Raw genomic sequence first — 56,286 nt, forward strand, 5'->3', positions numbered from 1 at the left:
TCCACAAGCAGGGCGCGCTGGACGCCGTGCAGCGGCACTATCCCGCCGCGCACTACGTCATGGTCGACGACAAGCCGCAGATCCTGGCGGCGATGAAGCAGGTGCTCGGCCCCCGGCTCACCACCGTCTTCGTGCGCCAGGGCCACTACGCCCGGGCCGCCGTCGAGACGGTCATCGACCCCGCGCCCGACCTGTGCATCGAACGCATCGACCAGCTGATCGACCTCGCTCCTTCCAGTTTCTCCTCCGCCCCGCCGCAGCGTGCCAAGAAGAACGCTGCGGCACCCACCCAGGAATCGACATGAACAAGACCCGCCTGCTGCGCGACCTCGGCCAGAGCCTGTGGCTCGACAACATCACCCGCGGCATGCTCGACGACGGCAGCCTGCGCAAGAACATCCAGGAATTCTCCCTCACCGGCCTGACTTCCAATCCGACCATCTTCGACGAGGCCATCGGCAACAGCGATGCCTACGACGCGGGCATCCGCGAGAAGGCCCGTGCGGGCAAATCCGGCGAGGGTCTGTTCATGGAGCTGGCGCTGGAAGACCTGCGCCGCGCCGCCGACGAGTTCCGGCCGATGTTCGACGCCACCGACGGCTTCGACGGCTGGGTGTCGATGGAAGTGTCGCCGCTGCTGGCGCAGGACACCGCCGGCACCATCGCCGCCGCCAGGCAGATCCATGAGCAGGCCGGCCGCCCCAACCTGTTCGTCAAGATTCCCGGCACGCCCGAAGGCGTCCCCGCGATCGAGGAAGCGATCTTCGACGGCATCCCGATCAACGTCACCCTGCTGTTCTCACGCGAGCAGTACCTGGCCGCCGCCGAGGCCTACCTGCGCGGCATCGAGCGCCGCATCGCCGCCAGGCGCGATCCGCGCGTGGCTTCGGTCGCCTCGCTCTTCGTCAGCCGCTGGGACAAGGCCATCGCCGACAAGGCGCCGCCGGAGCTGCGCAACAAGCTCGGCCTCGCCATCGGCCAGCGCACCTACCGCGCCTATCGCGAGCTGCTGGATTCGCCGCGTTGGCGCACGCTCGCCGGGGCCAACGCGCGGCCGCAACGCCTGCTGTGGGCCAGCACCGGCACCAAGGATCCGCAGGCGTCCGACACGCTCTATGTCGAAGGCCTCGCCGCACCCGATACCATCAACACCATGCCGGAGAAGACCCTGCGCGCCTACGCCGATCACGGCGAGTTGCGCGGCGCGCTGGCGCCGGACGGCGGCGACGCCGAGGAGATGCTGGCCCGCTTCGCCAAGGCCGGCATCGACGTCGATGCGCTGGCGCTGCAATTGCAACACGAGGGCGCCCAATCCTTCGTCAAGTCCTGGAGGGAACTGCTCAAGCGCATCGCCGACAGCAGCTCGGCCCTCGCCGGTACCGGTGCCGGCAAGAGCGCCGCATGAACGCGGACCTGCCGCGGCCGGCTTTCACCGAGGCCGCGCCCCTGGTCAGCGGGCGGCCGCAGTGGCGGGCGCTGCAGCGGCATCATGACGAGATCGGCGGCCGCCACCTGCGCGAGCTGTTCGTCACCGAATCCTCGCGCGGCGAACGCTATACCGCCGAAGCCGCGGGCCTGTATCTGGACTACTCCAAGCAGCGCATCACCGCTGAAACCCTCGGGCTGCTGCGGGAACTCGCCGTGGCCTGCGGCCTGCCCGGACGCATCGAGGCGATGTTCCGCGGCGAGCGCATCAACGTCACCGAAAGGCGCGCCGTGCTGCATACCGCCCTGCGCGCGCCGGCGGACGAGCCCGTCCGCGTCGACGGCAAGGATGTCTCGCGGGAGGTGCATGCCGTGCTCGAGCACATGGCGGCGTTCTGCGCGCGCGTGCGCGGCGGCCAATGGACCGGCCACGGCGGCAGGCCGATCCGCAACGTGGTCAATATCGGCATCGGCGGTTCCGACCTCGGCCCGGTGATGGCCTACGAGGCGCTGCGCCACTACAGCCGGCGCGACCTGCAGTTCCGCTTCGTCTCCAACGTCGACGGCACCGACTTCGCCGAGGCGGTGCGGGACCTCGACGCGGCGGAGACGTTGTTCGTCATCTGCTCCAAGACCTTCACGACCCTGGAAACCCTGACCAACGCCCACGCCGCGCGCCGCTGGTGCGTCGAAGCCCTGGGCGACGAGAAGGCCGTGGCGAAGCACTTCGTCGCCGTGTCGACCAACGACCAGGAAGTGCTCAAGTTCGGCATCGACACGAAAAACATGTTCGGCTTCTGGGACTGGGTCGGCGGCCGCTATTCGATGGACTCGGCCATCGGCCTGTCCACCATGCTGGCCATCGGCCCGGAAAATTTCCGCGCCATGCTGGCCGGCTTCCATGCCATGGACGAGCATTTCCGCAACGCGCCGCTGGAGCGCAACCTGCCGGTGCTGCTGGGCCTGCTGGCGGTATGGAACAACAACTTCCTGGGCGCCGAAACGCTGGCGGTTCTGCCCTACGAGCAATACCTCAAGCGCTTCCCGGCCTATCTGCAGCAGCTCACCATGGAGAGCAACGGCAAGCACGTCACCCTCGACGGCCGCAGGGTGGACTACGCCACCGGCGCCATCTACTGGGGCGAGCCGGGCACCAACGGCCAGCACTCCTTCTACCAGCTGATCCACCAGGGCACGCGCCTGATCCCCTGCGACTTCATCGGCTTCTGCCAGCCGCTCAACCCGCTGGGCCGGCAGCACGACCTGCTGATGGCCAACCTGTTCGCGCAGAGCGAGGCGCTGGCTTTCGGCAAGACCGCCGAAGAAGTCCGTGCCGAGGGCACCGCGGCGGCCCTGGTGCCGCACCGGACCTTCGGGGGCAACCGGCCGAGCAACACCATCCTGGCCGAAAAACTCACGCCCGAAACGCTCGGCGCCCTGGTGGCGCTGTACGAGCACAGCGTGTTCGTGCAGGGCGTGATCTGGAACATCGATTCCTTCGACCAGTGGGGCGTGGAGCTGGGCAAGTCCCTGGCCACGCGCACCGCCGCCGAACTCACGGCCAGGGACGAGCCGCAGCTCGGACACGACAGCTCCACCAATACACTGATCCGGCGCTATCGCCAACTAAGGCCAAGCGGCGCATAGGCAGCGCCCATCAATCGCCAAGGAATGGACATGAACGATACCAATACACTGGAACCGCTGTACGTCAACACCATCCGCTTCCTCTCGGTGGACATGGTGCAGAAGGCCAACAGCGGCCACCCGGGACTGCCGCTCGGCGCCGCGCCGATGGCCTACACCCTGTGGACCCGCTGGCTGCGCCACAACCCGCACAACCCGCAGTGGTTCGGCCGCGACCGCTTCGTGCTCTCCGCCGGCCACGGCTCGGCCCTGCTCTACAGCCTCCTCCACCTGACCGGCTACGACCTGTCGCTGGACGACATCAAGCGATTCCGCCAGTGGGGCAGCAAGGCGCCGGGCCATCCCGAGCGCGGCCATACCCCCGGCGTGGAGACCACCACCGGGCCGCTGGGCCAGGGCATGGCCAACGCCATCGGCATGGCCATCGCCGAGGCGCACCTCGCCGCGCGCTACAACCGTCCGAACCATACCGTCATCGACCACCATACCTACGCCCTGGTCAGCGACGGCGACCTGATGGAAGGCGTGGCCTCGGAGGCCGCTTCCCTGGCCGGCCACCTCAAACTGGGCAAGCTGACCTGTCTCTATGACGATAACCAAGTCACCCTGGCTGCCGGCGCCAACATCACTTTCACCGAAGAGCGCGCACGCCGCTTCGAGGCCTACGGCTGGCACACGCAGCTGCTGGAAGACGGCAACGACCTCGCCGCCATCGACGCGGCCCTGCACCGGGCACGCGAAGAGACGACACGCCCCTCGCTGATCCTGGTGCGTACCCACCTCGGCTATGGCTCACCCAAGCAGGACAGCTTCAAGGCCCACGGCTCGCCGCTGGGCAAGGAAGACGTGCGCCTGACCAAGCAGAAGCTGGACTGGCCGGTGGAACCCGACTTCTTCATCCCCGCAGCGGCGCTGAGCCACTTCCGTGAAGCGGTCGAGCGCGGCAAGAAGGACGAGGCGGCCTGGAACAAGCGCCTCGCCGCCTATGCCAAGGCCTTCCCCGAGCTGCATACCGAACTGGAAGCGCGCCGGCGCCACGAACCGCCGCAGGGCTGGGACGCGGACATCCCGGTCTTTCCCGCCGACGCCAAGGGCCTGGCTTCGCGCGACGCCGCCGGCAAGGTGATCAACGCCATCGCGCCGAAATTCCCGGCGCTGATCGGCGGCTCCGCCGACCTCGATCCCTCGACCAAGACCGACCTCAAGGGCCTGGGCGATTTCAACCCGCCCGACCCGGCCGAGAAGACCTGGAGCTACGCCGGCCGCAACATCCATTTCGGCGTGCGCGAACACGCCATGGGCGCCATCGTCAACGGCCTCGCCGCGCACGGCGGCTTCGTACCTTACGACGCCACCTTCCTGATCTTCTCCGACTACATGCGCCCGCCGATCCGGCTCGCCGCGCTGATGCAGCTGCACGTGATCCACGTCTACACCCACGACAGCCTGGCGCTGGGCGAGGACGGCCCCACCCACCAGCCGGTGGAGCAACTCGCCGGCCTGCGCTCGGTCCCGAACCTGCTGGTGATCCGCCCCGCCGACGCCAACGAAACCGCCGTGGCCTGGCGCGTCGCCCTGGAAACGCGCGACCGCCCCGTGGCGCTGATCCTGAGCCGCCAGGAACTGCCGACCCTCGACCGCAAGCGCTACGCCGCGGCGGATGGATTGCGCCGCGGCGCCTACATCCTCAGCGACGCGCCGAACGGCAAGCCCGATCTGATCCTCATCGCCAGCGGCTCCGAAGTCAGCCTGATCCTGGGCGCCGCCGAGCAGCTGAAGCAGGAAGGCATCGCCGTGCGCTGCGTATCGATGCCGAGTTGGGAGCTGTTCGAAAACCTGCCCGAGGCCGAGCGCGAAGCCGTGCTGCCGACCGCCGTCACCGCGCGGCTGGCGGTGGAGCTGGGCGTGCGGCAAGGCTGGGAACGCTACATCGGCGACCGCGGCGACATGCTCGGCGTGGAAACCTTCGGCGCCTCGGCCCCGGCCGAGGTGCTGCTGCGCGAATACGGCTTCACCGTCGAACACGTCTGCGCGCGGGCCAAGGGGCTGCTGGCGCTGGCGGCGGCGGCGTATCGGTAGGAAGGAAGCCGGAACAGAAAGGCCGCTGACGAAAGCTCTTCGTCAGCGGCCCCGGCATCCGGCGACAATTACTCCGACTTGATGGCGTGCCCGCCGAATTCGTTGCGCATCGCCGACAACAGTTTGTCCGAGAACGATTCCGTGTCGCGCGAACGGAGCCGTTCGATCAGCGACAGCGTGATCACCGGCGCCGGTACGTCGAGGGCGATCGCCTCGTCCACCGTCCAGCGCCCCTCGCCCGAATCCACCACGTAGGGCGCAATGCCCTTCATCGCCGGATTCTTGCCCAGCGCATCGGCGGTCAGGTCCAGCAACCAGGAGCGCACCACGCTGCCGGTGCGCCAGATTTCGGCCACCTGGTGCAGGTCCAGCCCGAACTCCGCCTTGTGCTTGAGGATGGAGAAGCCCTCGGCATAGGCCTGCATCATGCCGTACTCGATGCCGTTGTGAATCATCTTGGTGTAGTGGCCGGAGCCGGCCGGGCCGACGCGCCCCCAGCCCTGGTCCTTCGCCGGCGCCAGCGTCTCGAAGATCGGCCGCAGTTTCTCCACCACCGCCTCGTCGCCGCCGACCATCATGCTGTAGCCTTCGGTCAGCCCCCACACACCGCCGCTGGTGCCGCAGTCGACGTAGGCAATCCGCTTCTCCGCCAGCGCCTTGGCGCGGCGCTGCGTGTCCTTGAAGTTGGAGTTGCCACCGTCGATCAATGTATCGCCCGGCGCCAGATGCGGCAGCAGGGCCTCGATGGTCTGGTCCACCACCTCGCCGGCGGGGACCATCAGCCACAGCACGCGTGGCGCCTTCAGCTTGCCCACCAGCGCATCGAGCGCAGCCACCGGCTCGATGCCCTTGCTCTCGACGTTCTTGCGCACTGCCTGGTCCGGGTCGTAGCCCACCACGCGATGCTTGCCCTGCACCAGTCGCTGCGCCATGTTGGCGCCCATGCGCCCCAAGCCGATCATGCCGAGTTCCATGCTTGCTGCTCCTGATTGGGTGAACGGTGCGCCTGCTGTTCGGGCTCGAAGCCCCGGCGCGATACCAGCTAAGACCGGTGACGAACAGCGTGGTTCAAAGCCTGCACCCATCGTTACACAGGGGCAAGCGGCCCGTGTTTCGACCCGCAATCAGGATGATCGCCGACGCAGCAGGGCCCAGGCATGCCGCGCGATCTGTTCGTCCTCCTGCGAAGGCAACACCCGCACCATGCAGCGCGACGCCGCGGCGCTGAGCGGATCGCCGCCCGTGCGATTGCGGGCGGCATCGATTTCCACGCCGACGCAGGACAGGCCGCCGCAGATCGCCGCACGCACTGCCGCGTCGTGTTCCCCGATGCCGCCGGTAAAGACCAGCAGATCGATGCCATCCAGCGCGGCCACCATGCCCGCGATCTGCTTGCGCACCGAATAGCAGAACAGGTCGATGGCCAGCCGCGCATCCGCGTTCGACACCGCCGCTTCGTGCAGCCGGCGCATATCGCTGCCGACGCCGGAGATGCCCAACAGGCCGGAGCGGCGATCGACCAGGTCCTCCAGCATGCCGGCATCGAGCTTCTTTTCGCGCGCGAGGTAAATCAGCACCCCGGGGTCGAGATCGCCGCTGCGTGTGCCCATGACCACCCCGCCGCTCGGCGTCATGCCCATGCTGGTATCGACGGACCGGCCATTGCGGACCGCGCTGATACTGGCGCCGTTGCCCAGGTGGGCGATCACCAGCCGCTCGGGCAGCGCGTCCACCAGCTGGCGCACGATCGACTCGCAGGACAAGCCGTGAAAGCCATAGCGCTGCACGCCTTCGGCCCGCAGCGCCTTCGGCAGCGGCAGGACGCGGGCCACATCCGGCAACTCGGCGTGGAACACCGTGTCGAAACACGCCACCTGCGGCACGCCGGGAAAGTGCTGCTGCGCAAAGCGGATGACCTTGAGCGCCGGCGGCACGTGCAGCGGCGCAAAGGCGGTAGCCGCTTCAAGCTGTTTGAGGACAGCATCGTCGATGACGCAGTGCAGCCGCAGCTCCGGGCCGCCATGCACCACCCGATGCCCGATCACCTCCGGCGCCGGCGCCTTCCTGTCGGCAAGCAACTGGCCGATCCGCTTGATCGCGTCCTGCTGGCTGGGGATGGATGCCGTTTCGGCCAGCAATTCCCTCCCCTGTGAATCCTGTGCGCGGAATTTGCCCGGGCCGTCGCCGATCGACTCGGCCTCGCCGTCGAGCAGCAGTTCGGCCTTTTCCGCGCCGACGCGGTACAAACCGAACTTGAGCGAAGACGAGCCGCTGTTCAGCGCCAGTACGTGAGCCGCGGCGGCATGCGTCATGACTACTTCGCCCGCGGGATCCAGCGCCAGTCGCGAACCTCCGGCATGTCCTCGCCATGTTCGCTGATATAGAGCCGATGGCGCTGGATGGTTTCCCAGTACCGCGCCTCCGCCTTTTTCACCTGGTCCGCCAAGCGCGGGATGCGCCGGATGGCATCGAAGGCAAGCTGGTAGCGGTCGAGGTTGTTCAGCACCACCATGTCGAACGGCGTGGTGGTGGTGCCCTCCTCCTTGTAGCCGCGCACGTGGATGTTGTCGTGATTGTTCCGCCGGTAGGTCAGCTTGTGGACGATCGGCGGATAGCCGTGGTAGGCGAAGATCACCGGCTTGTCGGCGGTGAACAGCGCGTCGAAATCCCGCGCCTCCAGTCCATGCGGATGCTCGGACTGCGGCTGCAGCACCATCAGGTCCACCACGTTGACCACGCGGATGCGGATGTCCGGAACATATGTGCGCAGCAGGGTCACCGCGGCCAGCGTCTCCAGCGTCGGCACATCGCCGGCGCAGGCCATCACCACGTCCGGCTCGCCCTCGTCGCTGGCCCAGTGCCAGATGCCGGCACCGACCGAGCAGTGGCGAACCGCCGCATCCATGTCCAGCCACTGCCATTCCGGCTGCTTGCCGGCGACGATGACGTTGATGTAGTTGCGGCTGCGCAGGCAGTGATCTGCCACCGACAGCAGGCAGTTCGCATCCGGCGGCAGGTAGATGCGCACCAGGTCGGCCTTCTTGTTGGCGACATGGTCGATGAAGCCCGGATCCTGGTGCGAGAAGCCGTTGTGATCCTGCCGCCACACATGCGAAGTGAGCAGGTAGTTGAGCGAGGCGATGGGCTTGCGCCAGGGGATGTCGCGGGTCACCTTCAGCCATTTCGCATGCTGGTTGAGCATCGAATCGATGATGTGGATGAAGGCTTCGTAACACGAGAACAGGCCGTGGCGCCCGGTGAGCAGGTAGCCCTCCAGCCAACCCTCGCACAGGTGCTCGCTCAGCACCTCCATGACGCGGCCGTCGGTGCTGAGGTCGACGTCGACCTCCTCGACCTCCGCCATCCATTCCTTGCCGGTGACTTCGAACACCGCCTCCAGCCGGTTGGACGCCGTCTCGTCCGGCCCGAACAGCCGGAAATTCCGCGATTCCTGGTTCAGCTTCATCACATCGCGCAGGAAGCCGCCCAGCACCCGCGTCGATTCCGCCTCGACGCTGCCGGGTGTGGCTACCGCCACGGCGTAATCATGGAAATGCGGCATCGCCAGCGGTTGCAGCAACTCGCCGCCATTGGCATGCGGATTGGAGCCCATGCGCCGGTGGCCGGTCGGCGCCAGCGCGGCGAACTCCTCGTGGAACTTGCCGTGCGCGTCGAACAGCTCTTCCGGCTTGTAGCTGCGCATCCATTGCTCGAGCTGCTGCAAGTGTCCCGGCTTCTTGAAATCCGTCAGCGGCACCTGGTGCGCGCGCCAGGTGCCTTCCACCGGCTTGCCGTCGACCACTTTCGGCCCTGTCCATCCCTTGGGGGTGCGCAGCACGATCATCGGCCAGCGCGGACGCAGCACATCCCTCGCATCGTCCTGCGCGCGCGCGGCGGCCTGTATCTCACGGATCCGCGCCAGGATCGTATCCAGCGTCCCGGCCAGGCTCTGGTGCACGCGTTCGGGATCGGCGCCCTCGACGAAATACGGATCGTAGCCGTAGCCGCGCATCAGATCGGTCAGCTCCTCGCGGCCGATGCGCGCCAGCAGGGTCGGGTTGGCGATCTTGAAACCATTGAGATGCAGGATCGGCAACACCGCGCCATCACGCGCCGGGTTGAGGAACTTGTTGGAATGCCAGCTGGCGGCCAAGGCACCGGTCTCCGCCTCGCCATCACCGACCACGCAGGCCACGATCAGCTCCGGATTGTCGAACGCCGCGCCATAGGCATGCGCCAGCGAATAGCCCAGCTCCCCGCCCTCATGGATCGAGCCCGGCGTTTCCGGCGCCACGTGGCTGGGAATGCCGTAGGGCCAGGAGAATTGGCGGAACAACCGGCGCAACCCGCTGCGGCTGCGCTCGATCGCGGGGTAACGCTCCGTGTACGAGCCCTCCAGGTAGGTCTGCGCCACCAGGCCCGGGCCGCCGTGACCAGGACCGGCGACATAGATCATGTTCAGATCATGATCCTTGATCAGCCGGTTGAGATGTACATAAAGCAGATTCAGGCCAGGCGTGGTGCCCCAATGCCCCAGCAGGCGCGGCTTGATGTGCTCCAGCTTGAGCGGCTCTTCGAGCAGGGGGTTGTCCCGCAGGTAGATCTGGCCGATCGACAGATAATTCGCCGCACGCCAATAGGCATGGATCTTCCGCAGGAGATCGGGCGACAGGGCATTGGACATCGGGGTCTCCGGACACTGCTGGGCCTAATCAGGCAACCGTAGGCACGATAAGTTTCTCCGGCATCGGAGTGGATTCGCGCCTCCTAGCGTAAACCAAAAAAAGCCGCACCTCACGGTGCGGCTGCGATCATCCTTGATCGATACGCCGGCCATTCCTGGCCGGCAGACCGGATCAGGTGCTGCCGACGACCAGAGCGGACGTATTCACGCTCTTGACGCCGTTCACCTGCGAAGCGAGATCCTTGACATGGTCGATCGCATCCTGATTGCCCAGGCTGCCTTTCAGCACCACCACTCCGTGCACGGTTTTCACGCCCACTTTGAAACCCTTGCTGACGCTGTCCGCCAGGATCTCGGACTTCACCTTGGTGGTGATCCAGCTGTCGGACACGGCTTTCCTGGTAGCGGTCGCCGCCTTGTCCATCTTGCCGGCGGCAACATCGGCCGTGGAAGGCGCCTTGAGCTGGTCGTCGACGCTCTTCACGCCGCTGACACCGCGGGCGATGCTTTCGGCGGCGGACTTGGCGGCCGTGCTGGCCGCGGTGCCCGTCAGGGTGACCACGCCGTTGGTGGTGGTGACGCTGATGTCCGACTTCTTCAGACGGCCATCGTCGATGAACTGCGACTTCACCTTGGTGGTGATCACCGAGTCGGTCGCCACGGCGCCGATGCCGTCGCTATGCGGCTGCGGGGCGTCGGAGGTGTCGGCGTAGACGGCGGCGTTGAGGCCGAGCGCGAGGCCGGCCGCAATCAGGGTTTTGCAGAAGATGGAACGAAACATGGGGGTATTCATGGTGCTTCTCCGCTGGGCCACGAGGGGCCTGGTATTGAATCCGGATAAATGATGGATCGCCGTATTACCGCGGCGGATCCTGGATCACCACTTCGACGCGGCGATTGGCCTGGCGGCCCGCATCCGTGGTGTTGTCCGCTACCGGCGAGTCGTAGCCTTCACCGATCGCGGTCACGCGGTTGCTGGCGACACCGCGCCCGGTCAGGTACATGGCAACCGAATCGGCGCGCTTCTGCGACAGCGCCTGGTTCAGGCTCTGGCCGCCGCGATTGTCGGTATGGCCTTCGATGCGGACGGTGCGCTCCGGCGACTGGCCTAGGAACGCCACCAGCCGGTCGAGATTGGCGACGCTGCCAGCCTTGAGATCGGCGCGGCCGGTGGAGAACAGCACGTCGCCCAGGGTCAGCACCATGCCGCGATCGGTCTTCTTCGCCTGCATCGCCGCCAGCTGCGCCTGCAGTTCGTCGTTCTTCTGCTTCTGCGCCTCGGTCTGCGCCTTGGCGTTATCCGCTTCGCGGGTGCGCGCATCGAGCTGGATCTTACCGTTCTGCTCGCTCAGCATCTTGCGCTGATCCTCGGCGAACTTGGTCTGGGCCTGGGCCCGGGCGATCCGTACGCTGTGATCGGCCATGTAGACCAGATGCGTCTCCACCGCCGGATCGGTCTGCGGCTGCTCCGCCGCCTGCACCGCCGTGTCGGCGTCATGGATGGCCAGCGGGGCGAGATTCGCCAGGCGCGGGTCGGATTGCAGTTCGGTCAGGTCGGCACGCGCCTTGGCGGCGCCCGGATCCTTGACCACATCGGCCGCGCAGGCGGCCAGCAGCAGTCCGGCGGTGCCGATTGAGGCGCCGGACAGGGTGGCCCGGATGACGCTGGTGATCTTGTTCATGCTCAACTCCCCGAACCGCGTTGTGTTTCCTGACGCAAGGTATTGCTGTTCTTCTGCAGCTCCTGGTTGACCGCCTCGGCCTTGGCCAGGCGCGAGCGCGACGAAGCCAGCTGGGCATCGACACGGGCCTCATCGGCAAGCTGCCGCGCCTGCGCCATGCTCGGCTCATCGCCCTTCGCCACATCGGCGCGCGCCGCGGTGAGCTTTTCATGCGCGGTGCGCATTTCCAGCGGCGCCGCATCGGCGGCGTGATCGTTGTCCGCGTCGGTGATGGCGATTTCAGCCGCCTGCATGGCGTCGGAAGGAGGCTGCGGCGCGGCGGCGCAGGCAGCCAGCGCGAGCGCTCCTCCGGCGAGCAGGAAGCGGTGCAAATGGATGCCTGTTTTCATATGGTGACCTTTGAACTGATTGGCGAACCTGGGCGGCGAAACCGCACCGGGCCGCTGCGGGTTTCTCGTAGCGCAAGGTTTACGCGAATGGCATGTCCGGGTCCGTCTGTCAGCGCACATAGGCTGCCGGCGGCCACGGTTAGAGCCTTCTGCCCTGGATGACGCGGATCAGCACGACGATGATGGCGATCACCAGCAACACATGGATGAAGCCGCCCATCGAAAAGGAAGTCAGCATTCCCAGGGCCCAGAGAATGATCAGGATGACGGCGATTGTTTCGAGCATGGGATGTCTCCGGTGGTTGTGCGGCAACGCGCTGCAATCTCTTGGCTTGGATGCGGCGGCGCATCTTTCCATGCCGGGATCGCCTTCATCCGTGCGCAATCGAACACAGCGGACGCCGGATTGGACTATGCTAAGCCGAACGGAATCTCATACCCGTCGCTCTCGCGCGAATGGTGGCCGCCATGTCCGAAACTCCCAGACCGCAACAAAACCACCTCCTGGCCGCCCTGCCGGCCGAAGTGATGGCGCGCCTGCTGCCGCACCTGGAACTGGTGTCGCTGCCCCTGGGCAAGGTGCTGTACGAATCCGGCGATACCCTGCGCCACGTCTACTTCCCCACCGACTGCATCGTTTCCATGCTCTATGTCATGGAAAACGGCGCGTCGGCGGAAATCTCGGTGGTCGGCAACGAGGGCCTGATCGGCGTGGCCCTGTTCATGGGCGGCGAAACCACCCCCAGCCGCGCCGTGGTGCAAAGCGCCGGCCATGCCTACCAGATGCTGGGCCAGCGGCTCAAGGACGAATTCAACCGCCACGGCGAGTTGCTGCTGCTGATGCTGCGCTACACCCAGTCCCTGATCACCCAGATGGCGCAGACGGCCGTGTGCAACCGGCACCATTCCATCGATCAGCAGCTATGCCGCTGGCTGCTGCTCTCGCTCGACCGCCTGCAGGACAACCACCTGGTCATGACGCAGGAACTGATCGCCAATATGCTCGGCGTGCGCCGCGAAGGCGTCACCGACGCCGCCGGCAAGCTGCAGAAGCTCGGCGTGATCGAATACAGCCGCGGCAAGATCACCGTGCTCGACCGCCCCAAGCTGGAGCAGCTGAGCTGTGAGTGCTACGCCGTGGTCAAGAAGGAAACCGACCGCCTGCTGCACTACGTTCCAGCCCGAACCCGAGCTTGACCAGGGGGCCGTGCACCGGCAAGTACCGATCGGGAATCTGGCCGCTCAGCCGGTATCCGGTGGCTTTAGTGCATCTTCTGCAGATTGCGGTTTGCGATTTCTGTCACCGTTCCATTCGAATCGTCGGTGGTTTCCCGGACGGCAGGATAATCATGCGCCGCGGTGTCGTTCTCGATGGCCAGGCGGAATTGCTCACGCGCGGCCGCCGGTTCACCGGTATTCATATAGACCGCACCGAGATCCAGGTGCGCCATCGCCAGGTTGGGCTCGATTTCCAGCGCCCGTTCGAAATACGGTTTGGCGCGGGCATAATCCTTCTTCCGCATGTAGTTGAAGCCGGTATCCGTCAGCGAAGTACTTTTTCTTACTTCGGCAGTACTCGGCACTGCCCCGGCCTGCACGCTGGCGCTCGCGGTGATTGCAAGCAGGGCGGCGGCAACTAGGGATTTCTGAAAGAGAGTCTTCTTCATGGATATTTCCTGTAAAAGTGAGCGGCTCCCAGGATCGGCATGCAGCGGCAGTTAGGCCGCACTGCGCACCGATACCAGGAATTTGATTCAGGATAGGCAAACGCTGCGCCGGGGTCTGTACGCTGTCTCACGTTGCGCTGCGCAGTAACGGAAAGCACAAACAGCCAGGATCCACGCAACCATTGCAAATCCAGCCACGCCAATCTTCAGCGATTCATCCCTGGTCGAAAACGCGCAGCTTCACGACGGTTTCTTTCCCTGGCTCATGAGGTCGTCATCACCCTTGGCCGGGCCCGGTGGAGGACTCACGGTATCGTTCGCAGCCGCGGGGCTGAACTTGCGTACGACGCCATAGCTCCTGGGCATGGGCGCCAGGGCATCCGGCGAATCGCCGGACTCCATTGATGAATTCCCGTCGGCGGCCTTGGCCGCACCTTCGGACGCGCCTGGTTTCCTGGTCTCTTTCATGTGATCCGTCCGGCTTCCGTACGACTATCGAATGTGGATCGGAAAGAACAGGCTGACGCCCGAGGACTGCTCCGGCGGGTAATACACCGGTGCCGGCGCATACACCGGAACGGGCTCGTACTCGGGACGGCCGCGCCAGTCACGGCGGTCATAGCCGTGGCGCCAATGACCGCGATCGCCGCCGCCGTAGTAGCCATGGTGATGACCGCGATCGCCGCGGTCGCCACGCTCGTGATCACGGTCGGCCAGCGCCGGGCACAGGGCCATGCCGCCGATCATCGACAGCAGGACCACAGCGGCGCCGGCCTTGCCGGCGGTGAAACGGAAGCCGGGGCTTCGTGTCGTTGAATTCTTCATGGGGATTCATCCATTGGTGGAGTGAGTCCCCGGCACGCGGCCGGGGTTTCGCATCACGATTCGGTACGGCTTCCGATCAGCCGGCCTTGCTGGCCATGCGCTTCATCGCCTTGTGGCCGCGCTTGCGGAAAATCTCGTCCGCATTCTTCTTCTGCGCGTCCGACATGCTGCCGTAGAGGGTCTCGAACGCCGGGGCGAACTTCTGGATGCCGTCGGCATGCGCCTCGGCGATCCTGGCATAGGAATTCAGATCGTCGACCGCCGTCATGCCGCCGCCCTGGCTGGCGCGTGCCTGCACCAGCGGCGCCATGGTGCTGGCGTTGTCGCGCATCACCGCGGCGACCTTGGACCAGGAATCTTCCTGCGCGGCGGTGATGGCCAGGCGGGTATGCAGATCGTCGATCCGCGTTTCGACCTTGTCACCCTTGTCGCCCTTGTGGGGAATGTTCTCCCTGGACGCCGGCTGGCCCGCGGCCGGCGCCGCGGACGCCGTCGGCTCCGTATCCGCGGCCGAAACCTGCACCATCTGCGGCGCCGAAGCCGGGGCATCCGCCGCATGGGCCGGGATCAGGATGCCGATGGAGGCGAGGAAAGCAATCGTGGCGACGGCATACGCCGGGACGGCGGGCTTGAGGAAAATTCTTTGCATGATCTGACTCCGGACTGGGGAATGAGGAATGGCGCTGCGCGCCTGGGATGCGGCGCGGCGGTTGCGTACCGCGCGCGTCGATCGCTTCGCTCGCGTGGCACCGGGCCGACGCGCTCAACTTAGGCGCCGGTCAAATCGGCGTCCGTGCGTTGTCGAACATTGACGCCGGGCGGTCGCGGCACTCCCGGCGAGCCTGCCCGCATGGCCTCCGCGGCCGGGCACGGGTCAATGTGCGCAAGCGTACGGATCGCAACCTCGTCCTGCGCTATTACTGTGTCCGGCGGAGTCGTGCCTGTCGCCAACAGCGCCGTACCGGCACCCTACGCCGCCCCAGGAGTCCGCACATTCAACCCTCACATCAACCCCAGCAGAACCGCCTTCTGGCCGTTCTGCCGGAAGCCGAACGCGGCCGCCTGTATCCCTTTCTCGAACGGATACCGATGAAGCTCGGCCACGTGTTGTACGAGTCCGGCATCGCCCTCCAGCACATCTACTTCCCCGCCGACTGCATCGTTTCCCTGCTCTACGTGATGGAGAACGGCGCCTCGGCTGAGATCGCCGTGGTGGGCAACGAGGGCATGGTCGGCGTTTCCCTGTTCATGGGCGGAGAAACCACGCCCAGCCGCGCCGTGGTGCAGAGCGCCGGTCACGCCTACCGCCTGAAAGGCGAGTTGCTGAAAGCCGAATTCGGCCGCTCCGGCGCCACCCAGCACCTGCTGCTGCGCTACACCCAGGCGCTGCTGACGCAGATGGCGCAGACCGCGGTCTGCAACCGGCATCACACGGTGGAGCAGCAGCTCTGCCGCTGGCTGCTGCTGAGCCTCGACCGCTTGTCCGACAATAACCTGACCATGACCCAGGAACTGATCGCCAATATGCTGGGCGTGCGCCGCGAAGGCGTCACCGAGGCCGCCGGCCGGCTCCAGGCCAGCGGCCTGATCAGCTACAGCCGCGGAAAGATCACCGTGCTCGACCGGCCGCGCCTGGAGAGAAAGGTCTGCGAGTGCTACGCCGTGGTCAAGAAGGAGTCCGACCGGCTGCTGCCCGACACGATGGCGAGTTGAGGACCAGCCTGCCTGCCGCTCGCGGCCGGGAATCGCAAGTATCGGGACCACACTTCAGGCTATGCGCGACAACGCACTGAAAAGCCAGCGATGACAGCCTACCCTCGCCAATCCGAGCCGCGCCGCCACGATCCTCGTAGCGCCGGCACGGCTCTTCATATGGCAGGAAGCATCAATGCCACACGCAACTCCCGCACCGGTAGCCAATCGCTTGCTGGGGGCCTTGCCGCGACAAGTCCAGCAAAGGATGCAGCAACGCTGCGAGCCGGTCGAACTGGTTTACGGCGAGGTCCTGTGCGAATCCGGTGAACACATCCGGCACGTCTACTTCCCCACCAGCGGCTTCATTTCCCTGGTGACGGTGCTGAAAAGCAAGTCTTCCCTGGAAGTCGGCCTGATCGGCGACGAGGGCATGCTCGGCGTCTCGCTGGCCCTGGGCGTCGACACCTCCCCCGTGCGCGCCCTGGTGCAGGGATCCGGCTCCGCCCTGCGCATGCCGGCCGCCATCTTCCGCAGCGAACTGGAACGCAGCCCGGCCCTGCGCCATGACCTCGATCGCTATATCCATGTGCTGCTGGCCCAGCTCGCGCAAACCGCGGCCTGCACCTGCTTCCACGTCATCGAAGCGCGCCTGGCGCGCTGGCTGCTGATGACCCACGACCGCGCCCACGCCGACCACTTCTACCTGACCCATGCGCTGCTCTCGGAAATGCTCGGTGTACGCCGCAGCGGCGTCACCCGCGCCGCCGGCGAGCTGCAGAAAAGGAAGCTCATCCACTATAGCCGCGGCGACGTCACCATTCTCGACCGCAAGGGCCTGGAGCGCGCATCCTGCGAATGCTATGCCGCGGTGGTCGCGGACTACGGTCGCTTCTTCGGCTAGCGGGATGCGCGGCGCCGCAGCGGCAGCAAGGCGGCATGGGTGCGTTGCCGCACGGAACCGGCGGCCGGGCGGGCGTAGCGTGGCGGATGAATCAGCGGTAACTCTGATCCACGCATTTTCTCCCCCAAGAGCTTCCGGTTCTGTTTTCCCCCGACCGGGACTCCGCGTGGATCCGACCTTAGCCCGTCCGCACGGCCCCCCTTCGCGGACGGGCTTTTTTGTCGGGGCCATCCACGGCCTCCCGGCCGCCCGCCTGTGGACGATCGGCAGCATTGCTTGGTGCGGCAACGTACGGAAGCTGGCGCTGCCTCAGCCTATCTTCAGCCGGTGCAGTTTGCCGGACAGGTCTGGCAGCTGCTTGAAGAGCTGTCCGGGCTTCGGGCGATACGAAACATGATCCGACACCATATCGCCCAGGACCTTCTTTCCGCGGAAGCGGCGCCGCTGTACCTCGAGGCGGGCATGCCTGCGAGTGCACATGCGGCGCTGCTTTCAGGAGCGGTGGAGACGCACCCCGGGAGTGATCCTCCCCAGGCGGGCACTCCGCCCCATCCATTTGCCTACTATGCGTCGCCGCTGTCGACGGTGGTTCTGCTGGCGGTCTCGATCATCGCCTTGTCGGCCTTGATCAGGCTGCTGCGGGACGCAATCTCGCTGCGGCGCGGGCGTGATTGCGTCAGCGGACCAATCGTCGCATCCCTGATGCACCCGCTGCGCGTTCCCGCTACGTTCTCCATCGAACAGAACTGAACCTGCCGGGTGTCCACACTGCAGGCTGCGGCCGAGTTCGCCGCGCCAACGCATCAGGTGCACTCATGAAATATTCAATTCCCCTTGCTGCTCTGGTCGTGGCCTTCGGCCTCGGCGCCTGTGATCGGCCCGCTCCGCAGACCGTGATCGTCCCCGCAGCGGTACCGGGGCCTGCCGGCCCGGCCGGTGCAACCGGTGCAACCGGCGATACCGGCAGCAAGGGCGCCCCCGGCTACACCGGCCAGACCGGCGCCAGCGGTGATCCGGGCAGCAAGGGTGAGACCGGTGATACCGGGAGCACCGGCGCGCCGGGCGCAACCGGCGATACGGGCGCCAACGGCCGGCCGGGAGAGAAGGGTAAGACCGGCACCACCGGCAGCACCGTGGTCGTCGTCCCGCCGTCTTCGTAATCGGTCGAAAACAGGGCCAAACGCGCGGGGTGTGCAATCACATCCCGCGCCGTCCCGATCCGCAAGCGGCTCCTACAGCTTGTACTGCTGCAGGAAATTCCTGACCCGCCGGCCCGCTTCTTCGGCGCTGAGTGCGTAACGTTCCTGCACCATACCCGTCAGGGTGTCGGCCTGTCCGCCGGTGTTCAACAACTCTTCCTCGCTGAACCTGGACCAGACGATCCGGGCGCTGCCGATATGCTTCTTCCACTTGGCGGGAATCACGCCGGCCGCCGCTGCGGCCTCGGGAACCCGTGCGGTCACGTTGCCGAGGTTCTGGGCTGTTTCAGTCCGGGTGATGTTGCCGGGGCCGCTGGCGACCGGCGGCTGTGCCTGTTTGCTCATGAAAACTCCAATGAAAATCCGGACCCGATTCGCCGTGCGAAGTTGCCGCGAAAATCCGGGTGAAACCGGCGTAATTTACGCATGCCCCTGCATGACGTCTGTACGTCTTCGCACTTAGGCGGAGACCATCCTCCGCAATCACCCTGCGTCTGCCAGCGCACAGATGGCCATGGCGAACTTCGCCGACCATACCGCATGCACTTCCACATCTTCCTCCAGCTTCCGCCGGCCATGCTGCGCGCCGATTCAGGCGGAGTGCAGGCCTACACCGAAGACCTGGTGCAGATGCGCGCAATCCTCAGCTCCACGCCACCGCAGTTCTCCTGGTGGACGGCCGTACTGCTGCTCCTGATCGTGGCAACCTGGTTCGCCGCCCTGGCCGCGGGATGGATCTACCTCAGCCGCCGCCTGCGCCGGGCGCGGGATTCCCGGACCTTCCTATCCGCTCCGCGGCAAACTCCCCTGGCGGGCTGAGCTACCCCTTCCAGGCGCTTTCCGGGTGCTTTCCACGCGGCACGGCTTCAAACCCTCGAGGGAAAGCCCGCGTCCAACTGAATGGAAAGCTGGACCCATCCCAGGAGGAGATCAACATGAGCGGCAAGGCAAAACCAATCCCGGAAGGCATGCGCACGGTCACCCCGCATCTGGTCTGCGCCGGAGCAGCCAAGGCCATCGAGTTCTACAAGAAGGCCTTCAACGCCGTCGAAGTGACCCGGCTCCCCGGTCCCGGCGGCAAGCTGATACACGCGCAGATCCGCATCGGCGATTCCGCCGTGATGCTGGTCGACGAATTTCCCGACATGGGCTCGACCGGCCCACAGGCGTTGAAGCATTCGCCGGTGGTCATTCACCTGTATGTCGAGGACGCCGATACCCTGTTCGAACAGGCCGTCGCCGCCGGGGCCCAGGTCGTCATGCCAATCGCCGACATGTTCTGGGGCGATCGCTACGGCCAGCTGCGCGATCCCTTCGGCCACCAGTGGTCGGTCGCCACCCACCTGCGCGACCTGAGCCCGGAGGAAATCCGGCAGGGCATGCAGAAGATGTCGGGCTGAGACGCCAACCCGCATCGAGGGAGACCACGGGCAGCCCCGTAACGAGTCTCCCCCGCCGCACATGGTGGTAGAGGCGTTGCGTACCTGCGTAACGTGGGTCTGTTTTTTTTCGGCGCAGCGCAACCCGTACCCGCGGCAGGCGCCCGCCTGTCGCCGATTCTCCGTGCGCAAACCTGCTTCGTGGGAATTCCGTGGGAATCCGAAGGCGCGATACAGGCGATGCTGGCGCTCGATATATACATAAAAATATATCGCCAACGCCATCGCGCGCATCGTTCAAACCCAATCACGGAGAAGAAGCACCATGCAAGGGAAAGTAGTGGGCGCCGCCCTGTTCGGCCTGTCGTTGCCGCTGGCCGCACAAGCCGACGGCTTCATCGACAACTGGTTCGCCATGGCCAGCCGCAGCCAGGCCGGGCAGCCGCACTGGATCACGCCGCTGGCCACCGTCACGCCGCGCCTGGAGCAGGAGTTCCGCTCCGACTATCTGCACGAGCACCTGCCCAACGACACCAGCCTCGACAACTACGGCAACGGCAAGGGCCTGGAGATCATCCCCAGCGAGAACACCGAGGTCCTGCTCAACCTGCCGCCCTATGAGCAGCACGGCGGCGCCTCGCAGGAAAACGGCTTCGGCGATTTCTCGATGCTGGCCAAGTACCGCTTCCTCTCCGCCAACGAGGAGCATGGCAACTACATCCTCACCGGCTTCATGGGTGTGAGCGTACCCACCGGCGCCCCGCCCAACGGCGGCCAGGCCGTGACCCTCACGCCGACCATCGCCGGCGGCATGGGCTTCGGCGACTTCGACTTCCAGAGCACACTGGGCATCCAGCTGCCGGCGGACCGGGTGGCGAGCGTCGGCCGCACCATTTCCTGGAACACGGCCTTGCAGTACCACCTCGATCATTATTTCTGGCCGGAGATGGAGGTGAACTACACCCATTTCATCGGCGGCAAGAACGACAACAGGACGCAGGTGCTGCTGACGCCCGGCATCGTGCTCGGCAAGTTCGTCATCAAGAACCGCCTGGGCGTGGTGTTCGGCGCCGGCTACCAGCTGGCGGCGACGACGTTCAAAACCTACGACAACGCGGTGGTCGCAACGGCGCGCATGCCGTTCTGATCTGCGCTATCCCCTCTCCCGCCTGCGGGAGAGGGTGGCCCGAAGAGCCGGGAGAGGGCCGCGCCTCGGAAAACTGTGACCACCCGAAATAACAACTAGTGTTGTTGACAACTGAAACAACGTTTGTTGTAATGCTTCCGTCAGCAGCATCGATGGGAGCATCCGATGAACCAGCAGGCGCAAATCCCCGCCCCTTGCCAGGGCCGCAGCGCAATCGCGGCGGCCGAACACCATCAAGCCGGCCTCGCCGCCGCCGAGCGCATCCGCGAAGAGGTGCACGGCGGCCTCGCAGGCTTCACCGACAGCTTCATGGACGCGGTGGCCGGCGATTTCCTGGCGGAGGCCGACGAGCGCCGCCTGCGCGACAAGTACCGCAACCAGCCCACTACTTTGGCGAGCCGGCTGGCGGCCAACCGCCGCACCCTCGGCGCCCAGCGCGCGCTGCATGTGCTCTACAACAAGCTGCTGGCGGGTGCCACCATGACCATCGAGGAGCAGGCACTGGCGGAACACGCGCGTGACCTCGCCGATGGCTACGCGATACGCGAGATCGATCGGCGCTGCCAACAGATCGCCCGATGAAAACCCTCCTCCACCATCTGCGCCCTGCCGCAAGCCGCCATCCATCCGCCATGCCACTGGGGGCCGAAAGGCGTTTACAGCTCGCAGCCGGTCACTACACGCGCGACCGTGTCGCCGCCTTCCTGTATCACGCGCGCTACCACCCGGTGCCCGATCGCGCACCTTCGGATCGGGGGGCCTGATGCTGCGTTACCTGTCACGCAGCGCACAGGGCGCCGCATTCGCCATCGTGATGATGCTCGCCCATGGTTCTCCGGCGGAAACGCTGCTGGCCCTGATGATCGGCATTTCGTTCGATCCGGCGGCCTTCTGGTGGTTCCTGTAACCCGGCGTATCCCGCGCCAGAGCCGGATCAAGATCCTGGCGTAAGCGGTCCCTTCAGGACAAAAACGCTCACGTACCAATCCTCCACCTGCTTGCGCGCCCACGGCGTGCGCCGCAGGAAGGTCAGGCTGGAGTTGATGCTTGGGTCCTTGCTGAAGCAGCGGATCGGAATCTCGCGCGCCATTTCCTCCCAGCCGAAGCGCGCCTGCAGCTCGGTCACGATCTGCTTGAGCGTGATGCCATGCAGCGGATCGACGGAACGGGGATAAATCATGATGCGGTGTGCAGCCATGGGACTGGATGCGCGGAGCATAGCCGATCATGGTCCCTGCTTGTCCGCCGCAGCGGACAAGCAGGGACCCCGAAACGGAGCAGGCCGCGGTTGCAGCCTGTCCATCAAGACCCTGCAATAAGCCGGTGTCTTACAGCCGCATGCTGCGCAGCACCGCGTCGCGGCGGATCAGCGCATGGAACAGCGCCGCGGCGAAATGCAGCAGGAACACGGCGAAGAACAGCAGCGCCAGCTCGGTATGCGCCTGGCGCAGGAAGGCATACAGCGCGCGCCCCTGCGGCACGAGCGGCGGCAGCACGAAGCCGTCGCCAAGCGCCACCGGGTAGCCGCCGGCCGAGAGCATGGCCCAGCCCACCAGCGGCATCGCCAGCATCAGCGCATAGAGCAGGATGTGCGAGACCTGCGCCGCATGCTGCTGCCAGCGCGGCAGGTCGCGCGGCAGCGCGGGCGCGCCATAGCGCAGCCGCACGCCGAGCCGCAGCGCCACCAGCACCAGGATGGCGATGCCCACCGGCTTGTGCAGGTCGAGCAGGCGATTGTGCAGCTCCGATACCGTGGAGACCATGCCGATGCCGATGAACAGCATGGCCAGGATCATCAGGGCCATCAGCCAGTGCAGCGCGCGCGCCGCGAGATTGAACCGTTGGATAGGCGCGCTCACTGGCGCTTCTCCCCGGCGGCGTGTGCCTGCGCCAGCGCGCTGGGCTGCACCGGCTCGCCGGAGCGGCGCGTCAGCGAACTGGAATAGGCGGCGGAACGCGCGCTGAGCAGCGGATCGTCGGAAGGCCCGATGCCATCCGGCAGGATCAAGGGATCGAAGGTGATGTCGCGGCAGGCGCCGTCGTCCTCCAGGTCCGCATGGTCGATGACCAGCGTGCCGGCATCGACGCTGCGGCGCTCGGCGGGCCACTGCACCGTGGCGTTGTCCACCGTGTCGCCCGGCTCGGCCACGGTCAGCAGCAGGTGCCAGCGCTGCGGCCCCTGCTGGATGCGGCCGATCACCTCGTCGAAGAGGAAGTTCTTGTCCAGCGTCCCCAGCGTGCTCTTGTCCAGCGCCCCGGCTTCCGCCTCCGGCACCAGCGACCAGCGCACGAAGTGCTGCGCGCCGGCGGCATCGGTGAAGCGGAAGGCATTGATGCTGTAGTAGGTGCCATTGGCGAAGCTGGAGGGCAACGGGTTGTCCTTCAACCACTGGTTGAAGGCGCGCGTCTCGGGATGCTTGTCGAGATAGGCGACGACACGCGCAGCATCCGGCTTGCCGGTGGCCGGGTCCGGTGCCGTGGCCTTCTGGAAATCGTAGAAGGCCTGCGGCGTCGCCACCACGAAGATCGGCACATCGTCGAGCGCGGCGCGCCAGATCTCGCCGTGCGGCAGCGAGAAGCTCAGCCCCACCGCATGGAACACCACGCGGCCATCCGGTGCCTGCGGGATGCCGCCGCCGGTGGAGAAGCGGCCGATCACCGGGTAACGCCCGCTTTCAAACGCCGAAGCCTTGGACAAGGCACCGCCCTGGCCATTGCTGTCGAAGTAGCCGGAGAAGCACAGCCCCTTGGCATGGGCCCGGCGGAAGCCCGGGTGTTTGCCGTCATGGGCTTCCAAGGCATCGACGATCTTGTCCGGCCCCAGCCGGGCCGGGCTCAGCCAGCCCGCCACATAAGCGAAGGCGGCGGCGCAGCAGCCGACCAAGGCGGCGATCAGCACATAGCGGAGCAGATCGGTCCGTATCGCGCCGCGCTGTTTGAGGCCGGACGGTTTGAGGAATGGTCTGCGGAACCGCAGAATTGGGGCTGACAATCTGGACATCACGCGCTCCGGGGCCGGCTTGGCCTGCTTCATGGACCTGTATGACGTACGGCGCGCCGCCCTATTCCATCCCATCGGAAAAATTATTTGAGCCGGCCCTGGAATAAAGCCGGGGGCCACGCGTCAATAAGGGGTCAGAGGCATCGCCCCTACCACCGCACAGGCTGGAACGCACCATGCAAGACCTTGATGATCAAGCACTTAGAGAGTTGCTCCCGGCACTGCGGCGCTTCGCACTGTGGCTCTCGCGGGACGTGAACAACGCCGACGACCTGGTGCAGTCCTGCATCGAACGCGCCCTGAGCAAGGGGGACTCCCGGCGGCCGGAAGCCAGCCTCAAGTCCTGGCTGTTCACCATCCTGTATCGCCAGTTCATCGACGGGCGCCGCCGCGCCAGCCGCTTCCAGCGCTTCATGGATGTGTTCCGCGACGAGCCGGAACTGGAGCCTTCCGCCGAGGAAACGGTGATGGCGCGCTCCGCGCTGGAATCCTTCGGCCAGCTTTCCGCCGACCAGCGTGCCCTGCTGCTGATGATCACGGTCGAAGGCTTCAGCTACCAGGAAGCGGCGCAGGCGCTGGACATCCCCATCGGCACCGTCATGTCCCGCCTGTCGCGCGCGCGCCAGGCCTACCGCCAGCTGACCGAAGGCGAAACCCCCACCATGCCCTTGCGGAGAGTGAAATGAATACCCTGGTACCGAACGAGGCGGAACTGCACGCCTATGTCGACGGCCAGCTCGACCCGGCGCGACTCGCGCAGGTCGAAAGCTATCTCGCGTCCAACCCCGAAGCGCAGGCGCGCGTCGAGGAATGGCGCCGCGGCGCCGACGCCCTGCGCGTGGCCCTGATGAACATGGGCCCGCTGCCGGCCAATCCGCGTCTGGACCCGAAGTACATCCGCGCCAATATGCGCTCGCGCTTCCAGCGCCAGCTCGCCCTGTGCGCTTCCCTCGTGCTGGTGCTGGGTCTTGGCGGCGCCGGCGGCTGGCAGGCGCGCTCGATGCGCGTCGAAGCCAGCGCCCCGGCGCCGATGCAGGACGCGGTGGAAGCCCACCGCATCTTCGCCACCGACCGCCTGCGTCCGGTGGAAATGGAAGGCGGCGATGCCGCCGGCCTGCAAAGCTGGCTGTCGACCCGCCTGGGCCGCCCGCTGGCGCTGCCCGATCTCAACACCTACGGCTTCAAGCTGCTCGGCGGCCGCCTCCTCGCCACCGACGACGGCGCCGCCGCGCTGCTGCTGTACGAGGACGCCAAGGGCCAGCGCATGAGCTTCTACGTGCGCCCGAGTACCCGCCAGGACGGCGTCCACGGCACGCGCGACGAGCTGGGCCTGTCCACCAAGTACTGGTTCCGCAACGGCTACGGCTTCGCCGTGGTCGGCCAGAAGGACGACCCGCACACGCAGGAAGTGCAGCAGGCGATCGAGTCGGCGATCTAGCGAAGCTCCATCAGTCGCTACCCCGACACCCAATCAAATCGTCACCCCGGCGAAAGCCGGGGTCCAGGGCACGCATAGCCTCGGCGCGTTGAATGGTTCAGCGACAGGACGCGCCGGTTTCACGCACCCTTGCGCGACCACGCCACGATCGCCGCCTGCAACTGCCGCAAGCCATCGGTCAACGCCGCCGGCCCCGGCTGGAGGATGTCGCACGACTTGATCTCGTGCAGCGCGCCCTCGCGCACCGCCGGAATGTCCGCCCAGCCCGGCCGCGCCGCCAGCTTCTCCGGGCGGAATTTCTTGCCGCACCAGGAAGCGATGATCAGGTCCGGCGCGCGGCGCACCACCTCCTGCGCGTCGGCGATGATGCGCAGCTTCGCCCCCTGGTGCTGCGCCAGCTCCGGAAAGCAATCCTCGCCGCCGGCAATGCCGATCAGCTCCGATACCCAGCGGATGCCGGAAATCATCGGCTCATCCCATTCCTCGAAATACACCCGCGGGCGCCGCGGCAGACTCGCCGCCACCGCGCGCGCCTGCTCCAGCCCGCGTTCCAGTTCCGCCGCCAGCACCTCGGCCTTCGCCGCCGCGCCGATCATCCCGCCCAGGCTGCGGATGAAGGCCAGGATCTGCGCCACGCTGCGCTGGTTGAAGACATGCACCTCGATCCCGGCGCGGATCAGCTCCGCCGCGATGTCCGCCTGGAGATCGGAGAAGCCCAGCACCAGGTCCGGTTGCAGCGCCACGATGCGGTCGATCTTGGCGCTGGTGAACGCCGCCACCTTGGGCTTCTCGCGCCGCGCCTGCGCCGGCCGCACGGTGAAGCCGGAAATGCCGACAATGCGGTCCTGCTCGCCCAGCAGGTACAGCGTCTCCGTCGTCTCCTCGGTGAGGCAGACGATCCGTTGCGCGCCTCTCATGCTCATTGCCAGGCAGCCATGCGGGTATTCCGGATTGATTCGAAACGGCGGCGACTGAAGCCGTGGACCGCCATCATAAACCGCGCAAGGTACCGGAATCTTTATGTTTTCTTTATGCGCCAGCGTCCGCACCGGGGTTCGGCGCGGGATAAACTGTGCGCACAGCAACTGCCTGCGCCGATCCATGCCGGAAACGCTGCAAAACGAAAACCGCCCGTCTCCCGAAGCCCTGCTCGCAGAGGCACACAAGGAGAAGCGCGGCAAGCTGAAGATCTTCCTCGGCGCCGCCCCAGGCGTGGGCAAGACCTACGAGATGCTGCTGGCCGCCCAGAAAAAAAAGAAGGACGGCGTGGATGTCTGCGTCGGCGTGGTCGAGACGCACGGCCGCAAGGAGACCGAGGCCCTGATCGCAGGCCTCGAAGTGCTGCCCCGCAAGGAAATCGAATACAAGGGCCGCATGCTGCACGAGATGGACATCGACGCCATCATCCGGCGCCGGCCGCAACTGGTGCTGGTGGACGAACTGGCGCACACCAACGCCGAGGGCAGCCGCCATCCCAAGCGCTACCAGGACGTGGCCGAGTTGCTCGACGCCGGCATCCACGTGTACTCCACCCTCAACATCCAGCACCTGGAAAGCCTCAACGACGTGGTGGCGCGCATCACCCGCGTGCGCATCCGCGAGACCGTGCCGGACAGCATCTTCGACACCGCCGACGACGTCGAGGTGATCGACCTGACGCCGGACGAACTGATCCAGCGCCTGCACGAAGGCAAGGTCTACGCCGAGCAGCAGGCACAGCGCGCCCTCAATCACTACTTCAAGCCCGGCAACATCACCGCCCTGCGCGAACTGGCGCTGCGCCGCACCGCCGAGCGCGTCGACGACCAGATGCGCCAGTACATGCGCAGCCACGCCATCAGCGGCCCCTGGGCGGCGACGGAGCGGTTGCTGGTCTGCGTCAACGAGTCGGCCGCGGCGGCGGGACTGGTGCGCGGCGCCAAGCGCGCCGCCGACCGCCTCGACGCCGAGTGGTTCGCGGTCTACTTCGAAACGCCGCGCACCCTGCACCTGAGCCCGGTCGAACAGGACCGCGTGACCCAGACCATGTTCCTGGCCAAGCAGCTCGGCGCCGAAACCGTTACCTTGCCCGGCGGCCGCCATATCGCCGAAGACGTGATGCGCTTCGCCCACGACAACAACATCACCCAGATCGTGGTCGGCAAGTCGGCACGGCCCTGGTGGTTCGAGTGGCTGCACGGCTCGGTGGTGCACGACCTGGTCAAGCACGCCAGCGGCATCAACGTGCACGTGCTGGCCGATGAACTCGAAGTAAAGGGCAAGGAGCCGGCGCGCAAGGCTGAGAACGAGGACGAAAGCGCCGACGGCTCCCTCCCCATTCTCGAATGGTTCAATGCCGATCCCAAGGCCTATTTCTACACCGTCGTCGCCACCGCCGTCGCCACCCTGTTCGGCCGCGCCGTGGTGGCCATGGTGGACCTGCCCAACGTCTCCCTGGTCTACCTCGCCGCCGTGCTGTGGAGCGCCGCGCGCTACGGCCTCGGCCCTTCGCTGTTCGCCTCGGTGCTGTCCACGCTCTGCTACAACTTCTTCTTCATCGAGCCGCTCTACACCTTCACCGTCGCCGACCCGAGCCAGTTGCTGGCGCTGGCCTTCTTCTGCCTCGCCGCCGGACTGACCAGCACCCTCACCGTGCGCGAACGGCAGTTCGCCGAAACCGCGCGCGAGCAGGCCCGCACCACCGCGGAACTGTTCGGCTTCGCCCGCAAGCTGTCCGGCGTGCGCAAGCTCGACACCCTGCTCGCCACCACGGCCGGCCAGGTGGCGACGATGCTCAAGGCCGACGTCAGCCTGCTCACCCCGGACCCCAGCACCGGCGCATTGCGGCAGATGGCCGCGGTGCCCGCCGACGCCACCCTGGATGACGCCGATCTGGCCGCCGCCGTCTGGTGCTGGGACCACGCCCGGCCCACCGGCCGCGGCACCGACACCCTCCCCGGCAGCCGCCGCCTGTTCCTGCCGCTGCGCACCGGCCAGGGCAAGGTCGGCGTGATCGGCGTCAGCCGCCCGGCGAAGAACTTCCTGCTCAACCCGGCGGAGCGCCGCCTGCTCGATGCCCTCGGCGACCTCGCCGCCATCGCCATCGAGCGCATCCGCCTGGCCAAGGACATCGACCAGGCGCGCATGCTGGCCGAGACCGAGAAGCTGCGCTCGGCCCTGCTCACCTCCCTGTCGCACGACCTGCGCACACCGCTGGCGCTGATCATCGGCTCGCTCTCCAGCCTCAAGTCCTACGGCGCGCTCTACGACGACAAGACCCGCGAGGAAATGCTCAACACCGGCATCGACGAAGCCGAGCGCCTCAACCGCTACGTCGCCAACCTGCTCGACATGACCCAGCTCGACGCCGGCGCGCTCAAACCCAAGCGTGAGCCCTGCGACCTGCACGACCTCGTCGGCGCCGCCCTGCGCCGCAACGCCAAGCAACTGGCGCAGCACAAGATCAAGCTGTCGATTCCCGCCAACCTGCCGATGCTGATGCTCGACAACGTGCTGATGGAGCAGGTGCTGGCCAACCTGCTCGACAACGCAGCCAAGTACACCCCGGCCGGCTCCACCATTGAAATCGTCGCCGCGCAATACAAGTTCAGCCTGCTGATCTCGGTGCGCGACGAAGGCCCCGGCATCCCCGAAGGCGACCTGCAAAAGGTCTTCGACAAATTCTTCCGTGCCCGCGCCGAAGGCGACCGCGGCCGCGGCGGCACCGGCCTGGGCCTGGCCATCTGCCGCGGCTTCGTCGAAGCCATGGGCGGCCGCATCTACGCCCGCAACCGCACCGAACCCAAGGGCGCGGAATTCGTCATCGAATTCTCGCCCGAGGTGATTGCCGAACGTCCCCGCACGGAGATTGCATGAACCAGGATGCTGTTGGTATTCATTTTGTCGCTGCGACGGCCCCTGTTTTGGTGCAGCGCAAGGAAATAGGAGCGCAGTGTACTGACAGTACACAAGCGACGATTGACGCCGCGATGCGCCAAAACAGGAGCCGTCCCTACGGGTTGCTTCCAAAATCGTGTCGGGCTGCGTTGCTCGTCGCTCATTTAGTGGTACTAAACTTCGCTCCTCGCGCCTTGCCCGACACGATTTTGGAAGCAACGCAGCGATAAAATGAATACCAACAGCATCCCCTCCGGTCGCATCCTCGTCGTCGACGACGAACCAGCCATCCGCCGCCTGCTGCGCAGCACCCTGGGCGTTCAGGACTACACGGTACTGGAAGCCGCCAGCGTGGCGCAGGCCCTGGAAGTGCTGGCCCGCGAAAAGGTCGATCTCATCATTCTGGATCTGGGCCTACCCGACGGCGACGGCTTCGAAGTCATCAGGAAACTGCGCCCGGACTCGCAGGTGCCGATCATCGTCCTGTCCAGCCGCGACGACGAAAGCGGCAAGGTGCAAGCCCTCGACGCCGGGGCCGACGACTACGTCACCAAGCCCTTCGGCGTGGAAGAACTGGTCGCCCGCATCCGCGCCGCCCTGCGCCACCGTGTGCAGGCGCAAGGCGGCAAACCGGTATTCCAGAGCGAAGGGCTCACCGTCGACCTCGTGCACCGGCGCATCACCCGCGACGGCAACGAAGTAAAACTCTCGCCCAAGGAATACGACATCCTGCAGCAACTCGTCATCCATGCCGGCAAGGTACTGACCCATCGCCACCTGCTGCGCGAAGTGTGGGGCTCGGAGAACGACGACGACGTCGCCTACCTGCGGGTGTACATCCGGCAGCTGCGCGGCAAACTGGAAACCGATCCGGCGCAGCCCACGTTGATCTTGACCGAGCCTGGTGTCGGATATCGGTTGCGGGTGAGTTGATCCGGCCGTACTGGGAGCGGGGACGGCGCAAAAAGCTGGGCCTACAACCCCCGTCACGCCAGGCAGGCATGGGGTTTTGCAATCCGTGATGAATCCAGCTTTCCGCTTCCGCGGGAATGACGCGGCAACCGCATGTACACCCCCCAAGATTCCAACATCTGCCACACCTCGCGTATGCTTATTCCCCCCGCCCAGAGCCCCCCGATCAATGGAACGCCTCCTGGAACGCCTGGTATTAAGCAGCCGCTGGCTGCTGGTCCCCCTGTACCTGGTCCTGGCCCTGCTGTTGCTGGCCTTCTCGGTGAAGTCCGTGGTCGAGCTGCTGCACATCTTCCAGACCCTGCTCGACATCAGCGAAGCCGACCTGGTGCTGGCCGCCCTGTCCCTGATCGACCTGGTACTGATCGGCAACCTGATCGTCATGGTGGCGCTGTCCGGCTACGAAACCTTCATCTCGCGCATCGACAAGGTGCCGGAGATGGAAAAGCCCGGCTGGCTCGGCAAGTACGACCCCGGCACCATCAAGCTGAAAGTAGCCGCCTCGCTGGTGGCGATCTCCGCCATCCACCTGCTCAAGAACTACCTGGGCCACGATGCCCTCGACGTGACGCGCATGCTGACCCTGACGGCGGTGCACCTGGCCTTCGTGGTCTCGGCGCTGATCCTGGCCTTCGTCGACAAGATCGCCTTCTCCGAGCACCGCGGCTCGCATTAAGCACTACAAACCGAACGCCTCCAGGCGCAGATCGTCGAATCGGAGGTCCGGGCTTTCCAGGTCCTGCAGGAACGGGTTTTCGCCGGCGTAGCGCTCGTCCAGCGCACCGCTGCGCGCATAGACCCAGCACAGCTTGAGCATCTGACGACTCAACTGCGCATGCAACTCATCCATCAACTCGGCGCCAGCATCGGCCGGGTCGAGTAAATCGGATAGCCGCGTCCAGGCTTCGTATTCCTGGCGCAGCAGGTGCTGCTTGAGTTGCGCCAGCTGCAGCGTCGCCGCTGCCTGTGCCTGTCTCGCTTCGTACATGATGGCGTCGCCTCGATTGACGGTTCAGTTGATCGGCAGAAAGTCACGGCTCCATTTCAGGCGCTGCCCCCGCTGCATCCAGTCCGTCCGTTCGGCATCGTTCGATGACATCCCCGCACCTCCCCCGGCAGCAACAAAAAGGCCGCCCCGACGCTATCGAACCGGGGCGGCCTGAATCAGTGCTGCATGCTTATCGTTGTTATGGAACTTACTTGGCGACCGCCTCTGCCTCCATCGATTTGCCGCTCTGTGCGCCGGAGGCGCCCACCGCGGTGACCTGGAAATAATAGGTGTGGCCGCTGACCAGGCCGCTGATGGTGGCGCTGGTGGTCTTCACACCCGAGACCTTGGGCGTGGCACCTTCACTGTCGGAGCCGGTACCGGCGTAGACGTTGTAGCTGGCGGCACCGGAAGCTGCGCTCCAGCTCACCGTGATGCTGCCGCTGGCGCTGCCGGTGGCCGCATTCACCGAAGCCGGAGCCGCCGGCGCAGCGGCCAACGTCGCCTTCGCCTCGGCGGACTTGGCACTCTCACCACCGTTGTTCACCGCCTTGACCACGAAGTAGTAGGTCGAGCCGTTCTTCAGGCCGGTAATGACCGTGCTGGTGCCGGTGATGCCGCTCGCCACCGGCACGGTGCTTTCGCCACCCGCCGTGCTGCCCTGGAATACTTCGTAGCTGCTGGCGCCGGTCGAAGCCTTCCAGCTCACCGTGGCCTGCGCATTGCCGCCCACCGCTGCCACGCTTGCCGGCGCCGCCGGAGGGACCGGCACCGTCACGCTGGCTTCGTTGGAGGCACTGCTGCTGCCCGCCGCGTTGACCGCCTTGACCGTGAAGAAGTAGGTCTTGCCGCCGGCCAGACCCTTGATCAGGGTGCTGGTGTTGGTGGTCGTGGCGATCGGAGCCGCACCTTCCGCACCGGCGGCGGTGCCGTCGTAGATGGCGTAGCGGGTGGCGCCGGCGGAACCGGTCCAGTTCAGCAGTACCTGGCCGCTGATGACGGCGGCGGTCAGGCCGGACGGAGCCTGCGCCGGGCACGACACGGCCGGCAGGGCTGCGTTGACCGCACTGATGTCGAAGCTGCCCAGGCCGGTGTCGTAGTCCCAACCCGGCGTGGCCGGATAGAGGAAGTTGTCGCCGAGGACGATGTCGTGGAAGTCCAGCGCGGCGGTGCCGTAAGGCTTGCCGAAAGTGCCGTAGAAGATCGGCGCGGCAAAGCCGTAGCAGTTGCCGTGTGCCGTCTGCATGCGCGCCCAGGTGCCGACCGACAGGGGTGAGGACAGGCTGGTGCCGCCCACGCCGGTGTCGGTACCGTTCACCACCACGTCGGCGCCGCCGATGTTGGGATCGCCCACCATGGCGATATCCGGAACCGCACGCTGGGCGGCCGTGGTGTTGACCGGCGAAATGATGCCGCTGGTCCAGCTGCCGGGAACTTCCCACAGGCTGATGCCGCCGCCGCCGGAGACCCATGACAGCTCGGAGTTGTAGCTGTAGTCGGCGTTGGTCAGCAGCGAGGTACCGCCTACGCCGACGACGTAAGGCGAGGAGGACGGGTATTCCACCGAGCCGAGCAGTACCGGTTCGCCGGCATTGATCAGCAGCTGGCAGGAAGCACCGCCGTCGCCGGAAGAGGCAAAGAAGGTGATGCCTTCCGCAGCACCTTGCTCATACGCCAGATCCGCGATCAACATGCCGCCGCTGAGATATTCCAGCGTTTCGCAACCGCCGAAGGACATGTTCACGGCCTTGACCCGGTTCTCCGAGACGATCTTCTCGTAGGCCGGGATCAGGTCCGGATCGCCCAGCGAACCGGCGTTGTAGAAAATGATCTTCTGCAGATTGCCGGCAATGCCGGAAGAAGACTGGCTGTCCAGATCCCATTCGTCGAGGCCGGCGACGTCGCTGGTCTGCAGGCCGGTGGGAACGATTTCATAAGGCACCTGCGGCAGATGGAACTTCGCCTCGTAGGCGCGCAGGTCTTTCGGCACCTGCGAAATGTCGCCTTCGGTGACGATACCGATCGCGGTGCCCCAGCCCGTCGGGGTGCTGCCCGCATCGTAGGCGGCCTGGTATTGCGGACCGGAATACGGCGCAGTGGTCAGCGGGTCCTGCGGCACACCGGCATTGGGACGGGTGGCGCTGATGCCGCGGGTGAGCGCCTTGATCTCGGCCGGGCTGCGATCGGCATGCTTCAGCTGCGTCTCCATCACCCCCATGTTCTGCAGGCCGACCACCGCCGAGACGATGCCGCCCAGCGCCGCCGGCACCTGCGCCGGAGTGCGGTTGGCAAACACGCTGCGGCCATTGGCGACAAACGAGACCAGCTCGGTATTGAACGCGCGCTGCACATCGGCGGCGCTGGCATAGGCGCTGACGCTGAGGCGATTGGCGGAAAGCTCGATATTGCTGAAGCCGGCACCGCGCAGGTAATTCACTACCGCGCCGGCCTGGTCGGCCGTCGGGGAGTAGGTGGCGAGGAACTCCTCGGGACTCAGCGTGTGCCCGAACTGCGGGCTGCCGGCCTTGCCGATCTGCGCCACCAGCATATCGAGCTGCGCCTTGTTGCGAGCATTCAGCCCCAGCACGACGTGCAAGCGCTGCGTCGGCGCAATGGCGGTAGTGCCGACGATATTCTTCAGCGGCATCGCCTGAGTGGCGGTGTTGGCCCAGGTGGAGGCGTGAACCTCCGCCGAGGCAAGCAAGGCGCCTATGCTGCAGGCAACGGACAGGGCCGTGGCGACAGCGGCACGGCGTACTTCAAGTTGACGTGACATGAATTCCCCTGGATTGGTTGAAGTGCATTGCGCCGCTTGGCACAGCAGTCGGCCAGCATCACTTCTCCCCTGGAAGCAGGATTGAACGAATGTCAGGCCTTGGACTGCCGCGCCAAGGCGGCCAGCGAACTCCGGTAACCCGATCCTGTCCAGCCGGCGGGTAAAAGTCGCCACGGAATGGAAACGAAATGGTAACGGCCGACATCTATCTGAATCCCCTGGAGAAAGAGGACTGCATGGACACGGCGAAGGAATGGATGGGCGCTGCCGGGACGTCGGATTCAGCCCATCCAGGCTGTAATCGCAACCAGGCAGGCATGCCGGCCGGGCGTCAGCGGGGACTGGCGATCAGGGGAACTTGTCGAAACGCGACAGTTGAATACCCGGCAGCCGAAGCAGGCGGTGCGAGATATCGAGCCGGCAAGGTGCAGTCCGGCTGGCGCCGGACCGAAGCCGGCAACTTATGACCCGGTGGCTACGGGGAGCACTATCGGGAGGACGTTCGGCGGAACCCTGATGGGCCTGATGCTGTTGGTCGTGGTCCCGCTGCGGACTGCGGATTGCTTGCGCTGATTGTCGGCGAGGCCGTCGAGCCCGGGCAGCGCGGCGGAGCTCTGTAGGTTCATGTTGCCCACCGCAGCGGCCGAAGGCAGGCCGGCATCGCTGGGAACGACGACTGGCAGCGAATTCACGGCCGTAGGCGCTGCGGCAAACGAGGAGGTGCCGACGCCCGGCTGAGTCAGCCCGGCCAAGGGGCCAGCAGCTGCCGCAGCGCCGGACAACAGGACCAAGGGCACAAATACGGCCCGGCGAAAATAGACTGCTGCCCTGCTGCTCATACACTGCTCCACCGCACTTTCGACCTGAACTCTGACTTTTTCATATTAGTCCATCCGCTGAACCGATCCAAGCTGCCGCCGGCAACGCCGAAAAACATTTACCGTCCACCGGCTACTCCGACATGGGCAAGCAGGGCCGCGCCCTGGTCGTGCAGTTCCTGACGATCGTCGTCGTGCGAGGTGCTGATCGCGGCCAGCGCCTCGCCGAGTTGCCGCCGATGAAGATCGCCGGGGTTTTCTGCGTAAGCAAGCTCGGCCTCGAGCAGAGCGAGGCGCACCGGCCAGTCGTTGTCCGGTTCCACCGACTCAAGCGTGCCCGCAGCAAGTCCATGCGCCGCCGTGCGCGCCTCTGCGGTATGCCCCAGGGCGAGATCGGTGTTGGCCAGCATATAAGCGATGACTTGCGTCATTGGCGTCGCCGCACCGAGCTTGGTCTGCGCTTGCAGCAAGGCATCATGCAGCGTCGTCCGGGCCTGGTCGTAGCGCCCGGCACGTTCCAGGACGTAGCCGAGGTTGAACGCCTCGGCCAGTGTGTGTTGATGCCGAACGCCGTGGAGCTGCAGGGTAAGCTGGTAGGCCTGTCCGAAGATCTCCACCGACCGCGTCCAATCCTTGCGGTTCATGGCCCAGGAGCCGAGCTCGTCCAGTGCCCGCTCCCGGTAGATATTGTCCGGCCCCAGCACCTGATCCAGCTTTGGCAGCACCTCTTCAATCAGGGTCTCGCCTGCGGGATCGGGCGGCGACTCGGTATCCATCGCCTCGGCCAGTTCCAGCTTGTCGATGAGCACCTGGGTATGGGTGGGACCCAGCGCGGACTGGTCCGCGGCAAGCCGCTCCCGCATGACCGCTACCGCCTTGGGTGCGTCGCCGGTCTGCTCCAGGGTGAAGGCGTAGTCCTTGCGCAAGGAGGCCAGCAATTCCAGGCTTTCCTGCGGCAATTCGGTGGCACCTTGCGACTGCCCGGCTGCAACCAGGGCCTGTTCATCGAACTTGCGCGCGGCCGGGTAATCACCCGACTGGATGGCCAGCTTGCCGCGCACGTAGTACAGCAGCTTGCGGACCTCCGCCGAATTGTAAGGGGCGCCGCTCAAAGCCGATTCGATCTGTCCCAGTCGTTCAGTCGCCGGTTTGACCTGGCCGTCATCGACCATGCTCATCACATGCAATATGTCCGCCGCAATCGCTTCCCCCGCGAGAGAACTGCCCATGCTCCGGAACAGATCCGCCGCTTTCCCATATTGATCCGCCGCATCGGCATAGGCGCCGATGTGGCCGTAGGCGCGTGCCGCTGTCATGTGCACGACAGCCGCTACCTGGGGTTGATCGGCCAGGCGCTTGTCGATGTCTGCAGTGGACTTGCGCACGGCCTCCATCACCGTCACGTCCTTCTTGCCCGTCAGCACCGGATCGGCAGCGGACAGCAGGTCGCTCACCAGGAAGCCGTTGATCGCCTCGGCGCGCCGCCGCTCCTCGTCGGCCGTACGGCTGGCGCTCTGCGCAGCGTGCTCGGCGGTGAGCGCCCGGTGCAGATAAATCGAACCGATGACCACGCCGATCACGACGGAGATGGCCAGACCTAAAGCCCAGGGCCGCCGTGCGCGCGTCAGATCCAGTTCGCGCCGCTGCCGCGCCGCCGCCTCGGCCGCCTTCAGTTCTGTCGCTGCCTGTACCCGTCTCTGTTCGAGATTTTCCAGGCATGCAGCCAGTTCGAGCGCCGTCTGCATGCGCCGGGCCGGGTCGCCATGCGTCGCCGCGGCGATGTCGGCTCGCAGCAGCGGATCGTCGATATCGTGCTCCCAGCCCGTCGCCAGAGGCTTGCGCAAATCGCCGGCCAGCATCTGGTAGAGCAGGATGCCCAGCGCGTAAACATCCGCCGTCGGCATCGGCAAGTGTCCAGCGAGCACCTCGGGCGGCATATACAGCAAGGTGCCGGAATTCCGGTCTCCGACCGCCGGCAGGGTCATGCCGAGGCGCGTCATGCTCAACGCCTCGAGTTGCTGCGGATCCAGCATGCGGCCGCAGCCGAAATCGGCCAGGCGCACCTGCCAGCCACCCGCCTCCGCCGGCTCGATCAGGAGATTGGCCGGCTTCAGATCCTTGTGCATCACGCCGACACTGTGCGCCGCAGCCACCGCCCGGATCGCCTGCAGCATCAGGCCGATGCGCTCCTGCCGTGTCAGCTTCGCCAGGTTATCTTCGGCCTGCGCCCATTCAAGCCAGTTGCAGCCGCCGTACTCGCATTCGAGGAAATAGGGCGGCTCCTCGAAATTCCACTCATACAGCTTGATGATGCCCGGATTGGAGCCGAGCAACTCCATCAGCACCCGCGACAGCGTAGCCTCCCGCTTGAGCGCAGCCAGGCGGTGACCGCTGGAGGCGAATTTGAATACGCGGGGTACGTGAGTCTTTTCGTGGCTCGCCAGCCAGACGTCGGATCCATCTGCACTGGCCAGCAAGCGCTCCAGCCGCCATTGCGGACGGCCCGGCACCGCATCCCCGGGCCGCAGCCGCAGCTTGGGCAAGTCGCTGGACGCAACCGCCTTGCGCGTAGCCGGCGCCATGAAGCGATAGCCGATGCGGTGCACCGTGACGATCACCTTCTGATCGGTATCGCCGATGGCGCGGCGCAGCTTGCTGACTGCGTTGGTGAGCGCCTTCTCCACCACGATCACGCCTGGCCACAGGAATCCAAGCAACTCTTCCTTGGTGACCACCTCACCCGCGTGGCGCAGCAGCAAGCCCAGCATTTCCAGCGGCTTGGGCTCGATCTCCGCTACCGCATCGCCCACCCGAAGTTCCCAGCGTCCCTCGTCGAAAAGGACGTCGCCGAAGCGCCAGGTGTATTCGGTGTCGGCAGCCGCTTCCTGCTGTGCAGGTGCAGCCGCCAGTTCACGTAGCCCCATTAACCGTTCCGTTCAGACTCTTGGTCCATGCCTTTCCGGCTGCTTCAGACTTGCATCCCCATGGCTAGAGTAGCGGCTTCCCTTGGCCTGGGGTATGGGAGAAATCCCCTAAGGCCTGTTTACATTGGGGTTTAAAGCCCTACATCGGCTCACTGAAGGTTCTGGTGACGGCAGCACCTCGCCATTTGGGCGGCGGCCAGCAGTCCGGCCACTTCGCCGGGCGTTCAAGCGAACGTGCAAGCGTCGATTTCCCCGAGCCGGCATTGCCGGTCACCAGAATCCGTCGCAGCTTTGAATTCGGGATTTCCATCGCCGCAACATTTGCACGAGGAGGCCAGGCGTCGCCATGACCAGGCCATGCCTCCGGCCTTGCGATCCGCAACCGCTCTTGATTCTGGCCCGTTACCGCGATTACACTGCCGCCGCAATTTCAAATTTTCAGCCATGACCCAATTCAAGCAGCTCGTCCTCGTTGTCGTAGTGCTCGTCGTTAGCGACGCGCCGTAGGGGACGCTGTACTCACAAAAACCCCCGCCGGCGCAAAGCCGGCGGGGGTTTCTTGTTTTCCGCGCCGGCTTTTCACCAGCGGGTCCATCGGCACCAAGGACTCGACATGCAACTCACAGGCGCAGAACTGATCATCCGTTTCCTGGAACGGCAGGGCGTGGAAACGCTGGCCGGCATTCCGGGCGGCACCGTGCTGCCGCTCTACCGCGCGCTGGCGGATTCCAGCCTCAACCACATCCTGGCGCGGCATGAGCAGGGCGCGGGCTTCATCGCCCACGGCCTGGCGCGGATCACCGGAAAAGCCGGCGTGTGCCTGGCCACCTCCGGCCCCGGCATGACCAACCTGGTCACCGCCATCGCCGACGCCAAGGCCGACTCGGTGCCGCTGGTGTGCCTGGCCGGCCAGGTGCCGCGCGCCCTGATCGGCACCGATGCCTTCCAGGAAGTGCGCAGCACGCGCATCGTCGATTCCCTCACCAAGGCCTGCTTCGAGGTGCGCTCCGCCGCCGACCTGGTGGACCTGCTGCCGGAAGCCTTCCGCATCGCCGAGAGCGGACGCCCCGGACCGGTGCTGCTGGATATCCCCAAGGACGTGCAGACCGAAACCGTGCAGATCTCGCGCCTGCCCGAACCGTCGCGGCGCGAGGCGCCGCCCGATCCGCACCCGGCACAGATCGCCGAAGCGGCACGGATGATCGACGCCGCGGCACGGCCGGTGCTGTACATCGGCGGCGGCGTGACGCTGGCACGCGCGCAGGCCGCGGCGCTGGCCCTGGCCGAACGCGCCGCCCTGCCCACCACCACCACGCTGATGGCACTGGGCACGCTGCCGCCCGACCATCCGCTGGCCCTGGGCATGCTCGGCATGCATGGCGCGCGCTATACCAATCGCGTGCTGGACGAATGCGACCTGCTGATCTGCATCGGCGCCCGCTTCGACGACCGCGCCACCGGGCGCGCCGACCTGTTCTGCCCCAAGGCGCGGGTGATCCACATCGATGCCGACCCGCGTGAACTGGGCAAGCTGCGCCGGCCGCAGCTGGCGATCCTGGCCGACGCCGGCGCCGCACTGCGCGCCCTGGCACAGGCGGTGAAGCCGGCGCTGCGGGTCGACTGGCTATCGCGCGTGGGCACACTGCGCCGCGACTTCCCGCTGCACCTGCCCGGCATCGACGACGCGCGCCAGCCCTACGGGCTGATCCGCGCCGTATCACGGCTGGCGCACCCGGACGCGGCCATCACCACCGACGTGGGCCAGCACCAGATGTGGGTGGCGCAGAGCTATCCCTTCACCCGTCCCGAACGCTGGCTCACCTCCGGCGGCCTCGGCACCATGGGCTTCGGCCTGCCCGCCGCCATCGGCGCGGCATTGGCTTTGCCCGAGGCCGGCGCGGTGTGCTTCAGCGGCGACGGCAGCCTGCTGATGAACATCCAGGAATTCGCCACCCTGGCCGAGCTGGGCCTCAACGTGAAGACGGTGGTGATGGACAACGCCGCCCTGGGCATGGTGCGGCAGCAGCAGGAGCTGTTCTATCACCGCAAGCACGTGGCCTCGCTGTATGCGCGCCCGACTTCGCTATGCGCGGTGGCCGAGGCCTTCGGCGTGCCGGCCTACGACCTGGGCGCGGCGGAGGATGCCGAGGCGATGCTGCGCGAAGCCTTCGCCCGCCCCGGCCCGGCGCTGATCCGCGCGCCGGTGGCGGTGGAGGAAATGGTGCTGCCGATGGTGGCGCCCGGCAAGGCGAATACCGAGGTGATCGGCTGAGATCTCGTACCCTGATGAACCGTGCGGTTCATCAGGGCAGCGGCCAATCAATCCGCGGTCTCAGCCCTTGGTCTTCGCCGCAGCGGCAGCGGCGGCCTTGTCGTCGGCATCGCTCTTGGCCAGCATCGCGGCCAGCTCATCCGGCGGCGCATAGCCGCCATAAATGGCGCCATCCGGCAGGATGATGCCTGGAGTGCCATTGATGCCCAGGTCCACGGCCAGCTTGTATTCCTCATCCACCGGATTCTCACACTTCTTGGCCGGCGTATTGTTGCCGAGCTTGGCCTGCGTCAGCGCCAGCTGCCGGTTGGATGAGCACCACACCGAAATCGCCTGGAAGTAGGTCGGCGAACCGATGCCGTGGCGGGGGAAGAAGACGTAACGCACGGCGATGCCCTTGGCGTTGTACTGGGCGATCTGGCTGTGCAGCTTGCGGCAGTAGGGGCAGTCGAGGTCGGTGAACACCGTCACCGTGTACTTGGCGGCGATCGGCGGCTGCGGCGCGAACTCGATCATGTTGTCGCTGCCCAGCTTGTTCAGCGCGGCCAGGCGATCGGCGCGGCGGCGGTTCTCGGTCAGGTGCTCGCCGGTATCGATGTTGACCAGGTCGCCCTGCAACAGGTACTTGCCGTCGGTGGAGACATAGCCGAAGTCGTGCTCGTGCTGCACCTCGTACCAGCCGCTGACCGGTGCCGGCCGGATCTGGCTGCGATCGATGCCGAGCAGCTTGGCGATCTTCTCCTTGACCGCGTCGGCGGAAGGTTCGTCGGCCGCGAAAACCCCCAGCGAAAAGGCGAGGCCCAGCCCCAGGATGGCGGTAAGGATGCGTTTCATGCGGGGTTCCGGACGCAGCGGACGGCTGCCTGACAGTAGGGGCGGTTAGTATGACAAAAACCAGGGGCTCCAGTTCCCTTGTAAAGTGCGCCGCCTGCCCCGCCGCCGAGGGCGGTTCTGGAGAGGAAAACACATGTTCGACCACAGTGTTCTGGCCTTCGCCCTGATCGCGCTGGCGCTGACCATCGCCCCCGGACCGGACACCTTCCTGGTCATCGCCAACACCGGCGCGGGCGGCTTCCGGCGCGGCTTCGCCACGGTGCTGGGCATCGTCAGCGGGGGCTTCATCTATGTGCTGCTGGTGGCCTGCGGCCTGATCCGGGTGCTGGTCTATTCCCCGGCCCTGTTCCACGCCGTGAAACTGGCCGGCGCCTGCTACCTGCTCTACCTCGGCTGGGGCGCCCTGCGCGGCGCCTTCCGTCCGGCCCCGCCGGCCGCCGCCGACGCACCGCCGACCCCGGCCCGGTCGATCCGCGCCAGCTACCTGCAAGGCCTGCTGACCAACGCCCTCAACCCCAAGATCGCCGTGTTCTACCTGGCCTTCCTGCCGCAATTCCTCAACCCCGGCGATCCGGTCGTTCTGAAGTCCGCCCTGCTCATCGGCATCCATTATTTCGAAGGCCTGCTCTGGCTCAGCCTGCTCGCCTTCGGCGTCGGCCGCCTCGGCCGCTTCCTGGGCCGCCCGCGCGTGAAGCGGACCATGGATGCCGTGCTCGGCACCACCATGATGGGTTTCGGCGTGAAGCTGGCGGTGGATCAGACGTGAAACAACAGTGATCAGTGACTAGTGGTTAGTGACCAGTAAAAACGATAAAGCCGCTTTTGCCTTTACTAGCCACTAGCCACTGACCACTAGCCACTGCTTCATCATCCTCGCGGATGATGAAGCGCATGCAGCTGCTTCAGCCGCGCCCGCGCCACATGCGTATAGATCTGCGTGGTGGAAAGATCGGCATGCCCCAGCAGGGTCTGCACCGCGCGCAGATCGGCGCCGCGCTCCAGCAGATGCGTGGCGAAGGCGTGGCGCAGCGTATGCGGCGACAGCTTCGCCGGTATGCCGACCGCCAGCGCATGGCGCTTGATCAGCAGCCAGAAATTCTGCCGCGTCATCGCCTCGCCGCGCCGCCCGAGGAACACCGCGTCGCCGGATTTCTCTCCGGCGAATTCCGGACGTCCCTGGCGCAGCCAGGTCTTCACCGCCTCCATCGCCATCTCGCCCATCGGCACCATGCGCTCGCGGCCGCCCTTGCCGACCAGGCGCACCACCCCGTGCTCCAGGTTGAGTTCGTCGCGGCGCAGCTTGACCAGCTCGGACACGCGCAGGCCGGAGGCGTACATCAGCTCCAGCATGGCGCGGTCGCGCAGACCCAGCGCGTCCTCCGTCCCGGGCGCGTCGAGCAGCTGGTCCACCTGCTCCAGGCTCAGCGTCTTGGGCAGGGCACGGCCCAGCCGCGGCATTTCCAGATGGGCCGAAGGATCGTCGCCGCGCACCCGCTCGCGCACCAGCCAGCCGTAATAACGCCGGCAGACCGTGATGAAGCGCGCCTGCGAGCGCGCGCTGAACGGCCGGCCCTCCAGCTCTTTCTTTCGCGCCTGTTCGGTGCGATGCGCCAGGTAACCCTTCAGCTCCGCCGTGCCGGCCCCGTCCAGGGCCCGCCCCTGCACGCGCAGCCAGCGCGCCAGCAGAGCCAGGTCGGAGCGGTAGGCGGAGAGGCTGTTGCGCGCCAGGCCATGCTCCAGCCACAGCATGTCGGCGAAACGCTCGATACCGGCGTTGTCGGCGGGATCGAGCGCGCCTGGCTGGGGTGACACGGGGGCAGCGGACTTCATGCCTCTATAATACCGCCCAGAAAATACCCGCGAAGCAATGACCCGCCTACTCAGAACCTTGTTCGGCGTCTATTCCATGACGGTGCTGGTCATCGTCCTGCTGCTGATCTTCTGTCCGCTGCTGATCGTCGCGCCGACCCTGCCGCTGCGCCGCACCATCGGCCGCTTCGGCGTGCGCGCCTGGCTTGCGCTCAGCTTCATCCCGTTCCGCATCCGCGGCCTGGAAAACCTGCCACCCGGCCCCTGCATCGCCGTGTGCAACCACGCCAGCTACCTCGACGGCATCATCGTCACCGCCGCCCTGCCCGCGCGCTTCACCTTCCTGGTGCAGCACGGCGCCGCCGACTGGCCCTACATCGGCCTGATCATCAAGCGCATGAACGTCAGCTTCGTCAACCGCGGCTCGGTGCGCGCCGCCGCGCTGGCCACGCGCGAGCTGATCGACCGCATCAGAGCCGGAGAACCCTTCGCCATCTTCCCCGAAGGCACCTTCCGCCGGCCGACCACCCTGCTGCCGTTCCAGTCCGGCGCCTTCATGATCGCCGTCCGCGCCGGCGTGCCGGTGGTGCCGGTGGTGCTGCGCGGCACACGCAGTCTCTACGGCGAAGGACAGAAGGTATTCCAGTGGACGCCGTTGTCGCTGGAAGTGTTCGCTCCGGTAGCGCCCGATGGCAGCGCCCGCGAAGCCGCGGACAATCTGCGGGATACGGCGCGCGCCACCATCCTGCAGCATTGCGGCGAAGCCGACGGCGCCCTGCACCCGGTGCCGCCCAAGCAGGCCAAGGCTTACTCGTGAAACATATCCATCCCGCCACGAGCACGTTGTGGTGGCAGACCCGCTCCGGGGCGCCATGACCGAGCCCCCCAACAAGCGTGGCCGCGACATCAGCGGCAACGGCGGCGCGCAGGAACTGCAGCCGACGCCGCGCCAGCGCTACCAAGCCGACCTGCGGAAGGAGGGCTTCGTCTCCGATGCCGCGCAGGCCGCCGCGGTGGACGCCCTGCAAAAGGTCTATGACGACCTGATCGAAAACCCGCCCAAGCGGCGCTTCGGCAGCTCCCGCCTCAACTACCCGCCGGTCGCCGGCCTGTACATGTGGGGCGGCGTGGGCCGCGGCAAGACCTACCTGATGGACGCGTTCTACGACGCGCTGCCCTTCAGCCGCAAGCGCCGCACCCACTTCCACCGCTTCATGCTCGACGTGCACGAACGCCGCGGCCACTACCCCGACGAACAGGACCCGCTGGCCCGCGTCGCCGAGGAAATCGCCGACGCCACCCGCGTCCTCTGCTTCGACGAGTTCTACGTCTCCGACATCGCCGACGCCATGATCCTCGGCCGCCTGTTCGAGTTCCTGTTCAAGCGCGGCATCACCCTTGTCGCCACCAGCAACGTCGCCCCCGACCTGCTCTACAAGGACGGCCTGCAGCGCGACCGCTTCCTGCCCGCCATCGAACGCCTCAAGCAGAGCTGCAAAATCCTCAACGTCGACGGCGGCAGCGACTACCGCCTGCGCGCCCTACATGGCGTGCAGCTCTATCTATACCCCTGCGACAGCGCCGCCATGGCCACCCTGGGCGAACGCTTCTACGCCGTGGCACCGCACGGGCTGTGCGAGCGCGTCGACCTGCCGGTCAACGGCCGCCCCATCACCGCCCGCTGCGTCGCCGAAGGCGCCGCCTGGTTCGACTTCCACGACCTCTGCGACGGCCCGCGCAGCGCCGCCGACTACATCGAACTGGCGCGCACCCACCACACCGTCATCCTGTCCTACGTGCCGCTGCTCACCAGCGACGACGACAACGCCACCCGACGCTTCATCAACCTGGTGGATGAGTTCTACGACCGCGGCGTCAAGCTGCTGATCGCGGCCGAGGCGCCGATGCAGCAGTTGTACAGCGGGACCAAGCTGAAGTTCGAGTTCGAACGTACCGTCTCGCGCTTGATCGAGATGCAGTCCGAGGAGTATCTGGCGAAACCGCATCTGACTTAGAGCTTGCCGATCCACTCCTTTTGAATCCGCCGAAAGCAGAAGACGAACCCTCATCCTTCGTCATTCCCGCGCAGGCGGAATCCAGAGGCCCAAGCGCTTCACTCCGCTACCCGCCCCTCACCCTAACCTCATGGGGAGAGGGAGACCACACCGAGAGAAACTACAACCGCCGCAACTTCCGAATCTCCCGCACCGCCACCGCCAACGTAGTGAAGTCTTTGGTCCCGGCAGCCTGCAACTCCGCCAGGCGCTCCGAAGAGAACTTCACATGCCGTTCGTTATCGGCAATCCAGCCCTCGAAACGGGCCTGCGCGCTGTCCCCCTGATGCGCCAGCACCCGCCCGGCCAGTTGCCGGTGAATGCTGTACGCGTCATCGCGCAGGTTGACCCGCGCCAGCGACTGCCATTTGCCGACGGTCGGCATCTCGTTGATCGCCGCGTACAGCCACAGCATGCGGAAGCGCTCGCCGCAGAGGTAATACACGGTAGCGGCATCGGCCAGTGAAACGCCCGCACCCTCGGCCAGTTCCGCGATATCCAGCGCGCCACCCAGTGCACGGGTATTGGCCAGGCGCAGGGAAAGGTCGTCAGGCACGCCTTCCTTGTTGAGGTTGGTGACGGTGTTGTCCCAGTCCTCGCGGTAACCCGGCGGCAGCACCGCGGGCAGCAGGCGTTCCAGCGCCGCCAGCGGCTGCGTGAACCGCTCCACCGCATCCTGCACCGGCAAGCGGGCGAAGCGCGAGCTGCTGAACCAGCCGGTGGCATGCTTGAGCAGGCCGATGGCATAACCCATCAGGCGGTATTGCAGGGCCGCCGGGATCTTGTTGTCCAGTGCCTCGATCGCCTTCCAGTACTGGTCGCCGCCGTAGATCTGGTGCGCGGTGGCGTAGGCCTTGAGCACCTCGGCGCGCATCAGGCCGTGATCCTCGGCCCAGAGCTGGGCGAAGCCGGCGCCCATGCGGTTGACCAGGGCGTTGGACAGGATGGTGGCGACGATCTCGCGCCGCAAGCGATGCTGTTCCAGTTGCGGCCGGTAGCGCGCGGTCAGCGACTCCGGGAAGTAGGCGAGCAGGTCGCGGGTGAAGAAGGGATCGTCCGGCACCTCGGATTTCAATGCGGCGTCGTACAGCGAGATCTTGCTGTAGGCGATCAGCACCGCCAGCTCCGGCCGGGTCAGGCCCAGGCTGCGATTGCGGCGCTCCTTCAGCGCATCCTCGTCCGGCAGGTACTCGATGCCGCGGTTGAGCAGGCCCTCGCGTTCCAGCAGGCGCATCAGTTCGGCATGGTCGTCGAGCCGCTGTGCCGCGTTCTGCGACAGCAGGCTGATGGCGGCGCTCTGCACGTAGTTGTCGCGCAACACGAAGCGCGAGATCTCCTCGGTCATGCCGGCCAGCAGCGGATCGCGTTCCTCGCGCGTGAGCCGGTTGGTGACCATCAGCTCGTTGAGCGGAATCTTGATGTTCACCTCGCGGTCGGAGGTGTGCACGCCGCCGGCGTTGTCGATGGCATCGGTGTTGATGCGGCCGCCCACGCCATCGGCACCGAGCAGGGCGTACTCGATGCGGCCCAGCTGGGTGCAACCCAGGTTGCCGCCCTCGCCCACCACCTTGCAGCGCAGGTCCTTGCCGTTGACGCGGATCGCATCGTTGGCGCGGTCGCCAACGTCCTGGTGGCTCTGCGAGGACGCCTTGACATAGGTGCCGATGCCGCCGTTCCACAACAGGTCCACCGGCGACTTGAGCAGTGCCTTGAGCAGCTCGTTCGGCGTCAGTGCCGCTTCGCGGATGTGCAGCGCGGCGCGCGCCTCCTCGCTCAGCTTGATCAGCTTGGCGCTGCGCGGCCAGATGCCGCCGCCGGGCGAGAGCAGCGCGGCGTTGTAGTCCGCCCAGGACGAGCGCGGCAGGTTGAACAGCCGTTCGCGCTCGACAAAGCTGGAGGATGCGTTCGGATTCGGATCGATGAAGATGTGGCGGTGGTCGAACGCCGCCAGCAACTTGATCTGGCGCGACAGCAGCATGCCGTTGCCGAACACGTCGCCGCTCATGTCGCCGATGCCGACGACCGTGAATTCCTCGGCCTGGATGTCCTTGCCCACGGCGCCCGTAGCGGACGCGGGCAATTCACGGAAATGGCGCTTGACGCTTTCCCAGGCGCCGCGCGCGGTGATGCCCATCTTCTTGTGGTCGTAGCCGGCGGAACCGCCGGAAGCGAAGGCGTCGCCGAGCCAGAAGCCGTACTCGGCGGAGACGCCGTTGGCGATGTCGGAGAACGTCGCCGTGCCCTTGTCCGCCGCCACCACCAGGTAGGGATCGTCCTCGTCCAGGCGCAGCACCTCCGGCGGCGGCACGATGGCATCGCCGACGCGGTTGTCGGTGATGTCGAGCAGGCCGCGCAGGAAGGTCTTGTAGCAGGCGATGCCCTGGCTGAGCCAGGCCTCGCGGTTGGACGGATCGACCGGCCGCTTCACCACGAAGCCGCCCTTGGCGCCGACCGGCACGATGACGGTGTTCTTCACCATCTGCGCCTTCATCAGCCCGAGGATCTCGGTGCGGAAATCCTGGCGGCGGTCGGACCAGCGCAGTCCGCCGCGCGCCACCTTGCCGCCGCGCAGGTGGATGCCTTCCACCTCCGGCGCATAGACCCATACCTCGAACATCGGCCGCGGCAGCGGCAGCTCCGGCACCTTGGCCGGATCGAGCTTGAAGCTGATGTAAGGCTTGGCCTGTCCCTGCGGGTCGTTCTGGAAATAATTGGTGCGCAGCGTGGCGCGGATCATGGCGAGGAAGGCGCGCAGTACGCGGTCGCCATCCAGGCTGGCCACCTGGTCCAGTGCGTGATCCAGCGCCTGGCCGATCTTCAGATCCTCGTTCTGCCGCCGCTCCGGCGCCAGCTTCAGCGCGAAGCGCGTTTCGAACAGCGCCACCAGCAGCCGCGCGATATCGGCATACTCCGCCAGCAGCGTTTCCATGTAGGACTGGCTGAACGGCAGGCCGGTCTGGATCAGGTACTTGCAGATGGCGCGCAGCAGCGTCACCTGTCGCGCATCCAGCCCCGCGCCCAGCACCAGCTTGTTGAGACCGTCGTTCTCGACCGCGCCGCTCCACACCTGGAGGAACCCGGACTCGAAGAACTTCTTCTGCGAATCGGCGGACAGTTCGCAGCCCGCATGCTGGATCTCGAACTCCTGCACCCACAGGCTGGGTCCGCCCTTGGGCGTGATCTCCGCCGGCTCCTGGCGGATCACGCGCAAGCCGAAATTCTCCAGCGTCGGCAACACATCGGACAGCGTCACCGGCGTGCCCAGCGCATACAGCTTGAGGCTGGTCGCCTGCGGCAGCGCGCCTTCCGGCGTGCTCACGCCCAGGCGCGGCAGCACCGGTGTGGCCGGCGAAAGCCGGGCCAGGTAAGCCACATCCGCCGCCGCTTCCTGCGGCGACACGCCTTCGGAGTAGGACAACGGAAAGGCATCGGCGAATTTCGCCGGACTCAGCTTCTCCTTCGCCAGCAGCTCGCGCAGCTGGTCGCGCCAGCTCCGCGTGGCGGCGATCAGCCGCGCTTCCACCTCGGCCGCGCCGAGCGGGATGGTGGTGCCCGGCCGCGTGCGCACCAGGCAATGCACGCGGGTCAGGCCGCCGCGCAGGAAATCGATCTCGCGGTCCAGCGCCAGGCCGCCGCAGATCTCCATCAGCGTCGCCCCCACCCTGTCGCGCAGCTCGCGCGAGTAGCGCTCGCGCGGCAGGTAGACCAGGAAGGAATAGAAGCGGCCGTAGCGATCGCGCCGCATGAACAGGCGCAGCTGGTGGCGATCGCGCAACGCGCGGATGCCCATGCACAGCTGGAACAGTTCCACCTCGCCGGTCTGGAACAGCTCGTCGCGCGGCAGGCCGTGCAGGATATCGCGCAGGTTCTTGCCGGAGTGGCTGTTCTCGGGCAGACGTGAATGCTGCATCACGTATTCCGCCTTGCGGCGGATCAGCGGAATATGGCGCGGCCGGTCGATATAGACCTCGGAGCTGAACAGGCCGACGAAGCGCACCGTGCCGGCCAGGTTGCCCTTGGCGTCGTAACGCTTCACCGAGACCACGTCCATCAGGCCTTCGCGGTGGATGGTGGCGCGCAGATTGGCCTTGGTCACCACCACCAGGCGCGGCGAATCGGCGTACTTGTCCAGCTCCGCCTGCGGCGCGATCAGATCCTCGGCGGCCCAGCGGCTGCCGGCGCGCATCAGGCCCAGGCCGGAAGCGGGATCGGTACGGAAGGTCGCCTTGCCGCCCTCGCCCAGCGTGGCCCGGCTCTCGATCTTGCCGAGGAAGGTGAAATGGTGCTGGTCCAGATAAGTCAGGAACTCGCGTGCTTCCGCGAATTCCTCCGCGTCGCCGTCCGGCGGCACGATCTTCAGCTCCTCCACCAGGCTGCGCACCCGCTCCAGTGTCTGCGGATAGTCGTCGACCACGCGGCGCAGATCCTCCAGCACGGTGCGGATCTGCTGCTCCAGCGTGGCGTAGGCCGCCAGGTTGGCCAGCGGCTCGAACTCCAGGTGGATCAGCGATTCCGCCGGTCCCTTGGCCGCTTCTTCCGCCGCCGTGATCTTGCCGGCCTTGTCGCGCGTCAGATACAGCACCGGGTGCACGGTCCAGTCCACCGAGGCGTCGGCGGCACGCACTGCCATGACGATCGAATCCACCAGGAACGGCTGATCCTCGACGCAGGTCTCAACCACCGCCAGCCCCGGCCGCGCTTCATCGCCGCCCTGCGGCGGCAGCACCCGCACCAGCGGCACGCCCGGCTTGCGCACACGGGCGAAATTCCAGTGGCCCAGGGCCAGTTGCAGCAGCTCTTCCGGCTTGCGCAGCGTCAGCGTATCCAGCGGCGCCATCTCGAAGTAGCGGCGCAGGAAGGTACGGAACAACGGCGCATCGTCAACACCGGTCTGCGCCTGTGCCAGCGCATCCAGCCGTTCCAGCAGCAACTCCTGCCCGGGTATCGCTTCCGGGCTGGGTCGGGATTCCATGAACTCCTCCAGCCAAATAGGTTATATGGGCAGGAGTATGCCAGCCGTGGACAAAAACAGGCGGGGTATAATCGGGGCGTCCATTCGTGCCCGTATCCATGCCGGCGCGTGGTGCAGTGCGGCATATCCCATGCCCCCTGCCACAGGGCCTCGGGCACGCCGGCACACACTCTAGATCGTGGCGATCACCACCGTTCCCGCCACGATCAAACCGCCGCCGAGCAGCAACTTCAGGCTCAGGGGCTCCTTCAACACCAGCAAACCGAACACGATCGCCACCACCACGCTGAGCTTGTCGATCGGCGCGACCCGCGACGCCGGCGCCAGTTGCAAGGCCCGGTAATAGCACAACCAGGACGCGCCGGTGGCGAGCCCGGACAGGACCAGGAAGGTCCAGCTCTGGCCATCGACAGCGCCGATCCCGCCCCACTCCCGCCGTACCGCGACAAGCACGCCCGCGAAACCCAATATGACCACCGTGCGGATCAGGGTGGCGAGATTGGAGTTGACGCCGCTGACGCCGACCTTGCCGAGGATCGCCGTGAGCCCCGCGAAGAATGCGGAGCCGAGCGCGAACAACAACCAAGCCTGATCTGCCTTCATCACCGAATCTCCGCGGAACCTGCGGACGATTCTGCGGCAAGGCGCGGCCCTTGTCCTGTTGCTCGCAGTTCATTCAGGGCCTGCATCGCGTGCCCGCATGCGAGCGCCGCAACGGCGCGAAGCTTACATTCTCCATACGGTCGATTCCTCAAATGACCAATATTCATCGGGCCAAATGAACATTACGAAAAGATAACGTCATGGACTTGACCATGGTCAAGCGCGTTTAAAAAGCAGCGTCCACATAATCCGCCCGGCATTGGTTTCACCCAATGGGGCAGTCAAATACACAGTCGCACCTTCTACGGAAATTCCCTGGGGAGGTAGGGAGCAGTGCGTCCATCGGCATCGCCGATACGGGTGGCGCGTGAAGCCGACGAACCAGGACGCCGGCAACCATCCTATCGACCACGCCGTTCACGGACGTCGCACACGTCACCGTTTTCATTCACTTGCCGTTGCACATCCGCGGGAACCTCGCGGCGCGCAGATGCACTCGATGCGGCGCGCCCAGGGGATTCCTGCGTCCACGATTCGACCAACAACATCATGAGGAGAGGCAGATGAAGAACCGTACAACGCGCTTCCGCGTTGCCTGCGTTGCGGCCTGTTATGTGGCCACAGCCGGCTATGCGGGCGCCACGCAAGCCGATGGCGACAACAGCCAGCAGATCGACGCGCTCAAGCACGAGGTCAACGACCTGACCCGCAAGATCGACGAACTGTCCCGCAAGCAGGACGCCGCAGCCACCGCACCGCCGGCTACCATCGCACAGACGCCAACGCCCGCACCGGCATTGTCGCAGGACGACGAATCCGTCCTGCACGGCCTGGTGAAGTTCCTCAAGGGCAACGAGTTCTACGCCAACATCGACCTCTCGGTCGACGACGTCACCAAGGGCTGGAACGGCATCAGGGGACTGCCGCCGCACACCTACTACAAGGACGGCGACCCCGCCGCAGGCACCGCCACCCCGGTCGGACGCACCGGCTGGCAGCCGGCGATCGGCACCAACGCCACGTATTTCGGCATCCGCGGCAAGCATGCCCTGGGCGGCGACTTCAACCTCGTCTACCAGCTCGAAACCCAGGTGGACGTCACCTCCCAGCCCGGCACCGCCAACACCAACTCGAACAGCTCCAGCACGGTCAAAGGCGCCCTCGCCTCGCGCACCAGCTTCCTCGGCTTCGCCAACAAGGACTGGGGCAGCATCAAGATCGGCAAGGGCTACGGTCCTTACAAGGTCGCCACCGACCGCATGAACCCCTTCAACGCCATGCTCGGCGACTATGCCGTCATCATGGGCAACACCGGCGGCGACAACCGCGTCGAGTTCGGCGGCTACCTCGACCATGCCATCTGGTACGAGTCGCCGAAGATCCACGGCGTCTCCTTCAACGCCCTGGTTTCGCCCGGGCAGAACCGCTCCGGCGAGGACGACAACATCGCCCAGGGCGAATCGGACTGCACCGGCGGCAACATCCCCGGCAGCGGCGCGCTGGCCCCGAGCTGCAACGACGGCTCCTTCGGCACCGCCTTCAGCACCTCGCTCGCCTACGAAGGCCCGGCCTCCCTGCCGCTCTACGTCACCGGCGCCTACGAACTGCACCGCGGCGTCAACCGCGTCAGCGACGTCGTCGGCCCGGACCCCAACAACCCGGCCAGCGACGTCGTCGCCAACGACCCGCGCGACATCGCCAACGAATGGGCCGCGAAGATCGGCGTGCAGTACCTGCTGCCCACGCACACCACCCTCAACTTCATCTGGGAAGACCTGCACCGCGCCGTGCCGCAAGCCCTGGCCTTCCAGAACGAGCGCTCGCGCCGCGGCACCTGGGTGGCGATCACGCAGACGCTGGGCAGCAAGGACGACATCAGCCTCGGCTGGGCGCACGCGCAGCGCAGCCCGGGCGATCCCGGCCAGCACACCACGCCCACCACCTCCAATCCCGACAACCAGTCCAACCTGTTCACCGCCGCCATCAAGCACAAGCTGGACAAGCAGACCATCATCTACGCCAACTGGGCGCTCACCGAGAACGCCTCCGCCGCCCACTACGATCTCGGCGCCGGCGCCCACGGCCTCAAGACCGACTGCCACGACGCCAGCCCGCTCTACGTCAACGATACCCTGCCCGACGGCAATATCGTGCAGGTCGCCAACGGCCCGTTCTGCTATCCGGGCGGCCATCTGATGGGCGTTTCCATCGGCGTCAACTACAAGTTCTGAGCCACCCGCTTCCAGTGTGGCCGTGCGCTTCTGCTCCCGGGGTGCACGGCAAAAAATTGGGGCGGTTCCTCGCGGAACCGCCCCCTTTTTATTCCAGCTTCCGTTCCGGCACCGCGGCGGGAGCGTCCATGCTCCGCCGCGTCGCTGCGTCCTTAATGGGCGTTGATGTTGTTCGGCACCCCCGCCGGCAAGGCCTTGCTCACCGTCAGCACCACGTTGCCGATCTGGCGGTAGTTGAGCAGGTTGGTGTTGGGCGACTGTACGCCGTAGCCGGCGAAGGTCAGGCTCAGGTGGGTCGGGTCGATCTGCGTCGCCGTGGGCGCGTACAGGCGCTGGGCAAACCAGGCCTCGGTCGCAACGACCGGAGGATGGGCCGGGATCGTCACCGTGGCGCCATCGAGCTGATTCTTGGTGGTGATGGTGTTGATCGAGGCGATCGGGTTGTTGATGTCGTTGAACACCGTCCAGTTCACTTTGTCGGTGGACTCGGCATAGCCGATGTAGTGGAACGCATCGGAATCGCCGTCCAGGCAATTGCCGGCCGAGAAGTACAGACCCCAGACGCCGCCGTCGCCGTTGATGTCGATCAGGGTGCCGCGCGGAGCCACCCAGCGCGTCTTGTTGTAGTCCACCGTGGTGGGATCGTTCAGGCCGTTGACGACGCGATCATTGGTGAAGTTGATGCCGTCGACCGTATCGACCAGGTGCACGATGGAGATGTCGTCGTTGTTCTTGCCGCTGAATGGCGCCTTGTTGCACTGCTGGCTGGCCGGCATCGCCGTGGTGCCGGTCTTGTCGCCATTGAGGATTTTCTGCACGTACATCACCGTGACCGCCGTGCCGGCCGCCGCCGTCGGCGCGGTGGGGAACACCGCCATGATGCCGTCCGGGTTGAGCAGGCCGACAGTCTGCTTGACCGCGACGGTGTTGCCCGCCGTGTCGGCGCCGGTGGTGTTGTGCAGTGCCGAGTAGATCGACTTGATGTCGTTGGCGCCGGCGGCGGTATTGTTGGAATTCCAGATGGGGAACTTGTTGGAAGCGCCGCCATTGGTGCCGGTCGGGCTGGCCAGGTTGATCACCCACAGGGGCGCAACGTCGATGTTCGCACCGCGGTCCAGCATATACAGGAACTGGCCGGTCCCCGCGGCGACACCCGGCAACTGGATGATGGCCGCATGTCCCCAGCCGTTGTCCGCGCCGGAACCGTTGAGCGAAGCGGTGCTGGCATTGGTGCCGGTAACCGCGGCCGGACAGCCGGTGTTGGTCGAGGTGCCGGCGAAGCCGAAGCCCCCGCTGATCGGATTGGTGTAGTCCGGGTTCAGTTCCAGCACCGTCTGCATGAAGTACCAGGTCTTGCCGTTGTCGTCCGACTCGGCCGCAACCAGGGCCTCATCGATATCCTTGGGGCGCCAGTCGAACAGGCCGATGATCGGGGCCTGGCCGCCGAAGGCGTTGCCCTTGGTGGTGAGGGTCGTGTTGTAGACCAGCGGGAAGTAGTACGGCGCCATCGCCACGGAAGGATCGCCGCCCGCGGCGCCGGCCGCCGTGGTGGCATTGAACTTGGCGCCGGTGACGTAGGACACGCGCTTGGGCACGGCGCCACTGTAGTCGCAGAAGCCGAATGCGGTATCCGGCACGCTGCCGGTGGACAGGAACGGATTGGTGTTGCTGGTCACCGTCTGGGTGTTCTTCGGATCGGCAGCCAGGTTGAACAGCGCCGACGGCGTAGCGCCGTTGAGGGCGCCCTCGCCGATGGCGGTGCCCTGGTTGATGGTGGCCTGGGCCGCGACGACGCCGGTATCGATCGTGGTCTTCAACACCTGCACGGCGGCGGCGCCGCTGCTCGAACTGCTGCCCGAGGAGCTGCTGGACGACGAGGAGCTGGAGCTGCCGCCGGAGGAACTGCCCGAAGACGAGGAGCTGGAACTGCCGCTGGATGAACTGCCCGAAGAGGAGCCGCCCGATGAGGAAGAGCTGCTGCTCGACGAGGAGGAACCGCCCGCATTGGTGTAGTAGTTCTTGGTGCAGGCGGGAAGCAGGGTCAACGACAGCGCGCACGCAAATGCGGCTGCCAGCTTGTTGGTGGTCATGACGTCCTTTGGAATCGCCGGTGGAGGAATGGCCCGATCCGGCGCAAGCTAGTGACGGCGCATGACTGCTTTGTTACGAAAATCGATCCCGACTTTCCCGTAATGATCAGGTAATGTTTTCGTACAGTTCTGGTTGAATTCTCGGCAATCCACCGCGCTCAGCGCGGGGCGACGGGCAACGACACGCGCACCCGCAGACCGGGCGCATTGTCTTCGAGCGCGAGGCTTGCCTCATGCAGCCCGGCCACCGCCGCCGCCAGGCTCAGCCCCAGGCCGCTGCCTGGCGTGGTGCGGCTCTGCTCCAGCCGATAGAAGCGTTGCAACACCTTGGCTTGCAGCGCCGCGGGAATGCCGGGGCCATTGTCGGCGACGCAGGCTTCGACGCGTTCGGCGCGGCGCTTCACGCTCACCTCGATGTGCGCCCCGACGGGCGAATGGCGCACGGCGTTTTCGAGCAGGTTGGCGAACAGCTGCATCAGCAGTTGACGGTCGCCGGACACGCGCAGCCCGGCGTCGATGTGCTCTCCCAGCGTCTGGTTCTTCTCCTCCAGCGCCGGCAGGTACAGCTCCACCACCGCGCGCAGCAGCTCGCCCAGGTCCAGCTCGGCGAATCCCGCGCGCCGGGCGCCGCTTTCGATCTGCGCGATGCGCAGCAGCGCGCTGAAGGTTTCGAGGATGGTGTCGAGATCCTTCAGCGTCGCATCCACCACCGCATGAAACGTCTGCTGGTCGCCGCCGCGGCGCTGCGCCAGTTCCAGGCGCTGGCGCAGCCGCGTCAACGGCGTGCGCAGATCGTGCGCGATGTCGGTGGAGACCTGGCGCAAGCCTTCCATCAAAGTCTGGATGCGATCCAGCATGGTGTTGAGGCTGATCGCCAGGTGATCGAATTCGTCGCCGCTGCCGCGCACGGCGATGCGCCGTTGCAGATCGCCGCCGACGATGTCGCGGCTGGTCTGGCTCACCAACTCGATCTTGCGCAGCACGCCGAGGCTGGTGAGCGCGCCGCCGCCCAGCGCCAGCAGCATCGCCAACGCCAGCCCGGCTAGAAAGGAACGCTCCACCATTTCGTCCATCTCGTGCAGCTGGTAGGTGCTGAGGGCCACCAGCAGGTAGCCGCCGTTGGACAGCACCACGCCGTAACCGCGGATGCCGCTGAGCGGCTGCTTGCGGTGCCGCGCCGGCCCCGGCCATTCGCGCACGCCCGGCAACGGTTCCACCGCCGGCAGATTGCCGGCCAGTACCGCCCCGGACGCATCCTGCAGCAGATAGAAATATCCCGGAACCCGCCCGACCATGGCCTGCACGTTGCCGCGCATCGAATCCATGCCGTCGTCCCGCGCATCCGCCTGGATTTCGGCCAGCTCGCTCGCCACCGTGGCGTCGATCTGCCGGTCCATGAAGCGCGTGGTCGACCAGTAGACCACGCCGAACAGCAGCAGGAAGCTCGCGCCGGTGAGCCCGGCGTAGAGCAGGGTCAGGCGGAAGCTCGAGGTGCGGAACAGCCTAGGCAACTGCACGGATGCAGTAGCCGGCGCCGCGCACCGTATGGATGAGGCCGCTGGCGTAGCCCTTGTCGATCTTGGCGCGCAGGCGGCTGATGTGGCTTTCCACCACGTTGGTGTGAGGATCGAAGTGCAGCTCCCACACCTGCTCCAGCAGCATGGTGCGGGTCACCACCTGTTCGGCATGGCGCATCAGGAACTCCAGCAGGCGGAACTCGCGCGGTTGCAGGTCCACCGGCTTGCCGCCGCGCTGCACCGTCCGCGCCAGCAGGTCCATTTCCAGGTCCGCCACCTTGAGGCGGGTGTCCTGCACGGCGCGGCGCGGCCGGCGGCCCAGCGCCGCCACGCGCGCCGCCAGCTCGGAAAAGGCGAAGGGCTTGACCAGGTAGTCGTCGGCCCCGGCATTG

At 66.2% G+C, this 56,286-nt stretch carries 52 protein-coding genes (2 of these 52 running past the window's edge); 26 read left to right on the forward strand and 26 right to left on the reverse strand.

Annotation, left to right across the window (positions count from 1 at the left end; genetic code table 11):
- The 4 genes in view from BP26_RS0107820 to tkt are tightly spaced (at most 30 nt apart) and all read left to right on the forward strand, a layout consistent with a single transcriptional unit that may run on beyond the window.
- Positions 1-305, forward strand: the 3' end of a protein-coding gene (locus BP26_RS0107820) for an HAD family hydrolase (RefSeq protein ID WP_036516289.1). Its footprint begins 433 nt before the window's first position; 305 of the gene's 738 nt are visible here — the last part of the coding sequence; its start codon lies beyond the left edge, outside the window; its stop codon occupies positions 303-305.
- On the forward strand, positions 302-1,405 hold the full coding sequence (gene tal, locus BP26_RS0107825) for a transaldolase (RefSeq protein ID WP_029920021.1): 1,104 nt from the start codon (positions 302-304) through the stop codon (positions 1,403-1,405). The genes BP26_RS0107820 and tal overlap by 4 nt, the downstream gene beginning before the upstream one ends.
- A complete protein-coding gene (pgi, locus tag BP26_RS0107830; RefSeq protein ID WP_029920022.1) occupies positions 1,402-3,072 on the forward strand; it encodes a glucose-6-phosphate isomerase in 1,671 nt (556 codons plus the stop codon). Before tal ends, pgi begins: the two co-directional genes overlap by 4 nt.
- A 30-nt stretch (positions 3,073-3,102) precedes the next feature.
- Entirely contained in the window at positions 3,103-5,151 is a 2,049-nt protein-coding gene (tkt, locus tag BP26_RS0107835; protein WP_029920023.1) for a transketolase, read from the forward strand.
- A gap of 68 nt (positions 5,152-5,219) precedes the next feature.
- On the opposite strand, the gene gnd is transcribed toward tkt, so the two are convergent.
- The 7 genes from gnd to BP26_RS29310 all read right to left on the reverse strand — a co-directional run bounded on the left by gnd (position 5,220) and on the right by BP26_RS29310 (position 12,192).
- A complete protein-coding gene (gnd, locus tag BP26_RS0107840; RefSeq protein WP_029920024.1) occupies positions 5,220-6,125 on the reverse strand; it encodes a phosphogluconate dehydrogenase (NAD(+)-dependent, decarboxylating) in 906 nt (301 codons plus the stop codon).
- A 150-nt stretch (positions 6,126-6,275) separates the two neighbouring features.
- The gene (locus tag BP26_RS0107845) at positions 6,276-7,463 is read right to left on the reverse strand and encodes an acetate/propionate family kinase (protein WP_029920025.1); all 1,188 of its coding nucleotides are present in this window, start codon (positions 7,461-7,463) and stop codon (positions 6,276-6,278) included.
- A 2-nt stretch (positions 7,464-7,465) separates the two neighbouring features.
- A complete protein-coding gene (locus BP26_RS0107850) occupies positions 7,466-9,835 on the reverse strand; it encodes a phosphoketolase family protein (RefSeq protein ID WP_029920026.1) in 2,370 nt (789 codons plus the stop codon).
- Between the two features lie 172 nt (positions 9,836-10,007).
- Positions 10,008-10,628, reverse strand: a complete 621-nt coding sequence (locus BP26_RS0107855; RefSeq protein WP_084182903.1) for a BON domain-containing protein — start codon at positions 10,626-10,628, stop codon at positions 10,008-10,010.
- 64 nt (positions 10,629-10,692) lie between these two features.
- Positions 10,693-11,517 carry an OmpA family protein gene (locus BP26_RS0107860; RefSeq protein ID WP_084182904.1) on the reverse strand — a complete coding sequence of 275 codons (825 nt, stop codon included), beginning with the start codon at positions 11,515-11,517 and terminating at the stop codon, positions 10,693-10,695.
- 2 nt (positions 11,518-11,519) lie between these two features.
- Positions 11,520-11,906, reverse strand: a complete 387-nt coding sequence (locus BP26_RS0107865) for a DUF4398 domain-containing protein (protein WP_029920029.1) — start codon at positions 11,904-11,906, stop codon at positions 11,520-11,522.
- A gap of 139 nt (positions 11,907-12,045) precedes the next feature.
- Positions 12,046-12,192 carry a lmo0937 family membrane protein gene (locus BP26_RS29310; RefSeq protein ID WP_157572414.1) on the reverse strand — a complete coding sequence of 49 codons (147 nt, stop codon included), beginning with the start codon at positions 12,190-12,192 and terminating at the stop codon, positions 12,046-12,048.
- Between the two features lie 182 nt (positions 12,193-12,374).
- Here BP26_RS29310 and BP26_RS0107875 point away from each other — a divergent pair, with 182 nt between their 5' ends.
- A complete protein-coding gene (locus tag BP26_RS0107875; protein ID WP_036516305.1) occupies positions 12,375-13,103 on the forward strand; it encodes a Crp/Fnr family transcriptional regulator in 729 nt (242 codons plus the stop codon).
- 65 nt (positions 13,104-13,168) lie between these two features.
- Here the strand turns inward: BP26_RS0107875 and BP26_RS0107880 are convergent, their stop codons facing one another.
- The 4 genes from BP26_RS0107880 to BP26_RS0107890 all read right to left on the reverse strand — a co-directional run bounded on the left by BP26_RS0107880 (position 13,169) and on the right by BP26_RS0107890 (position 15,047).
- Positions 13,169-13,573 carry a tetratricopeptide repeat protein gene (locus BP26_RS0107880; RefSeq protein ID WP_029920031.1) on the reverse strand — a complete coding sequence of 135 codons (405 nt, stop codon included), beginning with the start codon at positions 13,571-13,573 and terminating at the stop codon, positions 13,169-13,171.
- 240 nt (positions 13,574-13,813) lie between these two features.
- Positions 13,814-14,041, reverse strand: coding sequence for a hypothetical protein (locus BP26_RS29315; protein ID WP_157572415.1), 228 nt, complete (start codon positions 14,039-14,041; stop codon positions 13,814-13,816).
- 24 nt (positions 14,042-14,065) lie between these two features.
- Positions 14,066-14,398: a hypothetical protein gene (locus BP26_RS0107885; protein WP_029920032.1), complete on the reverse strand. Its 333-nt coding sequence runs from the start codon at positions 14,396-14,398 to the stop codon at positions 14,066-14,068.
- 76 nt (positions 14,399-14,474) lie between these two features.
- Positions 14,475-15,047, reverse strand: coding sequence for a Spy/CpxP family protein refolding chaperone (locus BP26_RS0107890; protein ID WP_211254861.1), 573 nt, complete (start codon positions 15,045-15,047; stop codon positions 14,475-14,477).
- Positions 15,048-15,391: 344 nt separating this feature from the next.
- On the opposite strand from BP26_RS0107890, the gene BP26_RS0107895 reads away from it, so the two are divergent.
- The 4 genes from BP26_RS0107895 to BP26_RS30855 all read left to right on the forward strand — a co-directional run bounded on the left by BP26_RS0107895 (position 15,392) and on the right by BP26_RS30855 (position 18,154).
- On the forward strand, positions 15,392-16,111 hold the full coding sequence (locus BP26_RS0107895) for a Crp/Fnr family transcriptional regulator (RefSeq protein ID WP_029920034.1): 720 nt from the start codon (positions 15,392-15,394) through the stop codon (positions 16,109-16,111).
- 175 nt (positions 16,112-16,286) lie between these two features.
- Positions 16,287-16,994, forward strand: a complete 708-nt coding sequence (locus BP26_RS0107900; RefSeq protein ID WP_029920035.1) for a Crp/Fnr family transcriptional regulator — start codon at positions 16,287-16,289, stop codon at positions 16,992-16,994.
- 279 nt (positions 16,995-17,273) lie between these two features.
- Entirely contained in the window at positions 17,274-17,744 is a 471-nt protein-coding gene (locus BP26_RS0107905; RefSeq protein WP_157572416.1) for a hypothetical protein, read from the forward strand.
- 65 nt (positions 17,745-17,809) lie between these two features.
- Entirely contained in the window at positions 17,810-18,154 is a 345-nt protein-coding gene (locus BP26_RS30855) for a collagen-like protein (protein WP_029920037.1), read from the forward strand.
- A 72-nt stretch (positions 18,155-18,226) separates the two neighbouring features.
- Here BP26_RS30855 and BP26_RS27455 read toward each other — a convergent pair whose 3' ends face one another.
- Positions 18,227-18,538, reverse strand: coding sequence for a CsbD family protein (locus BP26_RS27455; protein ID WP_051748613.1), 312 nt, complete (start codon positions 18,536-18,538; stop codon positions 18,227-18,229).
- 195 nt (positions 18,539-18,733) lie between these two features.
- Here BP26_RS27455 and BP26_RS0107920 point away from each other — a divergent pair, with 195 nt between their 5' ends.
- The 5 genes from BP26_RS0107920 to BP26_RS29320 all read left to right on the forward strand — a co-directional run bounded on the left by BP26_RS0107920 (position 18,734) and on the right by BP26_RS29320 (position 21,626).
- Positions 18,734-19,012 carry a hypothetical protein gene (locus tag BP26_RS0107920; protein ID WP_029920039.1) on the forward strand — a complete coding sequence of 93 codons (279 nt, stop codon included), beginning with the start codon at positions 18,734-18,736 and terminating at the stop codon, positions 19,010-19,012.
- Between the two features lie 116 nt (positions 19,013-19,128).
- Positions 19,129-19,593 (forward strand): VOC family protein, encoded by a 465-nt coding sequence (locus BP26_RS0107925; RefSeq protein ID WP_029920040.1) that lies wholly within the window; start codon positions 19,129-19,131, stop codon positions 19,591-19,593.
- Positions 19,594-19,897: 304 nt separating this feature from the next.
- The gene (locus BP26_RS0107930) at positions 19,898-20,719 is read left to right on the forward strand and encodes a hypothetical protein (protein WP_157572417.1); all 822 of its coding nucleotides are present in this window, start codon (positions 19,898-19,900) and stop codon (positions 20,717-20,719) included.
- A gap of 165 nt (positions 20,720-20,884) precedes the next feature.
- A complete protein-coding gene (locus BP26_RS0107935; RefSeq protein ID WP_029920042.1) occupies positions 20,885-21,301 on the forward strand; it encodes a hypothetical protein in 417 nt (138 codons plus the stop codon).
- A 181-nt stretch (positions 21,302-21,482) separates the two neighbouring features.
- Positions 21,483-21,626, forward strand: coding sequence for a hypothetical protein (locus tag BP26_RS29320; protein ID WP_157572418.1), 144 nt, complete (start codon positions 21,483-21,485; stop codon positions 21,624-21,626).
- Positions 21,627-21,653: 27 nt separating this feature from the next.
- On the opposite strand, the gene BP26_RS0107945 is transcribed toward BP26_RS29320, so the two are convergent.
- From BP26_RS0107945 to BP26_RS0107955, 3 genes are all read right to left on the reverse strand, one after another.
- Positions 21,654-21,917, reverse strand: a complete 264-nt coding sequence (locus BP26_RS0107945; RefSeq protein ID WP_245611745.1) for a VF530 family protein — start codon at positions 21,915-21,917, stop codon at positions 21,654-21,656.
- 130 nt (positions 21,918-22,047) lie between these two features.
- Entirely contained in the window at positions 22,048-22,578 is a 531-nt protein-coding gene (locus BP26_RS0107950; protein WP_029920044.1) for a cytochrome b, read from the reverse strand.
- A complete protein-coding gene (locus BP26_RS0107955; RefSeq protein WP_084182913.1) occupies positions 22,575-23,720 on the reverse strand; it encodes a catalase family peroxidase in 1,146 nt (381 codons plus the stop codon). Before BP26_RS0107955 ends, BP26_RS0107950 begins: the two co-directional genes overlap by 4 nt.
- 176 nt (positions 23,721-23,896) lie before the next feature.
- Here BP26_RS0107955 and BP26_RS0107960 point away from each other — a divergent pair, with 176 nt between their 5' ends.
- Both BP26_RS0107960 and BP26_RS0107965 read left to right on the forward strand, forming a co-directional pair.
- Entirely contained in the window at positions 23,897-24,406 is a 510-nt protein-coding gene (locus tag BP26_RS0107960) for an RNA polymerase sigma factor (RefSeq protein ID WP_029920046.1), read from the forward strand.
- On the forward strand, positions 24,403-25,158 hold the full coding sequence (locus BP26_RS0107965) for an anti-sigma factor family protein (protein WP_029920047.1): 756 nt from the start codon (positions 24,403-24,405) through the stop codon (positions 25,156-25,158). The genes BP26_RS0107960 and BP26_RS0107965 overlap by 4 nt, the downstream gene beginning before the upstream one ends.
- 119 nt (positions 25,159-25,277) lie before the next feature.
- Here the strand turns inward: BP26_RS0107965 and BP26_RS0107970 are convergent, their stop codons facing one another.
- Complete coding sequence (locus BP26_RS0107970; protein ID WP_211254862.1) at positions 25,278-26,081, reverse strand: cobalamin-binding protein; 804 nt, start codon at positions 26,079-26,081, stop codon at positions 25,278-25,280.
- A 178-nt stretch (positions 26,082-26,259) separates the two neighbouring features.
- Between BP26_RS0107970 and BP26_RS0107975 the strand changes: the two genes are divergently transcribed.
- The 4 genes from BP26_RS0107975 (at position 26,260) to BP26_RS0107985 (ending at position 30,682) form a co-directional block, all read left to right on the forward strand.
- Positions 26,260-29,013: a DUF4118 domain-containing protein gene (locus BP26_RS0107975; RefSeq protein ID WP_029920049.1), complete on the forward strand. Its 2,754-nt coding sequence runs from the start codon at positions 26,260-26,262 to the stop codon at positions 29,011-29,013.
- Positions 29,010-29,264, forward strand: a complete 255-nt coding sequence (locus tag BP26_RS29325) for a hypothetical protein (RefSeq protein WP_157572419.1) — start codon at positions 29,010-29,012, stop codon at positions 29,262-29,264. The genes BP26_RS0107975 and BP26_RS29325 overlap by 4 nt, the downstream gene beginning before the upstream one ends.
- A gap of 1 nt (position 29,265) precedes the next feature.
- Positions 29,266-29,967 carry a response regulator gene (locus tag BP26_RS0107980; protein WP_029920050.1) on the forward strand — a complete coding sequence of 234 codons (702 nt, stop codon included), beginning with the start codon at positions 29,266-29,268 and terminating at the stop codon, positions 29,965-29,967.
- Positions 29,968-30,175: 208 nt separating this feature from the next.
- Positions 30,176-30,682, forward strand: coding sequence for a TIGR00645 family protein (locus BP26_RS0107985; protein WP_029920051.1), 507 nt, complete (start codon positions 30,176-30,178; stop codon positions 30,680-30,682).
- Between the two features lie 3 nt (positions 30,683-30,685).
- On the opposite strand, the gene BP26_RS0107990 is transcribed toward BP26_RS0107985, so the two are convergent.
- From BP26_RS0107990 to BP26_RS0108005, 3 genes are all read right to left on the reverse strand, one after another.
- On the reverse strand, positions 30,686-30,994 hold the full coding sequence (locus BP26_RS0107990; protein WP_029920052.1) for a hypothetical protein: 309 nt from the start codon (positions 30,992-30,994) through the stop codon (positions 30,686-30,688).
- Positions 30,995-31,202: 208 nt separating this feature from the next.
- A complete protein-coding gene (locus BP26_RS0107995) occupies positions 31,203-33,770 on the reverse strand; it encodes a protease pro-enzyme activation domain-containing protein (RefSeq protein WP_084182907.1) in 2,568 nt (855 codons plus the stop codon).
- Between the two features lie 937 nt (positions 33,771-34,707).
- Positions 34,708-37,512, reverse strand: a complete 2,805-nt coding sequence (locus BP26_RS0108005) for a protein kinase domain-containing protein (protein WP_051748615.1) — start codon at positions 37,510-37,512, stop codon at positions 34,708-34,710.
- A 613-nt stretch (positions 37,513-38,125) separates the two neighbouring features.
- Here BP26_RS0108005 and ilvB point away from each other — a divergent pair.
- Complete coding sequence (ilvB, locus tag BP26_RS0108010; RefSeq protein WP_029920056.1) at positions 38,126-39,784, forward strand: biosynthetic-type acetolactate synthase large subunit; 1,659 nt, start codon at positions 38,126-38,128, stop codon at positions 39,782-39,784.
- A gap of 60 nt (positions 39,785-39,844) precedes the next feature.
- On the opposite strand, the gene BP26_RS0108015 is transcribed toward ilvB, so the two are convergent.
- Positions 39,845-40,618, reverse strand: a complete 774-nt coding sequence (locus BP26_RS0108015) for a thioredoxin fold domain-containing protein (RefSeq protein ID WP_029920057.1) — start codon at positions 40,616-40,618, stop codon at positions 39,845-39,847.
- Positions 40,619-40,751: 133 nt separating this feature from the next.
- On the opposite strand from BP26_RS0108015, the gene BP26_RS0108020 reads away from it, so the two are divergent.
- Positions 40,752-41,384, forward strand: coding sequence for a LysE family translocator (locus BP26_RS0108020; protein WP_029920058.1), 633 nt, complete (start codon positions 40,752-40,754; stop codon positions 41,382-41,384).
- 101 nt (positions 41,385-41,485) lie between these two features.
- On the opposite strand, the gene xerD is transcribed toward BP26_RS0108020, so the two are convergent.
- On the reverse strand, positions 41,486-42,448 hold the full coding sequence (xerD, locus tag BP26_RS0108025; protein ID WP_029920059.1) for a site-specific tyrosine recombinase XerD: 963 nt from the start codon (positions 42,446-42,448) through the stop codon (positions 41,486-41,488).
- Between the two features lie 37 nt (positions 42,449-42,485).
- On the opposite strand from xerD, the gene BP26_RS0108030 reads away from it, so the two are divergent.
- Both BP26_RS0108030 and zapE read left to right on the forward strand, forming a co-directional pair.
- Positions 42,486-43,244 carry a lysophospholipid acyltransferase family protein gene (locus BP26_RS0108030; protein WP_084182908.1) on the forward strand — a complete coding sequence of 253 codons (759 nt, stop codon included), beginning with the start codon at positions 42,486-42,488 and terminating at the stop codon, positions 43,242-43,244.
- Between the two features lie 55 nt (positions 43,245-43,299).
- Positions 43,300-44,442: a cell division protein ZapE gene (gene zapE, locus BP26_RS0108035; protein WP_084182909.1), complete on the forward strand. Its 1,143-nt coding sequence runs from the start codon at positions 43,300-43,302 to the stop codon at positions 44,440-44,442.
- A gap of 160 nt (positions 44,443-44,602) precedes the next feature.
- Here the strand turns inward: zapE and BP26_RS0108040 are convergent, their stop codons facing one another.
- Together BP26_RS0108040 and BP26_RS0108045 are read right to left on the reverse strand one after the other, a co-directional pair.
- On the reverse strand, positions 44,603-49,453 hold the full coding sequence (locus BP26_RS0108040; RefSeq protein ID WP_029920062.1) for an NAD-glutamate dehydrogenase: 4,851 nt from the start codon (positions 49,451-49,453) through the stop codon (positions 44,603-44,605).
- A gap of 171 nt (positions 49,454-49,624) precedes the next feature.
- On the reverse strand, positions 49,625-50,056 hold the full coding sequence (locus BP26_RS0108045; RefSeq protein ID WP_029920063.1) for an EamA family transporter: 432 nt from the start codon (positions 50,054-50,056) through the stop codon (positions 49,625-49,627).
- Positions 50,057-50,619: 563 nt separating this feature from the next.
- Between BP26_RS0108045 and BP26_RS0108050 the strand changes: the two genes are divergently transcribed.
- Positions 50,620-52,287 (forward strand): porin, encoded by a 1,668-nt coding sequence (locus BP26_RS0108050; RefSeq protein WP_029920064.1) that lies wholly within the window; start codon positions 50,620-50,622, stop codon positions 52,285-52,287.
- 152 nt (positions 52,288-52,439) lie between these two features.
- Here the strand turns inward: BP26_RS0108050 and BP26_RS30105 are convergent, their stop codons facing one another.
- Positions 52,440-54,107, reverse strand: coding sequence for a hypothetical protein (locus tag BP26_RS30105; RefSeq protein WP_169740658.1), 1,668 nt, complete (start codon positions 54,105-54,107; stop codon positions 52,440-52,442).
- Here BP26_RS30105 and BP26_RS30310 point away from each other — a divergent pair.
- A complete protein-coding gene (locus BP26_RS30310; protein ID WP_211254863.1) occupies positions 54,094-54,300 on the forward strand; it encodes a hypothetical protein in 207 nt (68 codons plus the stop codon). The two genes, BP26_RS30105 and BP26_RS30310, sit on opposite strands and share 14 nt — an antisense overlap.
- A 235-nt stretch (positions 54,301-54,535) precedes the next feature.
- Here BP26_RS30310 and BP26_RS0108065 read toward each other — a convergent pair whose 3' ends face one another.
- Together BP26_RS0108065 and BP26_RS0108070 are read right to left on the reverse strand one after the other, a co-directional pair.
- Positions 54,536-55,894: a sensor histidine kinase gene (locus BP26_RS0108065; RefSeq protein WP_157572420.1), complete on the reverse strand. Its 1,359-nt coding sequence runs from the start codon at positions 55,892-55,894 to the stop codon at positions 54,536-54,538.
- Positions 55,881-56,286, reverse strand: the 3' portion of a protein-coding gene (locus BP26_RS0108070; RefSeq protein ID WP_029920068.1) for a winged helix-turn-helix domain-containing protein. The gene runs 272 nt beyond the window's last position; 406 of the gene's 678 nt are visible here — the last part of the coding sequence; the start codon falls outside the window, past its right edge — the gene reads right to left on this strand; it ends in the stop codon at positions 55,881-55,883. Before BP26_RS0108070 ends, BP26_RS0108065 begins: the two co-directional genes overlap by 14 nt.

Origin of the sequence: Nevskia soli DSM 19509 (genome assembly GCF_000711955.1) — a bacterium.
In the GTDB taxonomy this organism is placed as follows: domain Bacteria; phylum Pseudomonadota; class Gammaproteobacteria; order Nevskiales; family Nevskiaceae; genus Nevskia; species Nevskia soli.

Bases quoted from the DNA above. Each gene is read 5' to 3' on its own strand.
- BP26_RS0107975 (WP_029920049.1), top strand. From the start codon at position 26,260: ATGCCGGAAACGCTGCAAAACGAAAACCGCCCGTCTCCCGAAGCCCTG.
- BP26_RS29320 (WP_157572418.1), top strand. From the start codon at position 21,483: ATGCTGCGTTACCTGTCACGCAGCGCACAGGGCGCCGCATTCGCCATC.
- BP26_RS0107855 (WP_084182903.1), bottom strand. From the start codon at position 10,628: ATGAATACCCCCATGTTTCGTTCCATCTTCTGCAAAACCCTGATTGCG.
- BP26_RS0107880 (WP_029920031.1), bottom strand. From the start codon at position 13,573: ATGAAGAAGACTCTCTTTCAGAAATCCCTAGTTGCCGCCGCCCTGCTT.
- BP26_RS0107980 (WP_029920050.1), top strand. From the start codon at position 29,266: ATGAATACCAACAGCATCCCCTCCGGTCGCATCCTCGTCGTCGACGAC.
- BP26_RS29325 (WP_157572419.1), top strand. From the start codon at position 29,010: ATGAACCAGGATGCTGTTGGTATTCATTTTGTCGCTGCGACGGCCCCT.
- BP26_RS0108045 (WP_029920063.1), bottom strand. From the start codon at position 50,056: ATGAAGGCAGATCAGGCTTGGTTGTTGTTCGCGCTCGGCTCCGCATTC.
- gnd (WP_029920024.1), bottom strand. From the start codon at position 6,125: ATGGAACTCGGCATGATCGGCTTGGGGCGCATGGGCGCCAACATGGCG.
- tkt (WP_029920023.1), top strand. From the start codon at position 3,103: ATGAACGATACCAATACACTGGAACCGCTGTACGTCAACACCATCCGC.
- BP26_RS0108040 (WP_029920062.1), bottom strand. From the start codon at position 49,453: ATGGAATCCCGACCCAGCCCGGAAGCGATACCCGGGCAGGAGTTGCTG.
- BP26_RS0107930 (WP_157572417.1), top strand. From the start codon at position 19,898: ATGCAAGGGAAAGTAGTGGGCGCCGCCCTGTTCGGCCTGTCGTTGCCG.
- BP26_RS29310 (WP_157572414.1), bottom strand. From the start codon at position 12,192: ATGCTCGAAACAATCGCCGTCATCCTGATCATTCTCTGGGCCCTGGGA.
- BP26_RS0107900 (WP_029920035.1), top strand. From the start codon at position 16,287: ATGCCACACGCAACTCCCGCACCGGTAGCCAATCGCTTGCTGGGGGCC.
- BP26_RS0108005 (WP_051748615.1), bottom strand. From the start codon at position 37,512: ATGGGGCTACGTGAACTGGCGGCTGCACCTGCACAGCAGGAAGCGGCT.
- BP26_RS0108050 (WP_029920064.1), top strand. From the start codon at position 50,620: ATGAAGAACCGTACAACGCGCTTCCGCGTTGCCTGCGTTGCGGCCTGT.
- BP26_RS0107955 (WP_084182913.1), bottom strand. From the start codon at position 23,720: ATGTCCAGATTGTCAGCCCCAATTCTGCGGTTCCGCAGACCATTCCTC.
- pgi (WP_029920022.1), top strand. From the start codon at position 1,402: ATGAACGCGGACCTGCCGCGGCCGGCTTTCACCGAGGCCGCGCCCCTG.
- BP26_RS0107875 (WP_036516305.1), top strand. From the start codon at position 12,375: ATGTCCGAAACTCCCAGACCGCAACAAAACCACCTCCTGGCCGCCCTG.
- BP26_RS0107845 (WP_029920025.1), bottom strand. From the start codon at position 7,463: ATGACGCATGCCGCCGCGGCTCACGTACTGGCGCTGAACAGCGGCTCG.
- BP26_RS0108030 (WP_084182908.1), top strand. From the start codon at position 42,486: ATGACCCGCCTACTCAGAACCTTGTTCGGCGTCTATTCCATGACGGTG.
- BP26_RS0107865 (WP_029920029.1), bottom strand. From the start codon at position 11,906: ATGAAAACAGGCATCCATTTGCACCGCTTCCTGCTCGCCGGAGGAGCG.
- BP26_RS0107850 (WP_029920026.1), bottom strand. From the start codon at position 9,835: ATGTCCAATGCCCTGTCGCCCGATCTCCTGCGGAAGATCCATGCCTAT.
- BP26_RS0107995 (WP_084182907.1), bottom strand. From the start codon at position 33,770: ATGTCACGTCAACTTGAAGTACGCCGTGCCGCTGTCGCCACGGCCCTG.
- BP26_RS0107860 (WP_084182904.1), bottom strand. From the start codon at position 11,517: ATGAACAAGATCACCAGCGTCATCCGGGCCACCCTGTCCGGCGCCTCA.
- BP26_RS29315 (WP_157572415.1), bottom strand. From the start codon at position 14,041: ATGAAAGAGACCAGGAAACCAGGCGCGTCCGAAGGTGCGGCCAAGGCC.
- xerD (WP_029920059.1), bottom strand. From the start codon at position 42,448: ATGAAGTCCGCTGCCCCCGTGTCACCCCAGCCAGGCGCGCTCGATCCC.
- zapE (WP_084182909.1), top strand. From the start codon at position 43,300: ATGACCGAGCCCCCCAACAAGCGTGGCCGCGACATCAGCGGCAACGGC.
- BP26_RS0107920 (WP_029920039.1), top strand. From the start codon at position 18,734: ATGCACTTCCACATCTTCCTCCAGCTTCCGCCGGCCATGCTGCGCGCC.
- BP26_RS0107970 (WP_211254862.1), bottom strand. From the start codon at position 26,081: ATGAGCATGAGAGGCGCGCAACGGATCGTCTGCCTCACCGAGGAGACG.
- BP26_RS0108020 (WP_029920058.1), top strand. From the start codon at position 40,752: ATGTTCGACCACAGTGTTCTGGCCTTCGCCCTGATCGCGCTGGCGCTG.
- ilvB (WP_029920056.1), top strand. From the start codon at position 38,126: ATGCAACTCACAGGCGCAGAACTGATCATCCGTTTCCTGGAACGGCAG.
- BP26_RS0107935 (WP_029920042.1), top strand. From the start codon at position 20,885: ATGAACCAGCAGGCGCAAATCCCCGCCCCTTGCCAGGGCCGCAGCGCA.
- BP26_RS0107985 (WP_029920051.1), top strand. From the start codon at position 30,176: ATGGAACGCCTCCTGGAACGCCTGGTATTAAGCAGCCGCTGGCTGCTG.
- BP26_RS0107890 (WP_211254861.1), bottom strand. From the start codon at position 15,047: ATGCAAAGAATTTTCCTCAAGCCCGCCGTCCCGGCGTATGCCGTCGCC.
- BP26_RS0107885 (WP_029920032.1), bottom strand. From the start codon at position 14,398: ATGAAGAATTCAACGACACGAAGCCCCGGCTTCCGTTTCACCGCCGGC.
- BP26_RS27455 (WP_051748613.1), bottom strand. From the start codon at position 18,538: ATGAGCAAACAGGCACAGCCGCCGGTCGCCAGCGGCCCCGGCAACATC.
- BP26_RS0107990 (WP_029920052.1), bottom strand. From the start codon at position 30,994: ATGTACGAAGCGAGACAGGCACAGGCAGCGGCGACGCTGCAGCTGGCG.
- BP26_RS0107965 (WP_029920047.1), top strand. From the start codon at position 24,403: ATGAATACCCTGGTACCGAACGAGGCGGAACTGCACGCCTATGTCGAC.
- BP26_RS0107960 (WP_029920046.1), top strand. From the start codon at position 23,897: ATGCAAGACCTTGATGATCAAGCACTTAGAGAGTTGCTCCCGGCACTG.
- BP26_RS0107925 (WP_029920040.1), top strand. From the start codon at position 19,129: ATGAGCGGCAAGGCAAAACCAATCCCGGAAGGCATGCGCACGGTCACC.
- BP26_RS0107945 (WP_245611745.1), bottom strand. From the start codon at position 21,917: ATGGCTGCACACCGCATCATGATTTATCCCCGTTCCGTCGATCCGCTG.
- BP26_RS0108015 (WP_029920057.1), bottom strand. From the start codon at position 40,618: ATGAAACGCATCCTTACCGCCATCCTGGGGCTGGGCCTCGCCTTTTCG.
- tal (WP_029920021.1), top strand. From the start codon at position 302: ATGAACAAGACCCGCCTGCTGCGCGACCTCGGCCAGAGCCTGTGGCTC.
- BP26_RS30855 (WP_029920037.1), top strand. From the start codon at position 17,810: ATGAAATATTCAATTCCCCTTGCTGCTCTGGTCGTGGCCTTCGGCCTC.